Source organism: Hahella sp. NS-SX17 (genome assembly GCF_057367735.1).
This window is the reverse complement of record NZ_CM170632.1, coordinates 3117221-3174891: the sequence shown is the minus strand read 5'-3', so window position 1 is coordinate 3174891 and position 57671 is coordinate 3117221. Positions and strand designations below refer to the sequence as shown.

General features: G+C 48.9%; 50 protein-coding genes (1 of these 50 cut by a window edge). 11 read left to right on the top strand and 39 right to left on the bottom strand.

The genetic code is table 11. The features are described from left to right. Positions 1 to 137 precede the first annotated feature (137 nt). Both AC2IBB_RS14290 and AC2IBB_RS14285 read right to left on the bottom strand, forming a co-directional pair. Positions 138 to 1877 (bottom strand): SLC13 family permease, encoded by a 1740-nt coding sequence (locus AC2IBB_RS14290; protein WP_486333508.1) that lies wholly within the window; start codon positions 1875 to 1877, stop codon positions 138 to 140. A 346-nt stretch (positions 1878 to 2223) separates the two neighbouring features. Further along, positions 2224 to 2958: a PEP-CTERM sorting domain-containing protein gene (locus AC2IBB_RS14285; RefSeq protein ID WP_486333507.1), complete on the bottom strand. Its 735-nt coding sequence runs from the start codon at positions 2956 to 2958 to the stop codon at positions 2224 to 2226. Between the two features lie 239 nt (positions 2959 to 3197). Between AC2IBB_RS14285 and xrtA the strand changes: the two genes are divergently transcribed. The 6 genes from xrtA (at position 3198) to AC2IBB_RS14255 (ending at position 9625) form a co-directional block, all read left to right on the top strand. Continuing rightward, a complete protein-coding gene (gene xrtA, locus AC2IBB_RS14280) occupies positions 3198 to 4730 on the top strand; it encodes an exosortase A (protein ID WP_486333506.1) in 1533 nt (510 codons plus the stop codon). Positions 4731 to 5000: 270 nt separating this feature from the next. Then, positions 5001 to 5822, top strand: coding sequence for a polysaccharide deacetylase family protein (locus AC2IBB_RS14275; RefSeq protein ID WP_486333505.1), 822 nt, complete (start codon positions 5001 to 5003; stop codon positions 5820 to 5822). Positions 5823 to 5826: 4 nt separating this feature from the next. Then, on the top strand, positions 5827 to 6951 hold the full coding sequence (locus AC2IBB_RS14270; protein ID WP_486333504.1) for a glycosyltransferase: 1125 nt from the start codon (positions 5827 to 5829) through the stop codon (positions 6949 to 6951). Next, positions 6952 to 7572 carry an adenylyl-sulfate kinase gene (cysC, locus tag AC2IBB_RS14265; protein WP_486333503.1) on the top strand — a complete coding sequence of 207 codons (621 nt, stop codon included), beginning with the start codon at positions 6952 to 6954 and terminating at the stop codon, positions 7570 to 7572. After that, positions 7569 to 8711 (top strand): glycosyltransferase family 4 protein, encoded by a 1143-nt coding sequence (locus AC2IBB_RS14260; protein WP_486333502.1) that lies wholly within the window; start codon positions 7569 to 7571, stop codon positions 8709 to 8711. The genes cysC and AC2IBB_RS14260 overlap by 4 nt, the downstream gene beginning before the upstream one ends. A 44-nt stretch (positions 8712 to 8755) precedes the next feature. Beyond that, positions 8756 to 9625, top strand: a complete 870-nt coding sequence (locus AC2IBB_RS14255) for a polysaccharide pyruvyl transferase family protein (protein WP_486333501.1) — start codon at positions 8756 to 8758, stop codon at positions 9623 to 9625. A 29-nt stretch (positions 9626 to 9654) separates the two neighbouring features. Here AC2IBB_RS14255 and AC2IBB_RS14250 read toward each other — a convergent pair whose 3' ends face one another. The 10 genes from AC2IBB_RS14250 to AC2IBB_RS14205 form a co-directional block, all read right to left on the bottom strand. Further along, positions 9655 to 10632 carry a glycosyltransferase gene (locus tag AC2IBB_RS14250; protein ID WP_486333500.1) on the bottom strand — a complete coding sequence of 326 codons (978 nt, stop codon included), beginning with the start codon at positions 10630 to 10632 and terminating at the stop codon, positions 9655 to 9657. 39 nt (positions 10633 to 10671) lie between these two features. Continuing rightward, entirely contained in the window at positions 10672 to 11580 is a 909-nt protein-coding gene (locus tag AC2IBB_RS14245; RefSeq protein ID WP_486333499.1) for a glycosyltransferase family 2 protein, read from the bottom strand. Between the two features lie 14 nt (positions 11581 to 11594). After that, positions 11595 to 12509, bottom strand: a complete 915-nt coding sequence (locus AC2IBB_RS14240) for a hypothetical protein (RefSeq protein ID WP_486333498.1) — start codon at positions 12507 to 12509, stop codon at positions 11595 to 11597. A gap of 128 nt (positions 12510 to 12637) precedes the next feature. After that, on the bottom strand, positions 12638 to 13621 hold the full coding sequence (locus AC2IBB_RS14235) for a glycosyltransferase (protein WP_486333497.1): 984 nt from the start codon (positions 13619 to 13621) through the stop codon (positions 12638 to 12640). Then, entirely contained in the window at positions 13606 to 14472 is an 867-nt protein-coding gene (locus AC2IBB_RS14230) for a sulfotransferase family protein (RefSeq protein WP_486333496.1), read from the bottom strand. The genes AC2IBB_RS14235 and AC2IBB_RS14230 overlap by 16 nt, the downstream gene beginning before the upstream one ends. A 1-nt stretch (position 14473) precedes the next feature. Further along, positions 14474 to 15328: a sulfotransferase family protein gene (locus AC2IBB_RS14225; RefSeq protein ID WP_486333495.1), complete on the bottom strand. Its 855-nt coding sequence runs from the start codon at positions 15326 to 15328 to the stop codon at positions 14474 to 14476. Between the two features lie 6 nt (positions 15329 to 15334). Continuing rightward, positions 15335 to 16840, bottom strand: a complete 1506-nt coding sequence (locus AC2IBB_RS14220) for a lipopolysaccharide biosynthesis protein (protein WP_486333494.1) — start codon at positions 16838 to 16840, stop codon at positions 15335 to 15337. After that, on the bottom strand, positions 16837 to 18078 hold the full coding sequence (locus AC2IBB_RS14215; RefSeq protein WP_486333493.1) for a glycosyltransferase family 4 protein: 1242 nt from the start codon (positions 18076 to 18078) through the stop codon (positions 16837 to 16839). The genes AC2IBB_RS14220 and AC2IBB_RS14215 overlap by 4 nt, the downstream gene beginning before the upstream one ends. Then, positions 18078 to 19445 carry an O-antigen ligase family protein gene (locus AC2IBB_RS14210; RefSeq protein ID WP_486333492.1) on the bottom strand — a complete coding sequence of 456 codons (1368 nt, stop codon included), beginning with the start codon at positions 19443 to 19445 and terminating at the stop codon, positions 18078 to 18080. The genes AC2IBB_RS14215 and AC2IBB_RS14210 overlap by 1 nt, the downstream gene beginning before the upstream one ends. Next, positions 19445 to 19993, bottom strand: coding sequence for an arsenate reductase/protein-tyrosine-phosphatase family protein (locus tag AC2IBB_RS14205; RefSeq protein ID WP_486333491.1), 549 nt, complete (start codon positions 19991 to 19993; stop codon positions 19445 to 19447). The genes AC2IBB_RS14210 and AC2IBB_RS14205 overlap by 1 nt, the downstream gene beginning before the upstream one ends. Before the next feature lie 177 nt (positions 19994 to 20170). Between AC2IBB_RS14205 and AC2IBB_RS14200 the strand changes: the two genes are divergently transcribed. Next, on the top strand, positions 20171 to 21355 hold the full coding sequence (locus AC2IBB_RS14200) for a carboxylate--amine ligase (RefSeq protein ID WP_486333490.1): 1185 nt from the start codon (positions 20171 to 20173) through the stop codon (positions 21353 to 21355). Positions 21356 to 21423: 68 nt separating this feature from the next. On the opposite strand, the gene AC2IBB_RS14195 is transcribed toward AC2IBB_RS14200, so the two are convergent. The 9 genes from AC2IBB_RS14195 to AC2IBB_RS14155 form a co-directional block, all read right to left on the bottom strand. Beyond that, positions 21424 to 22527, bottom strand: a complete 1104-nt coding sequence (locus AC2IBB_RS14195; protein ID WP_486333489.1) for a glycosyltransferase — start codon at positions 22525 to 22527, stop codon at positions 21424 to 21426. 31 nt (positions 22528 to 22558) lie between these two features. Continuing rightward, positions 22559 to 26848 carry a non-ribosomal peptide synthetase gene (locus AC2IBB_RS14190; RefSeq protein ID WP_486333488.1) on the bottom strand — a complete coding sequence of 1430 codons (4290 nt, stop codon included), beginning with the start codon at positions 26846 to 26848 and terminating at the stop codon, positions 22559 to 22561. A gap of 52 nt (positions 26849 to 26900) precedes the next feature. Then, complete coding sequence (locus AC2IBB_RS14185) at positions 26901 to 28274, bottom strand: FemAB family XrtA/PEP-CTERM system-associated protein (RefSeq protein WP_486333487.1); 1374 nt, start codon at positions 28272 to 28274, stop codon at positions 26901 to 26903. Between the two features lie 8 nt (positions 28275 to 28282). Beyond that, the gene (locus AC2IBB_RS14180; RefSeq protein ID WP_486333486.1) at positions 28283 to 29149 is read right to left on the bottom strand and encodes an XrtA system polysaccharide deacetylase; all 867 of its coding nucleotides are present in this window, start codon (positions 29147 to 29149) and stop codon (positions 28283 to 28285) included. Positions 29150 to 29157: 8 nt separating this feature from the next. Further along, entirely contained in the window at positions 29158 to 30444 is a 1287-nt protein-coding gene (locus AC2IBB_RS14175) for a hypothetical protein (RefSeq protein ID WP_486333485.1), read from the bottom strand. Positions 30445 to 30499: 55 nt separating this feature from the next. Continuing rightward, a complete protein-coding gene (locus tag AC2IBB_RS14170; RefSeq protein WP_486333484.1) occupies positions 30500 to 31330 on the bottom strand; it encodes an XrtA-associated tyrosine autokinase in 831 nt (276 codons plus the stop codon). Continuing rightward, a complete protein-coding gene (locus AC2IBB_RS14165) occupies positions 31327 to 32841 on the bottom strand; it encodes an XrtA system polysaccharide chain length determinant (protein WP_486333483.1) in 1515 nt (504 codons plus the stop codon). Before AC2IBB_RS14165 ends, AC2IBB_RS14170 begins: the two co-directional genes overlap by 4 nt. Before the next feature lie 71 nt (positions 32842 to 32912). After that, entirely contained in the window at positions 32913 to 33551 is a 639-nt protein-coding gene (locus tag AC2IBB_RS14160) for an XrtA/PEP-CTERM system exopolysaccharide export protein (protein WP_486333482.1), read from the bottom strand. A 136-nt stretch (positions 33552 to 33687) separates the two neighbouring features. Then, positions 33688 to 35097 (bottom strand): TIGR03013 family XrtA/PEP-CTERM system glycosyltransferase, encoded by a 1410-nt coding sequence (locus AC2IBB_RS14155; protein WP_486333481.1) that lies wholly within the window; start codon positions 35095 to 35097, stop codon positions 33688 to 33690. A 407-nt stretch (positions 35098 to 35504) separates the two neighbouring features. Between AC2IBB_RS14155 and tviB the strand changes: the two genes are divergently transcribed. Beyond that, on the top strand, positions 35505 to 36782 hold the full coding sequence (tviB, locus tag AC2IBB_RS14150) for a Vi polysaccharide biosynthesis UDP-N-acetylglucosamine C-6 dehydrogenase TviB (protein WP_486333480.1): 1278 nt from the start codon (positions 35505 to 35507) through the stop codon (positions 36780 to 36782). Positions 36783 to 36879: 97 nt separating this feature from the next. Here tviB and prpD read toward each other — a convergent pair whose 3' ends face one another. The 13 genes from prpD to AC2IBB_RS14085 form a co-directional block, all read right to left on the bottom strand. Further along, entirely contained in the window at positions 36880 to 38364 is a 1485-nt protein-coding gene (gene prpD / locus AC2IBB_RS14145; RefSeq protein WP_486333479.1) for a 2-methylcitrate dehydratase, read from the bottom strand. Positions 38365 to 38394: 30 nt separating this feature from the next. After that, a complete protein-coding gene (gene prpC / locus AC2IBB_RS14140; protein WP_486333478.1) occupies positions 38395 to 39522 on the bottom strand; it encodes a bifunctional 2-methylcitrate synthase/citrate synthase in 1128 nt (375 codons plus the stop codon). A gap of 78 nt (positions 39523 to 39600) precedes the next feature. After that, positions 39601 to 40479 carry a methylisocitrate lyase gene (prpB, locus tag AC2IBB_RS14135; protein WP_486333477.1) on the bottom strand — a complete coding sequence of 293 codons (879 nt, stop codon included), beginning with the start codon at positions 40477 to 40479 and terminating at the stop codon, positions 39601 to 39603. A gap of 48 nt (positions 40480 to 40527) precedes the next feature. After that, positions 40528 to 41202, bottom strand: coding sequence for a GntR family transcriptional regulator (locus AC2IBB_RS14130; RefSeq protein ID WP_486333476.1), 675 nt, complete (start codon positions 41200 to 41202; stop codon positions 40528 to 40530). A 350-nt stretch (positions 41203 to 41552) separates the two neighbouring features. After that, positions 41553 to 42566 carry a UDP-N-acetylmuramate dehydrogenase gene (gene murB / locus AC2IBB_RS14125; protein ID WP_486333960.1) on the bottom strand — a complete coding sequence of 338 codons (1014 nt, stop codon included), beginning with the start codon at positions 42564 to 42566 and terminating at the stop codon, positions 41553 to 41555. A gap of 1 nt (position 42567) precedes the next feature. Continuing rightward, the gene (locus tag AC2IBB_RS14120; protein WP_486333475.1) at positions 42568 to 43050 is read right to left on the bottom strand and encodes a low molecular weight protein-tyrosine-phosphatase; all 483 of its coding nucleotides are present in this window, start codon (positions 43048 to 43050) and stop codon (positions 42568 to 42570) included. Continuing rightward, a complete protein-coding gene (gene kdsB, locus AC2IBB_RS14115) occupies positions 43047 to 43814 on the bottom strand; it encodes a 3-deoxy-manno-octulosonate cytidylyltransferase (protein WP_486333474.1) in 768 nt (255 codons plus the stop codon). The genes AC2IBB_RS14120 and kdsB overlap by 4 nt, the downstream gene beginning before the upstream one ends. A gap of 1 nt (position 43815) precedes the next feature. Further along, positions 43816 to 43998 (bottom strand): Trm112 family protein, encoded by a 183-nt coding sequence (locus AC2IBB_RS14110; protein WP_486333473.1) that lies wholly within the window; start codon positions 43996 to 43998, stop codon positions 43816 to 43818. Continuing rightward, on the bottom strand, positions 43991 to 45007 hold the full coding sequence (lpxK, locus tag AC2IBB_RS14105; RefSeq protein WP_486333472.1) for a tetraacyldisaccharide 4'-kinase: 1017 nt from the start codon (positions 45005 to 45007) through the stop codon (positions 43991 to 43993). The genes AC2IBB_RS14110 and lpxK overlap by 8 nt, the downstream gene beginning before the upstream one ends. Continuing rightward, positions 45004 to 46761, bottom strand: a complete 1758-nt coding sequence (msbA, locus tag AC2IBB_RS14100) for a lipid A export permease/ATP-binding protein MsbA (protein WP_486333471.1) — start codon at positions 46759 to 46761, stop codon at positions 45004 to 45006. The genes lpxK and msbA overlap by 4 nt, the downstream gene beginning before the upstream one ends. Positions 46762 to 46784: 23 nt before the next feature. Continuing rightward, positions 46785 to 47204 carry an ExbD/TolR family protein gene (locus tag AC2IBB_RS14095; RefSeq protein WP_486333470.1) on the bottom strand — a complete coding sequence of 140 codons (420 nt, stop codon included), beginning with the start codon at positions 47202 to 47204 and terminating at the stop codon, positions 46785 to 46787. Next, a complete protein-coding gene (locus AC2IBB_RS14090) occupies positions 47201 to 47836 on the bottom strand; it encodes a MotA/TolQ/ExbB proton channel family protein (RefSeq protein ID WP_305905692.1) in 636 nt (211 codons plus the stop codon). Before AC2IBB_RS14090 ends, AC2IBB_RS14095 begins: the two co-directional genes overlap by 4 nt. Positions 47837 to 47954: 118 nt before the next feature. Then, the gene (locus AC2IBB_RS14085) at positions 47955 to 50279 is read right to left on the bottom strand and encodes a DNA internalization-related competence protein ComEC/Rec2 (RefSeq protein WP_486333469.1); all 2325 of its coding nucleotides are present in this window, start codon (positions 50277 to 50279) and stop codon (positions 47955 to 47957) included. A 94-nt stretch (positions 50280 to 50373) separates the two neighbouring features. Here AC2IBB_RS14085 and AC2IBB_RS14080 point away from each other — a divergent pair, with 94 nt between their 5' ends. The 3 genes from AC2IBB_RS14080 to AC2IBB_RS14070 all read left to right on the top strand — a co-directional run bounded on the left by AC2IBB_RS14080 (position 50374) and on the right by AC2IBB_RS14070 (position 52895). Then, on the top strand, positions 50374 to 50937 hold the full coding sequence (locus tag AC2IBB_RS14080; protein ID WP_486333468.1) for a DUF2062 domain-containing protein: 564 nt from the start codon (positions 50374 to 50376) through the stop codon (positions 50935 to 50937). An 86-nt stretch (positions 50938 to 51023) separates the two neighbouring features. Then, complete coding sequence (locus AC2IBB_RS14075) at positions 51024 to 52136, top strand: 3-deoxy-7-phosphoheptulonate synthase (protein ID WP_486333467.1); 1113 nt, start codon at positions 51024 to 51026, stop codon at positions 52134 to 52136. 12 nt (positions 52137 to 52148) lie between these two features. Next, the gene (locus AC2IBB_RS14070; protein ID WP_486333466.1) at positions 52149 to 52895 is read left to right on the top strand and encodes a glycerophosphodiester phosphodiesterase; all 747 of its coding nucleotides are present in this window, start codon (positions 52149 to 52151) and stop codon (positions 52893 to 52895) included. A gap of 46 nt (positions 52896 to 52941) precedes the next feature. Here AC2IBB_RS14070 and sthA read toward each other — a convergent pair whose 3' ends face one another. The 5 genes from sthA to nqrE form a co-directional block, all read right to left on the bottom strand. Beyond that, a complete protein-coding gene (gene sthA / locus AC2IBB_RS14065; RefSeq protein WP_486333465.1) occupies positions 52942 to 54336 on the bottom strand; it encodes a Si-specific NAD(P)(+) transhydrogenase in 1395 nt (464 codons plus the stop codon). A gap of 187 nt (positions 54337 to 54523) precedes the next feature. Next, on the bottom strand, positions 54524 to 54766 hold the full coding sequence (gene nqrM / locus AC2IBB_RS14060; protein ID WP_486333464.1) for a (Na+)-NQR maturation NqrM: 243 nt from the start codon (positions 54764 to 54766) through the stop codon (positions 54524 to 54526). Between the two features lie 4 nt (positions 54767 to 54770). Continuing rightward, the gene (locus AC2IBB_RS14055; protein WP_486333463.1) at positions 54771 to 55694 is read right to left on the bottom strand and encodes an FAD:protein FMN transferase; all 924 of its coding nucleotides are present in this window, start codon (positions 55692 to 55694) and stop codon (positions 54771 to 54773) included. A 121-nt stretch (positions 55695 to 55815) separates the two neighbouring features. Next, complete coding sequence (nqrF, locus tag AC2IBB_RS14050) at positions 55816 to 57042, bottom strand: NADH:ubiquinone reductase (Na(+)-transporting) subunit F (protein ID WP_486333462.1); 1227 nt, start codon at positions 57040 to 57042, stop codon at positions 55816 to 55818. Between the two features lie 30 nt (positions 57043 to 57072). Then, a protein-coding gene (nqrE, locus tag AC2IBB_RS14045) for an NADH:ubiquinone reductase (Na(+)-transporting) subunit E (RefSeq protein ID WP_486333461.1) crosses the window boundary here: on the bottom strand, positions 57073 to 57671 show its 3' portion. The gene runs 13 nt beyond the window's last position; the window shows 599 of its 612 coding nt (coding positions 14-612); the start codon falls outside the window, past its right edge; its stop codon occupies positions 57073 to 57075.

Below are 57671 nucleotides of genomic sequence, written 5' to 3'. Positions count from 1 at the left end.
TTTCTTCTCTGTCTCAGCCCACACACATTAACGACGCGTTATAAGCTTCATAACATATCGTCAACATAATATTTGGCGCGGGATACTAGCATACCGCCAACTGTTAAGTTGGGAGATTTTAGCTGCGGATTCAACCATTAAAAAGGGAAAAACAATGGAGTAAGCAAAACCACCAAGACGCCATACACCAACGCCAGGGGAGCCCCAGCCCTGATGTAATCCAGAAAACGGTAATTGCCAGCGGAATACACCATCAAGTTTGTTTGGTAGCCATACGGTGAGAGAAAACTCGCACTCGCCGCATAGGCCACCACCATGAAAAATGGCTTGGGATCAACATTCATACTTTCCGCTGCCGCCAATGCAATTGGAAAGGCTAAGGCTGCTGCGGCATTATTGGTAATCAGCTCAGTTAACAGCCAAGTCACCAAGTATATTCCTGCAAGGGCCCCCCAAGGGCCTAACCCGCCAAAAACAGACATAATTCCTGTGGCCACGACTGAAGCCAGCCCGCTTTGCGACATTGCCTGAGCAATACCAAGTGCAGCGCCGATTATCAATATGAGCTCTATAGGCAGTTTCCTGAAAAGCTCGTTCAAGCTAATAAAGCGCATAAGTATATAGAAGAGGAGCAAAAACAGTGCGCCATCAAAAAGGGAATACACCCCCATCGCACTCCCCAAGAGCATCCCCAGAAAACCGACAACGATAAGGGCGCTATTTAAACCGGAGAATTTCTGATTAGTCCGAAGCCCCCTGACTACCAATAAATTTGAAGCCAAGTTCGGCATGTTCATAAAGTCATCACCAACAGCCAATACCAAAGCGTCTCCAGGATATATCCGAATCTGCCCCAACCCTCCTTTCAAGCGTTCATCGCCACGTCGAATTGCGACAACGCCCGCATCAAACATCGCCCGGAAGTTTACTTCCTTAAGCGTCTTCCCTTTTAGCTGCGATGACTGGGTGACCACCACTTCAACCAAATTCCGCTCTAAAAGATCCTGCTTATCATCGAAGGGCTCCAATCCGGGAAAGTGACTTAATAACTGAACTTGCGAAATGTCTCCCGCAAAAATAAGAACATCGTTCGGCTCAATCAATTCAGAAGGCGTTACCGGGGTAATCAAGTGCCCACGTCGAATAATTTCAACCAGGAACAACTGCTCCAGATTTCTGAATCCATTCTCAGACACTGTCTTACCGATAAGTGGCGACTGCGGTAAAACTGTATACTCAAGGAAATATTCTGATTGCAATGAAGCCTTCGCTTTGCCATTTTTGGGCAGAGAGCGGACACTCAAGTACATAATGCACACGCAACCACAGACAAATACCGGCGCCCCTACCCAAATAAAATCAAGTAATGCCAAAGGAGGATAGCCGGCTTCACGAACAAACCCATCAACAATCAAGTTAGTGGAAGTGCCCACAAGAGTTAGAACGCCACCAAGAATCGAAGCGTACGATAAAGGGATCAGCAAACGTGAAGGAGAAATAAAGTTGTTATTCTTCAATGGAGCAATAAGGGAGCTAACAACCGCTGTATTATTTGCAAAACTACTTACAATTCCTGCAACTCCGATTGTTTTCAACAGACTGCTTCGCTCGGTTTCCCCAACTATCCAGCCCGCCACCTTTGGCAACAGCAGCGTTTTTTCCAGCGCAACAGAGCATAAAAGCAATAGAACCAAAGAAGCCAGCGATGTGTTGGTAAAGTTCGCCAACATTTTCTCGCGGTCCACCAACCCTACGGTATACAGGACAACCAGAGCAAAAATGAACACCATCGCAGGGCGCAGAGATGTAGCAGCCAGCGCTACAAGGATAGATAAAACCACCAGCGCGGATAGCCAAAGATCCAATTCGCCGAACACACCATCTCCTATTTAAGAAAAGCCACCAAGTAGCACATTCCACCACACCTTCCAGGCGCCTGCAATTATCCGCTGTCGCTTAATGTCAGAGCCTAGTTTTCGAGAGGAAGGTAAAGACAATAGACGCCTGTGACACAACTTTTAAGAAGCGCCTTTCCGACCAAAGGCGGCACGAACAACACTCAGTACAGCAACTCAATGAGACAGGTCACTTAAGAGTTCAGCTAATTAGCGACAACAGAAAATTTGGAGACAAAGCTCATACAGAACAAAGATGCCAGACAAACAAAAAGGGCGTAAAGAAAACTTTACACCCCTTTTGTCACAGCCTTCAAGCTAGTTTGAATTAGGCTTTCTTACGACGAGAAAGACCCAATCCAACTAAGCCCAAGCCCAACATTGCCAGAGTGCCTGGCTCAGGAACGTTGTAACCGCCCTCAATAACGTCGTTAGCGCAAGTCATAGTCCAACGCAGACCCAAAGCAGTGGATTTGCTCAGGTCTGTGATGCCCAAGTCAGCCAGAGTGATAGTGAAGGATAAAACACCCAGGTTGCCGATAGTGTTGCTAGCGCCGCTCAGGTCTGCACTGGAGGTTTCACCTGCAACCAGGTTGGCCGCGCCAGTGTTAACGTCAACTTCCTGATTTACACGGACAGAACCAGGACCAGAAAGAACTAACTGAGATGCATAGTCCACTTCTGACAGGCTGTACAGGTCGCCAGTTGCAGAGTCCAGTGCATATTCCCAATGCTCGCCATTGCTTACATCGTCAGTACCGTAGCGGTTTGCCGCAGTACCGTTAGGATTCCAACCGTTAGTGCTGATGAACAGGTCGCCAAACTTGTGGCCTAAGCTGTCAGCGCCTTCAAAGAAGTTGGTGTATACATTTACATACAAATTGTCAGAGTCGTAGGAAACTTCCATACGATCTACTTGATAAATCTTGGCATTGCCAAATACGTCGCCATTGTATGAAAGACCAGCGCCATTATAACCGTCGTTGATAGTCGCAGCATTTGCAGAAGCCGCAGCAACACCGATAGCCAGCGCCGCCAAAGTTGACTTAGTGAAAGAACTCATAACCGATTCCTTTTTTCTTTTGAAAGAAAGTGATGATAAACCCGCGAAATAAATAGCACATCACATGCCATAAATTAATATTTCTTTTATATCAATAAGATATACAAACACGCAGAGAAGAAAAAGGCATGACACTGTAAAAAAAGCTGACGAAAAAGTTATAAGGAGACAAAACCAGTTGATCTCCGTTTTTGTTCTTCTTTATAGTGCGCAATCACTGAATTTTAGTTGTGCGAGCAATGCAGTCAGAGATAAAAAAGTTTAACCTAATCACAATTTCCCTGGTGCTTTTAGCTATATCTCTTGGATATTGGCAAGACTGGCTGTCGTTATTTCAGCTTTGGAATGACTCTTACGACTACACCCATGGGTTTCTAGTCTTTTTTGTTACCATTTGGCTCCTGCATTCAAAGCGGAAAGAAATTTTTGAACTCCAGCCTGACAGATGGTGGCTGTTTCTCCCTGCGCTAGCTATAACAGCCGTTGCCCACTTATTGGCTAAAGCCGCCGACGTCAGAACTGTAGCGACACTGAGCATCCCTTGTTTTTTAATATTCAGCGGTCTATTCCTGTATGGCCGTCAATTTTTCATCAAAGTCGTCCCCACATTGGCCCTACTCTACTTCGCCCTGCCAGTTTGGGATGACCTTGCTCCATTGCTGCAGCGGATTACCGTTGTGACCAATCAACTTCTTCTGGGTATATTCGATATCCCAGCAGTGATTAGGGATCTGTACATTACTATTCCTCAAGGCACATTTTTTGTAGCCGGAGGGTGTAGTGGCTCTCGCTACCTCTTGGTGGCCATGTTCATCGCCAATGTTTACGGAATTCTGTATTTACAAGACATAAAAAGAAGCCTGACGCTTTTCGTCACCAGTATATTTCTATCAATGTTGGCGAACTGGATCCGGGTTTTTGGCATCATTTACGCTGGGTACCAGACCGACATGAAAAGCTCTCTGGTTAATGATCACGAAGTGTATGGATGGATCATTTTCGCGTTGGTATGCTTGCTGCCTCTCTTTTTATCCGCCCATTTCATTGAAAGAAGCGGGGCGAAAACAAGCTCCAAAGCAGAAAAGGCCCCATCGGAAAGCGACACTCTCAATCTTCAAGCAGCGTCAAGCGGAAGCGCCAGTTTAGTTGGGGTTACCTTAGTTATACTGCTCATTTCCCCTGCATGGCTCCTGGCTCTTTCCTTAGCAACACAAAATGAGCCTTCTGATACTGCCATTTTTCAAAACTTACCTGCCGGAAACCAAGCCTGGAAAGGCCCCTTGATTAAGGACACTGACTGGAGGCCAGAATTCCACAACACGGACATGAACGCAAATGGCGTATACATTAACGACCAGGGCGAGAACCTCCAGCTAAGCGTAAACTGGTACTTCGAGCAGCATCAAGGCAAAGAGCTGATATACTTTAATAACCGGCTTTTTGATGAGAAACAGTGGAGCACGATTAGCTCCTCTTCAGTCACTCTGCCCTTAGCCCATCAAGAACAAAAAATAGCTCAAACACTATTGAAGAGAAAAAACGTCGAAAGCTATGTACTCATATGGCACTGGTACCAAGTGGGTGACCTAATTGCAGAAAGTAATATCAAAGCAAAAATACTGGGGGCTTTTTCCAAACTGGCTGGTGACGAATCAGGCGGACTTATCGCTATTGCCAAGTACTGCAATTCAGAAGAAGAGTGTAGAGAAGGCAATGATAGTATGAAGTCGCTATCACAGTATTCCGCCAAACACTTTGCCAACAAAGGTTAGGCCCGATCCTTAAGCCCCGTGCGTAATGCCAAGTGACCACATAGGGCTTGCCACATATTAGGCGTGTGAATGTTTATTAAGAGCTATATTCGGCAGGTGCTTCAGAGCCTGCGCTGCATCAGCTTCCTATTGAGAAGTAAGAAACCTAGTCAACCAACCCTATACATTCTAACCTATCACCGCACTCTGCCCTTAGAAGACACTAGGAGAAACTATGAGCAACCTGGGATGATGATAGCGCCAGAATCGGTAGCTCAACATGTGGAGTGGATGAAGAAGCTTGGCGCAATTCCCATATCATTGGACAAGTGGTCAAAACAAAAAGACTTTCTTTCTCCAAACCTCTATTTTGCCGTTACCTTTGATGACGGCTGGAGAGACAATGCGGAGTTCACTACCCCCATTCTCGCCAGAGAGAAAATTTCCAGCACTATATTTCTTGTTGCGGACTACATAAATCAAGACACCTTATTCTGGCCGGAAAAGCTAATATATCTCCTGAAACGGACTTTTAAAGAAGCACCCAATGCATTCAGTGAAGTGCAATTTCAATGGCTAAGGGACTTAGGCGCCACTCTCAATTGGAGAACGATGCCTGATATCGAGCAGTTAGATCCCGTCATTAACCTCTGTAAAACCTTAGAGGACAGGGCTCTATATGAGCTCATAGACCTGACGGCCATGAAAACATTCAATGAGAGAGCCGATGTACCATTCGGTAAAAACCTACTGGATCAAAAGGATATTGAAGCACTATTGAGTTCAGGCTGGGTTGATTTTGGTTCCCACACCTGTCGGCATTTAAGGCTAAACAAAATAGACAATGATGATGAATTGCACTATGAAATCGCCACATCAAAAGACAAAATTGCTCAGGCGACAGGGCGCTCACCAGAGTTCTTTTGCTACCCAAATGGAAACACCTCTGAAAAAGGTACGCAAATTGTAGCCAATCATTACAGTGCAGCGTGCACAACCATTCAGGGAGCAAACACCCCTGTAACCCCATTAATGCAGTTGAAGCGCCACAATCTTCACGATGGAAACTCCTCAACAAGAATAGACTTCTTCGCGACATTAAGTAATGGATAATCGAATGAGACGCCCGCGCCCACACCTCACACATATCGCATCAGGGGATGTATGGGCTGGCGCAGAGAAGCAACTCTATGAGCTATGCAAAGCATTGCGCGCCACGAACAGCTTGGATATTTCGTCAGTTCTGTTTAACGAAGGAGTACTCGCAGATAAACTTCGTGAACTTCAAATTGAAGTAACCATAGCCAATGAAGCAAACCTGTCCCCTATCGCAATGATAAGCAAAATTCGTAGCCACTTCGTAAATCACAACAGCAAGATTCTGCACACGCATGGCTTCAAAGAAAACATATTGGGGGCTCTTGCGAGCATACAATCACCCATCGCCAGCATAGTCCGCACTATCCACGGTGGCGTCGAGTCGAACATTTCATGGAAAAAACCGCACAAAAAGTTGGTACATCTTGCAGATCTGCTATTAACAAAGCATAAAATTGATCGAATTGTGGCCGTTTCTGGCCCCCTCTACCAGACTCTCAATGATATATATCCCAAAAAAGTAGTTAAAATATACAACTTCATCGATAGCAGCGAGCTGGAAGCGCTCTCAATGAGCAAACCTTCAGCTGACATTTTCACCATTGGCATCGTGGGCCGCCTAGCCTCCGTCAAGCGAGTGGATTTGTTTGTTGAGACTATCAAACTGCTACAGAAAAGAGGCCGGCGCAATATAAAAGCCAAAGTAATCGGCGATGGTCCTCTACGAAGCGCTATTGAGAAACTTGTTCACCAAAAAGGCTTAAGCCAGCTCGTTGAACTCACTGGCTTTGTTGACCCCTCAGCTCCGGAAATTGCAAAGTTGGACTTACTTCTGATGACCTCAGATCACGAAGGTTTGCCCATGACGCTACTTGAAGCGCTTGCGCTGCAAGTCCCTGTGGTTGCTCACAATGTTGGAGGTATTCCCGAAGCACTTAATTATGGGGTCGCCGGCCTATTGGTTAACGAGCATACCGCAGCCGGTTACGCCTCAGCAGTTGAGCAACTGCTTGAAAACCCAGATCAAAGGGAGCAAATCCGAGTAAATGGGCTGAGCTACCTGAGAAGCCACTTTGATTCGACCAGTAAATCACAGGAATACCTCTCCCTCTACTTTCCATTATTAGAATCAGGAACCAATTAGATGACACAAGAGAATATCGTCTGGCATGATTTCAAGCTGAAAAAGCAAGAAAGGGCGGAGATAAAGAACCAGCAGCCTTGTCTTGTCTGGTTTACTGGGCTGAGCGGTTCAGGAAAATCTACTGTATCCAATGCATTAGACATGGCGTTACACAAACGCGGTTATCATACCTATGTATTGGATGGGGACAATGTGCGTCACGGCTTGAACAAGGATCTAACCTTCTCTGATAGAGACCGCATAGAAAATATTCGTCGAGTGGGAGAGGCCAGTAAGCTACTGGTTGATGCAGGGCTGATAGTAATGACAGCGTTTATCTCCCCCTTTCGCGACGACAGAAAAATGGTCCGTTCTCTCTATGAGCCCGGAGAATTTATTGAAGTATTTGTAAACACGCCAATAGAAGTATGTGAGCAGCGCGACCCTAAAGGCCTCTACCAAAAGGCTAGACAAGGCGCCATCAAAAACTTCACCGGGATTGATTCTCCCTACGAGCCACCGGAAAGCCCTGATCTAATGATTGATACAAGCAAAGAAACTACTGACGAATCAGTGGCGAGCATTATCGCTTTTCTAGAGGCAAGGAGTATTATTACCCCATCAGTCGATAGCAATAAATGAATAGAATTCTAATTTTATATCACTGTGAAGCCAATACTGGTTATGCGATAGGCTCCTTAGAGAAGGTGTTCTGGAGCATGGCGTTGCGAATTGCCGGCTCCGTGAACAATATCCATCTGTGCTATCCAAGCTATAAAAACGGATACCCAGACTATACCCCAGAAGGGTATGACAATTTTGTAGAATTTTCCGACAGAGAAAGCGCTCCCGATAAAATAGACTCATTTGTGTCATACCTAAAAGAGAATGCGATAAACATTATTTTTGGCTTCGACCAACCAGTTACACTCCCTTACTACAAAGCAGCTCGATTAGCTGGCGTTAGCAGCTTTATAGCTTATTGGGGGGCCCCTATGAGTAGTGTCAACAGGGGGCTCAAGCTACTACTGAAAAAGCTTGACGTCATGCGCCACAGGTACGGCCCTGACTTATATATTTTCGAGTCCGAGGCTATGCGCCAATCAGCTTATTTAGGCAGAGGCATACCTAAAGATAAGACAGCGCTATGTCACTTGGGAGTAGATACAGGAAAGTATCATCCCGATGAGAAAGATAGATATTACGCTCACGACCTTTTTAGCATCCCTAGAGAAAAAAAACTTCTTTTCTATTCTGGCCACTTTGAGGAAAGGAAAGGCGTACGGGTCATAGCCGAAGCCGCCAACATTGTCTGTACTTCTCGGGACGACATAGCCTTTATCTTATTTGGAAACAAAAATGATGAGGCCCTTCCATACAAAGCCTTACTCAACCAAAAGGCGTCAGAACAAGTCATTTTTGGCGGTTATCGCAATGATCTACATAAAATACATCGCAGCTGCATAGCTGGTATTATCGCTTCTACCGGTTGGGACTCATTCACCATGTCATCAATTGAGATGCAAGCTTCTGGACTTCCTCTTCTGGTTTCTAACTTACAGGGTCTGAGGGAAACAATTATAGATGGCAAAACCGGCCATCTGTTTACGCCAGGTTCAGCCATAGAGCTTGCTGAGCACATTCACAGGCTATGCAGTCAGAACACAAATATCAAAGAAATCAGCCAAAACGCAGTGTCACGAGTGCAGCATCAGTTCTCTACCAAGATTCAAATTCAAAACTTAACAAGCTTGACTGAAAAGCTAGTTGGCGGCAAATAACCTACATTTGCCCCAATAGCTCTTCTAATACCTGGAAATGCAACATGTCAAATAGCCTTTACCTCAAGACTATCGAAGGACTGAACAGCGTAAAACGAGTCGCTAATAAGAAGTACAGCTCAGTGTTAGGCTCGATTAAAGGGAACAAAATCACTGCATATTGGTGGAACCGAGAGACCAATTTCGGGGACCTTATTACCCCTGAACTACTAAAATTTTATGGATTTACGCCTGTTCACGCCTCGGCTTCAAGTTGTGAAGTCCTATCTACAGGCAGCATCCTGCAATTCTCCTCCATTGAGTATAAAGGGCATATTCTGGGATCAGGCCTGATTAAAGACTTGGAATTCCCCATGCCAAATGCGAACGTGCTTGCAGTCAGAGGGAGCCTTACTAGAGAGAGAATAAAGGCCCCAAGCAAAGTAACACTTGGAGATCCTGGGTTATTAGCGCCAAAGCTTTTACAGGGTAAGCGAGCCCATAAGAAGTATGTATTGGGAGTAATTCCACACTATGTAGATGCTTCCGACAGCCGTATAGCTCAGCTAACCAGTCGTTACCCCTCTGAAATAAAGCTAATCAGCGTCAAAAGAAGGCCGGCAGAGGTCTTCAAGGATATAGATGAGTGTGAATATATTTTGTCTTCATCTCTACACGGAATAATATCCGCAGACGCATTTGGAATACCCAATATCTGGATGTCGTTATCAGATAAGGTTGTTGGCGGCGGGTTTAAGTTCAGGGACTACGGAACCGCAATTGATGCAGAGCCACAGCCCTATCAACTGACCGGAAGTGAATCTTTAGACGACCTACTCAAAATCGCGAGAGCGCCCACAGACAAAGTAAAAGAGGCCCAAATCCGGCTGGATGAAGTATTTCGATCCTTAAAAAGTCAAAAGACCAATCCCTAGCCTTTAAGGAGTAGGCGCAGGACATCCTATCAGGACTTTGGCAATAACAGTAAATAGTTAATCAACGCCTTTATGTTTGAGGGCTTAAAACTAAAGGCTTCTTTATAGCAACGACTAGCCTCGGTGTATAAGCAATTATTTTTTAGCCCCCAGCCTAAACGCTCCAGCCTGTCTGAAATGGCCACTTTAATCTGCCGTATTTGAACATCACTAAAGTGTTCAATACTCAGACAAGCCTTCAGTACTTTAATGTCCGATTCTGCACAATCTTGATGATTTTCAGTTAAGTTGTTGTCGCCCCGCCCTGCGCTAATCAGTGGCTCATCAATATAAACCGCGTTAGCAATAATAGATAAACGAAGAAAAAAGTGAAAATCCTCCGATATATCAAACTCCGTGGGCCACCCTTGGACTTTACCAAAAAGCTCCCTTCTCATTACCAGCGTACAAGGGGACATAAAATAACCCGCAAGCAACAACCCAAACACTTCTTTTTGAGAAAGGTAATATGACTTTGAAGATAAACTTTCAATCGGCGCTTGAGTATAGCGATATATATTATTGAAGAAATACGAGTTGGTCTGCTCCAATTTGGCGCTAGGATCATCAATATTGAATCTTGAAAAGTCGCTGAAAACAAAACCCACATCGGGCTTCTTTTTCAGCACTTCTAGTGACTTACTTAGCTTTCCCTGCTCAAATATGTCATCAGAGTCCAGATAGGCGATGAATTTTCCTGAACTATTGATAGTCCCTTCATTCCTTGCACTGGACACCCCTCCATTTTCCTTTCTTATAAGCTTAATTCTCCCCTCGTAACGCTTCAGCGCCTCATCCAGCTGGTCTTGGGAGCCATCGTCCACCACCACCACTTCAACGCCTTCCACAGCACTTTGTGAAAGCACACTATCAATCGCTCTACCAACAACGTGGGCGCGATTATACACCGGGATAACAACTGAGACGCTTACATCATCGCGAGCCGGTTCCAACACTTTTGCCGCCATTATTCAATATTAGTTAAGGTGAATCTAAATATAAGGGACTTACCGAAACTTGGAGGTCGCCCTGGCTATACAGTACATAAAAGTCAAAAGTATATGGTAGCAACGTCCTTCAAGCCCGCCCACTGCATTCGCCTTATAATAGGACATAAAAACAACAAGGGATGCCGTTATAGCTACAAACATTAACGCCACCCCCCACTTTAGCAGAGCAATTGACAAGATAGACAAAACAACAAGCACTGCTATAGCAATCGAGAATATAGCCACTTTAGACTTCAAAAGCGCGGGCAAACTTTGAACATCGCCCTTACCATGCCACTGCTCTCGCCGAAAGAAAGAGCCTATATTCTGAGGGTACCCCAAATGGATAGCGCATAGTTCAGGAACATACCTAATCCTCGCGCTACAGAAGTCCCGCGCCCTCAAGCAAAAATCATAATCCTCGCCAGTGCGCAACTCACGACTAAACCCGCCCACTTGATCAAATAGACGGCGTGACACCAGCATATTACCGGTTCCCACGTAGTTACACTGTCCACCCTTCTTATTCAATAGAGGCTGAAACCAGTATTTATGAAGTCTATTCTCAGGATCGGATACTTGAAGAGAGCCGCCAACAATCAAGTTTTGCGTAGCAATCTCGTCTTTAAGCCTTTGAAATGCGAGACGCCACTCCGGCGTTAAAAGGACATCTGCGTCATTGAATAGTAAAATGTCTCCAGAAGCCGCCTGCGCGCCAATGTTTCTCAGCTCACCAATAAGAACGCCTGGAACCACCAGCACTTGGCAGCCCAGGCTTTTTACAATTTGAGGGGTCCTGTCGGTAGAACCATTATCAACGACAATAACTTCATGAGGGATATCTTGAAGAGACATCTTGATAGAGTTCAGAGTCTCTTCAATTACCGACTCCTCATTGAAAGCCGGAATAATTATACTTAGGTTCACATTGCCCTGACTAATTATTGAATAGTTGCTTCTACTCTGCTGGGAGGCGACTTATAGAGTGCAGATGGATTTCCCTTTTCCCCTATATATAGGTTGCCACTTGCATCTCTATCTTGCGGCCTAAGCTCCGCTGGATCCAATGAGCTTTTCATTACAATGTTATCAATGTAAAGAGACTGCGTCTTTGGCGCTTTGCCATTCCAGTATGTAAAGAAATATAAAGAGTCGGCCCAATCATCAGTACTCGTTAAAGTCTGAACATCCTTACCGTCCCACACCAGCTTGTTATCGATCCATAACTTAAAGTACGACAGACCGCCTTCACTTACTGGAACAGAGTCAAACCTTAAACTAATTTCAACCTTGAACCACTTATTGCGGGGCAACAGCTCATTCTTCTCCTCTTTTGTACCAATATACTTCCAGCCTCGGCCTGCAGCACCTTCCTTGATGAACCTGTATACTGAGCCGTTAAATGAAGGGTCATCCATTATTTGAAAGTCATTAAAGCCACCAACGCCATTGCCGGTTTCTGAAGCTCGAGTGCGAACTCGTAAAAACTTCAGCGCCCCATTTCCAGCTGCATAAAACTTGAAGTCATCAGGGACATACATGTGAAAAGAGGCCCAAAAGATATCACCCTTGTACAGGTTCTTGCGGAAATTCATAGCTCCGCCCCATACCCCCCAACCTGTTTCACCTTCCTTGATCGTCATCATCACATGCTGAGGATCAGCCCCTTCCACCAATGGCCTAGGAAAGGCTGTCGAGAAGGTTGTACGTCCCGCAACTCCGTCAAAGGTATCAACAGTTTCAGCTTTGGCTCCTATCGCTCCGCTGTCGAAGGTAACCTCTCTCGAAAAGTCTTCTGAGAATGCGTTTAGACTAAGCGTCAACGCGCAAACGGCTGTTAAAAATCTGATTTTCATATTTGCCCCCCAACAATAAATTCATAAGCAGTATACTTTCATTCCATTCCGGATTCGGTTACAGAAGAGCCGCTTTCTTTTACGGTACGTATTTTTATCGACTTGGTCACAAGAGTACTTCCAGGGCTTTAACAAAATCTTTCCAGGACAGTGAGTTGAACCTCCCTCTCCACGCGTTCGTTATCTCCGAGGCTATAAGCGTAATTATAGCCCCTTTCCGCCAATTCCGCCCTCTTCTTCCCATCCTTCCACAGAGCGTCAATGGCGCGCCGCATTTCAATCCGATCTTCTGGAGAGACAACCATGGCAAGAGAGTCATCCAGGATACCTACCGTCGAGGTTCCCCGGGTGATGATCACAGGCTTTCTAAATAGCATAGCCTCCAAGCACACACTGATACCCGCTGGTTGAATGACGTCTTTTATAATAGGAATGACTACCATTTTGCAATTGGCCAAATAGTCATACCATTCTTTCCTAGGCAAAAAAGCATTTATCCAATTGACATTCTCGGGAAGATTATCCTTGTCAATGCGCGCATTATGCTTTGCTATACTTTGCTCCGGCAACAATATGGTTAGAGGATAACCAGAATCACGCACTGCCTCACACAAAGTATCAAAGTCTCTTTGTGAGGCGCCGCAAGATAATATGTAGTCACCCTCATTAATTACAAAATCGTCACATATCCCATAGTTATTCGCATTAAAGGGCACATAAGTAATCTTGCTTTCAGAGATCCGATAGTACTTGAGGTATCCAGACGTTTCTTTATGCACGCAAATAATTAAGCTGGCGGCCTTTAGTAAAAAGGACTTTAGTAATATCTTGACATTATCCTTTTGATTTTTAGGCCGACTAAGCACAACATCGAAATAGACTACCTTGACTCTTCCCAGCGTTAATAGCTTGACCAGAAAAAAGATACAAAGCATTCTCAGATTCGGCGTCCAAGCAAGTATTACATCATTAACATAAGCCCTGCGAATGAAGCCAAATAACTCCCCAATTACCTCAAGGCCACTACTAACAAAAGGCGAAAAGGTTACCTCTACGCCTTCAACCTTTGACTTCAGCTTGTTTACTGAGAGAATCTTCAACGGCCTAGCCATTGACCCTCCTCTCGCAAGTACTCTTTCCTGGCAGACTTAAAAAACTCAATTTCACCCACTAACATCTCTTCTAATATTTCACCTACCGCTTTTGGCATACCGATACTCTCTCTATCCTCATTTGAGCGTTTAAGTAGAGTTTCGGGAACAAAGTCTTGGGAAATCCCAAGCAAACGACATACGTGCTTATAAAATGCCTCTGGAGCGGCTTTTAGGTCCTCATAGAACAAAAGGTTGAAACAATCAGGAAAGCGCTCTTTCCAGCGAGGTATAATTTTCGAGTACTCAGACCGCAATTGGACGGTATTAGAACCGATTCTTGCTCTCAGGCCATCGAGCTCTTCATGAGTAATATCCTCTCCAGTCCAACGATAGTTCATCTTCACCCCGGACCATGCGCGCTCAACAGGATCTCTGATAATCAAAATAATCTTGCAATGGTCTGAAACTGTCTGCTTCACCAAATCAACGCCTTTATCGTCCAGCGTAGAATACGCCGGCGTCAGCTCTCCCCTCACTTTTCCGCCAATATGAGGGAAAAGACTGCGATACCAGGATGCTGATTTCGCGCCGAAGTTATAGCGCAGCAACCACTTCAGCGTTTCCATGTCAGGACGCTGCTTAAAAAAGCGCATTCGCTCCATTGGCGTTCCCCAAGGATATCCCTCCTTACCTGCAAGAAGAGCATTGGGTTGCGCAAAGTTGAAATAATGCAGCTCTTTTATCACTGGCAGCCAAACCTCTGGGTGCTGCGCCAACTGATCATAAAGCCAAGTAGTACCGGCTTTTTGAGCTCCAATGCATATGAAATCCGGTCCAGAGAGGGAAGCGGACTGATTTGAGTTAATCATCCTATAAGTTCCACACACTAAAATCTTTGCCAGTGAGACGGCGAAGCTCCGCTACTTTTTCCTGAAAAACTGGGGTCAACATCTCATAGACCCCATCAATTTCGTTTTGAGTAAGCTTCTCACTACTTTGGGTCTCAGCTAATTTAACACCCATACGCCTTACGCTTTTTGGCACTAATGCCGACACGCCCCCCCACACTTTCGAGTGGCGAAATTTATTCAACAATCCTAACCCCCGCACCTTTCTATAGGTCTTCGGGGCCTTGTTGGAATCAACCTGATCCATCAGATCACAATTGGCGTCCAGCCCTAACCAGGCGAAAACTTCACCCATCACTTTATTCTGATCAGACACTAAGTCTTCAAAGGTAAGTATATAAATACTGCCCTCACCAAACAGGTCGTAGTATGGCTTGAGTTGATACGCATAATCAGAGTAGGCAATATAGGCGGGATCCTTCTGAATCGCTTTTTCTATACTGCGAGATTCACCATGCATATATAAATCTCGAACATTGTGGTAATAGTGGCTTATAACCCTGGCGATAGGCTGTCGCATTACATACAAGATTCGCGCTTCAGGATTATAAGCATGCATTTTCTCTGGTACGCCGGCATATGTAGGCAGTTTTGTATAATGAGTACTGGACTCTCCTACATATCTTTTATTTCCTCCCGGCGACAGTAAGTCCAGATACTCTTGTTCTGCACGCCCCTCCCACAACTCCGGCACAAAGTAACCTGGCTCCTTTTCCTCCGTCATGTGTATATCCGGATGTTTCGCCAGGCAATCATGTAACGTAGTGGAGCCAGATTTCATCGCCCCGATGACAAACAAGTTTGCTTTCACGCCCATAGTTAGCTACTTACCGCGCTTCTTGATGATAGACAAATAAAACATTTTCAAGTGCCCGTATGGAATTACCCCCAGCGCTACCGCCAGGACAGGATAAAGCAGGGACAAAGCGACTCTGATAGTGATTGCCCAACCGCCGACAGGGTCCATATCTGAGAATATCCAATACTCGGACAACAGATAGAAGGAAAGTGCAAGTAAAAGTGACACTATATGACTGCGCCATTTAAGCTGCATGTCAAAGTGCTTTTTTGCGAAGTGGTGGATTAACAAGAACCTGACCAAAAAGGCCAGCACTGTCACCCAAGCCGCACCGTACATGCCATAACTTGGAATCCACACCCAATAGCCCAACACGCAGAAAACCGCGGTAACTACAGAAATCCAGCCAAACCGCCCTGTCTTGCCTGCTGTAAAAAAACCCAGATTACAATAGTTAGTCCAAGCTAAAAGCACATAGGCTATCAAAACGATTGGAGCGATATTGGCGGCTCCCCAGTAGTTTTCATCAGACATAAACCGCAACACTACTGGCAACCACAAGGCGATTCCAAACGCCATATACACCAAAATGCCTGACACTACCCTGAAAACTGCGTCAAACAGGTAATGACTTTCCTGATCTTTATAGATGCGATACTTTTCGGCATCCCACATGTTCAGAAAAGGCGTCCACCCCAGGGCGAATAACATAAAGCCAAATTTGTACGCCAGGGAATAGATCCCGACAGAGTCCAAGTCTAAAAATGCACTAATGAAATAACGATCAGAGTATGTAATGAAGAACATACTCAATGCTGCGATAATAATAGGAAAACTGAACCCCAGCATACTCTTCGCTGTAGTCCATTTAAACTCAGGCTTCAGTTCGCCAACCACTCCAAGCGTTAAAGCCAACGCTGCTAATGAGAACGCCATTACTGAAGCATAGACGGCTCCATACACACCCATTTCAAGATATATAAGAAAATAGAGATTAAATGATATTTGAAGTGCAAGCCGTAACACGGAATAACCAAGGAATTTGAAGGCCTTTCCATTGGCTCTAAGGTATGCAAACGGGATTTCCATCACCGCTCCAAGCAGCATATTCAAAGAGTACAATTGCACCAGTGTTTTTAGATTCGATGATCCAAAAAGCAGTTCGCTGATAGGTGCTGAAAATGCTATTAGCGTAAATACCGCCAATAGATGCATACCACACGTCATTCCCAGCGCACTTCCAGTAACTTGATACTTCTCACTTTCGGAGTTCGCCAGTCCGTAATACCTCAAAAAGGCCTGCCCAATTCTTGCCCCAAAAAAAATACCGGCCAAATCAACCAGCATGCCAAGCAGTTCAATAATTCCATATTCTGAGGGCAGCAGATATTGAGTATAAATAGGCAGCAACAGAAAGCTGGCCAAAGAACGTATTATGGTGCCAAGGCCGTATATCGCCGTATTTGAGACCAATGTCTTGGTTTGCTTGATAGCCCCCGGGCTACCCGAGTTTGGTTGAGGAGCGCTCATAGTCCAGCCTTCCCGCCCCCGCCAACAATAGAAGAGTATTCTTCCGCAACTCTTGAAGCGTATAAATGCGGGTGGAATCGTTCGTAGACCTTGCGCCGTCCTTTTTCCGCAAAGCCTCTCCTTAGCTCAGGGTTATCGATAATTGTCATGATTCCCCTAGATAACTGATCGGCATCCGTCGGGTCTATTACATAGCCGTCTTCGCCATCGTCCACCAACTCAGGAGCAGCCCCCAGATTAGATGCAATAACAGGACAACCACTGGCCATCGCTTCGATAATCACCAAACCAAAAGGCTCTGGGTCAATCGACGCGTGAACAACTAAGTCAGAGATCGCGTAAAACGGCCGCACATCTTTCTGAAAACCTGCCCATATGACATTCTCTTCGATTCCAAGAGCTTCAATCCGGCGTTTTATCTTCTCATTGTATGTTTTACTGAATCCTTCCGAAGCGTCGCCAACAACCAATAGCTTTACTTGGGGACGGTGCTGCGCGACCCTTGCAATGGCTTCAATAAGCTCCAACTGCCCTTTCCAGGGAATGATTCGGCCAAAGATAGAGACAACAAAATCTTCATCTGATAATTCAAATTGCGATCTAATCTTTCCAGCTTCAGTCTCACCCAACTGCCAATCAATGGCGGCGGGATCAACAGGATTCTCAATAACTTTGAGCCTTTCGGGGGGATATTTGTTCTTGGTGGCGGATGCGGAAACAAACTTGGATATCGCCAAGAATAGTTTGACGCTTGGAGAAAAGAGCTTTTCAAGAAACGATAATGGACTTTCAACAACACCATGAATATGCCAAACACATGGTTTTCTGGCGAAGGCCGCAGCCATAAGCACATACACACTGTTATTTGCATGCACTATGTCGATATCATTCTCTCGAATAATTCTTACCAAGTTTCTCACATAGAAAAGATTTTTACATGTCGAATATACAGACAACGAATATATCAACAACTTACGAACCAATTTATTCTTTACGCTAGAAATCTTATGACTAACCCGAAAATAGTCAAGATAGTTAAATGTAGGAGAGCAGCTAACGACCTTAATCTCCCCCGCATCAACCCACTTTTCCGGGTTTTCTTTGATAGCAGTAACAATAACCGGATGAAAGTCATCAGGTAATGATTTGGCCAAACTTAGCAACACAACTAGCGCTCCGCCAAAAGACAGGCCTTGGTCCACCATTAAAACATTACACTTTTTCTTGGAGTCCCCCATCACAACGCCTCACCCGCCAGCTTGGACTCTCGCATTTTCAGCATCTGCTCCTTTTGAGTTCTTTTTATGGAGTTATGCATACATACAATCAAAGCCAAGTGTATCCATAAATATGGATAATACAGCACAGTGACAAAGCTGGCGCTGATCAAAAAACCGATCATAGCGAAGTCAAACCCAAACGATAAATAATAATATAGTTTGTTATCCAGCTTCTTCGCCAGCTTGCGCACTTTATAGTCCGTCACAAAGCTGGATAGTATCAGCAGCACAAGTACGGTTATACCTGCAAAGCCTAACTCTGTTCCGCACTGCACAAATATATTGTGGACCAACTTGCTTCCCTTCACCTCGGAAGAGAAGTGTCTTGGATGATATACCGTCCAGGCTTCATGCCCAACGCCAAGAACAGGGTACTTTTTCATGGTCTCCCAGCCTTGTTCCCAACGCTCGATACGGTGCAACGAAGTTCTGTCCTCTCCTGAGGTTTCAAACCTAGCTTTGAATTCATCAGGAACGGAAACAACAACAATCCACCCAACCAAACCTGCAACTATCGCTGTCTTAAAAAAGTGCTTGGTCTTAGCCAATGCAAGAACACCTACGCCAATAACAGCAACAAGGGCGCCCCTTGAAGATGAGGCGATAACAGTTCCAACAGCGGTAAACGGAAACAGACTGAAGAATATTTTCCAGTATTTGTTGATGTACAAACTAATACCCAAGAGAAAGGCTACAGAAAGAGGCGTAAATATAGCCATTTGGATACCGACTTCACCCGAGTTCTGAAACCAGCCTGGAGCCCCAGTGACGCCCCAGCTAGCGAATGCAAAGCCTCTATTCATCCATGAAATAAATCCATGCTGAGACATTTTAAAAGAATATATTAGGAACGAAAGAAAAAATATGTAGAATCGCTTTTCATTATTCACAATTGTTACAATCATGAAATAGAACAGGAACCAATCAAAAAAGGTCCATAAGCGGTTAAAAGAAGCCGCGCTGTATTCAGAGGCCGACGCAGAAGCAAGCACTACAATACCATATAGGATCATAAGCTTGTTTATACCATGCCCAGTATCAACCTTCTTTTTCTTTTCAACACAGTGAAAAAGGAAAGCCGACAGAATAAACAATGGCACCCAGGGCAACACATTAAGCCACAGATAAATCGACTGCGGTCTAACATACTCAAAGAACAAGTACCCGCAAATACAGATAAAGGCGAATCCCTCCGCCCTTATTGTGTGATAAATGAACTTAATGTCCATGGAGTACAGCCGCTCCATGTCACTTTGAGGCGGCGGCTCACTCGCTTTATTCCCTTGATTAGAAGCTGAATGATGGCCTAACTGAGGAAAATTCATTACAAGCTTTTCTGCAGTACTGAAAGTTTCGACTCAATCGTATCGAAGACTTTATTAAAAACCGAAATATCCTTGCCATACGGATCTGGTATCGTAGGTTTTTTATTTGAACCAATCATTCCCAGAATCAGGACGTGAGTCTCCGTGTCGTCCTTTCGATATTTGTTCAGCGCATGAGTCATATAAGGCTCCATAACAACAAACAAATCGCCTTTTCTTATACTCATATCTTGAATTCGCGTGCTGCTGTGCTCGCTCAGATCTACCCCTCTTTCCGCCGCTATTTCTCTGGCTCTGGGGTTAGCCGGAGTTCCGCCATCGGTTACCAGGCCACAGCTCACGATTTCAATAGCCGCGCCATTACCGCCAATAAGCTTATCCTTAAGAAAGGCTTCCGCATACACGCTACGGCATACATTTCCTTTGCAGACAAATATCACCCTTTTTGTAGAAAATCCCGAGGGAATATCTGTGTGTCTTTTATATAATCCCAGCACCGTAAAAAGATACTCTGACAACAACTTTAGTAACTTTTTTAGTTTACCCAAAATGATTCACCTTAACTTTGACGCCGGGCCGGACCAACTCCACGAGCGCGATTATAGAGACTGCGAGAAGTTATTCAAACCGCAGCAGACAACTTTTGACAGTTCAACACTTACCCAATTACTATCACCGGCATCTCAGCTACCGCCACTTACCTGCCACCAAGCGACCAACCAACCATGACCAATACTCGCGCCCTTATACTTGACGCCAACCAACGTTCCGCTCTCGCCGCCACTCGCTCTCTTGGAAGCAAGGGCATTTGGGTTATGACTGCAGACGAGACCTTTGACACGCTTGCCGGGGCCTCCCGGTACTCTAGCAAAAAGGGCGTCTACGCTTCCCCCTACGCCAAACCCTCCGTTTTCTTCGACGACATAATGAGAGTTATCTCTGAGCAACAGATCAACTTCCTTCTACCTGTCACGGAAGCCTCTACCTACGTCATTCTGGAAAACAGGGACAAGCTGCCAAAAGGCTTAATTCTGCCATTTTCCAAAGCCGAGTCGATAGAGCATTTGGCCAACAAGAACCGCTTGTTTCAGCTAGCGCAGTCATTGGGACTCCCCACCCCTCATACTCAATATATAGAAAGTATAGAGCAGGCGCAGAAAGCGTTGGCTGACATTACTGAGTACCCTATTGTTTTAAAGCCATTTAAATCCCGCATATTGACCAACGATGAGATTATCAGCACGACCGTTATCATCGCGCACTCTCGCTGCGAGGCTGAAGAGGCCCTTAAAAGGCGTTATTTCCGCGAATTTCCCTTCATGATCCAGTCCTACATTAAAGGTGAAGGCCAAGGCTTATTCGCCCTCTACTCCCATGGCAACCCTGTTTGTCACTTTTCCCATCGCAGACTCAGGGAAAAGCCACCTTCAGGGGGAGTCAGCGTACTATGCGAGTCCAAAGACGTAGACGCCCAAATGAAAGAAATTTCTGATACATTACTGCGCCATGCAGACTGGAACGGCGTAGCGATGGTAGAGTTCAAGGTGGCGGAAGACGGGACGCCCTATTTGATGGAGATCAACCCACGCTTCTGGGGATCTCTACAACTAGCTATCGATTCAGGGGTCGACTTTCCCTACCTCCTTCTGGCCTCTTTCAAAAATGGCGAAGTTAATCCAGTTGATACATTCGTTGTAGGGCGAAAAATGCGTTGGTTACTGGGCGATCTTGATCGTCTATATCTCGTCTTGAAATCGCCGGCGCAACAGTATCCATTGGCACAAAAACTACTTGAAATACTTCGCTTCCTGCTTCCCAATGGCAATACCAAGCACGAGATCAACAGGTTGTCAGACTTCCGGCCCTTTATATTTGAGTTGAAGAAGTACTTACGAGATTTGCGAAGCTAGCCCTTTAGCTTCGCTTAAAATCGCACTCGCATGTAAATGGCATGCTGATTTGAGCCGAAAGATCAGCCTTATACTTGCACAGTCAACTTATCGTATAGGCCTTCGTATTCGCTGACCATGCTGGAAAGGGAAAACCGCTCCCTGGCTGACTGTAATGCCGCCAGCCGAGTTCTCTCAGCATAATCGCCATCCTGGAGCTTCAATATAGCCGCTTTAACTGCTTCTGGGTCTTTGATCGGTACAAGCTGGCCTGTGACGCCATCTTCAACGATTTCCTCAGGACCGCCACTACGTGTCGCCACGACAGGCACACCGGCCATCATGGCTTCGACAGTTGCGATGGAAAACCCTTCACTAGTCGACGTCAAAAGAAAAATGTCCGCTTGCCCTAATAAGTCCTTCACATCAGAGCGAAAGCCCAAGAAATGCAGGTTAGGGACACCACCATGAGACTCAACTCGCCTTATCAAATCTTCATAAAGGCTCTTTTTCTGATGCCCAACAACAATAAAGTGATATTCGTGAGCCTCCTTCATTCTGGCGGCGGCCTCTACTAGATACTCATATCCTTTAGCAGGTCGTATATTGCCCACTGAGAGTACGATAATTGCGCCATTGGGTAACCCAAGTTCATGCTTTAACCCTCCTCCCTGGATCGAGAACTGCTCTGGGTCAACCCCATTGTAAATGAGCATGAGCTTGCTGCTCTCGAGATCCCCCCGCCGCTTCAACTCCTCTTCCAGCTTCCTTGAAACACAAACAATAGAGTCAGCTCCAAGACTTATTAACTTGAATTTCAAATTTAATAGCCTTTCCTGCTTCGCAACGTCCACCCCACCATGAAAGGTGGCGATCATTGGTGTACGCGTCAACATGGCGGCCAAGGAGCCATACACGTTGGACCCCATCAAATGAGCATGAATGACATCAATCTTCTTGGAACGGATAAATCGCACCAGCGCCCAGGCATAACCAAGGTTAAAGCTCCCCTTGGAGTCGATGAACACGGGCTCTATGCCCGATTCCCTGACTTGATCGGCAACCCAGCCTTCGCCACGCAAAATAACGTAATGGCGATACTTGTCTTTGGACAAATTCCGCAATAATTGAATAAATACAGTTTCCGCACCGCCAGGACCTGTGGTGTCGATTAAATGTAATACGTTCTTCATAAATTAGTTATAAACCAATACTTTCGACACACTACTCTTGCTCTCGAAGAAAACAGGCGAGCACCCTCTTCGCCTCCTCCGACTCAAGGAAGTGCGCGTGTTCGGCGTCAACCGTCTCCACTTCTACTCTACCGGTTAAATGCTTCTCCCACCCAAGCATAGGTAAGCTATATGCACCTGACTCCGCGGAAGGTAAACGCAGTAGCATCACACTCCCGCTGTATGTTCTCTCGACATGCCTCTCTACAGCGAGACGATTGGATCTGCGCACCTCGAATACACGCAATGTCTGGGGTATTCTAAAGCCGAAAAGCCGATAAAGCCTTACTTCAAAGAGGTTCTTATAATATTTGGCCCTGGCTGATACGCTTTGCATCACTTTCTGTAAGAGAGTGCGCTGATCCTCACTAAATCCTTCAGGTAAGTGCTTTGCGGCCGGTCCAATAGTATCCAGCAATATTACCCAATCCACTTTGAAACCTTTTACTAAAAGCTCGTTCGCCAGTTCTACAGCTATCGAGCCCCCCATTGACCCACCAAGAAGAGAAACTCGTCTTTTCTCAAGCATCTCATCTAGAAGCGAGGCATAGTAACGCGCCATTTCCAGTATTGAGTAGGAAGGCTGACTTTTTCCATCCAAGCCCGTGGCCTGTATACCGTAGACCGGACGATTCAGCCCTTCGAAATCCAACAGAGCCTTATATGCCAGAACGTTACCTCCAACAGGGTGAACACACACCAGTGGCGTTTTAGCACCGCCAGCAGATAGTTGCACGATATTGCGCCAACCCTCAGCTTCCATGGCCGAACGGTCTCCAGCATCAGCTTTGTGAGCAGAACTGTTATCACTAATACGCACCAGCTCCGCTGCTAGCGACCTTACTGTTGGCGCTTTGAAAAGCAGAGCTAGCGGCGCATTGACGCCATAGCGCCGGTGTAGCTGGTCAAACACTTGTAGCGCTTTAATAGAGTGCCCGCCCACCTCGAAAAAGTTTGCGTCGAAATCCAGCTCATTCAGGCCCAATACATTTTTCCAAATAGCCCCGAGTTTATTCAGAAGCTCTTCGTCTGCGCCGCCATCAATTTTCGTTTTATTACGCCGTGGAGCATTCCCGCCCGCTTCTTGACCGCTGATAAGGCAATCCATCGAAACATCCATGTTTAATGCAGAGCCGCCAATCTCCATACTTTCTATAAAGTTCCTTAGCGTAGCCATAAATGCAGAGAGCATTTTTCTGCTTGTATCCAAGTTGAATAAAGCGGAACTCGTCTGAAAGCGGAACGTGAAGTCGCTCCCATAGTAATCAACATAGAGAAAAATTTCTCCTTGCGTATAGCCAATATCGACCGGCGCCGGACTCAGCGCACCGCTATCCGCCACGCTCAACTTTCGCTGAGAGAAATCATTAAATGTGATATAAGCCTGCGCTAGAGTTGGCCTGGACGCATCACGAGCGGCCTGTATGCTGGAGACTATTTTTTCAAAAGAAACTTCTCCATGCAGCAAGGCCAGATTTAAAGCCTGCTCCGTACTTCTTAGCTGCTCTTGAACTCCACCAGCAGCTTCACTCAACCTGAGCGGAATTGTATTAAAGAACATTCCAATCGCATCATGCAGGCCTTTTTGTCCCTCTCGGCCGCTCGTTGCAGTACCTAAAATCAAATCATGTGAGCCAGTCGCTTTTCTCAACCAGGCTGAAAATGCGCTTATCAAGACAACAAATGGACGCGTTCTAAACCTGTTCGATACACTGATCAGCCTGGCAGAGAGATCTTGCCCCAGAACCTCTATCAGCTGCCTTCCTTTAAAGTCAAAAAAGTCAGGCCTTTCATAATCAGTCCTCAGATTTAAGAGAGGCAACGGCTTGTGTAACGTCTGCAGCCAATATTCGAGACTTTCCTCCAGATTTTGTGCGCGAGGAGTCACAACAACATCCTTAGCTCCGCCACTGCACTCCTGAGGACCAGTCAACATCACTACATCTTCATAATGCTGAAGCAAGCGATCCCAGACTTTTAATTGAGAGATACCATCCAGCAAAATATGATGCGTCACCATCTGCAAAGCAGACACGCGCCCTTCCATTTCATAGGCGACAAAACGAATCAATAGTTCAGAACCGAATTCAAACTCACGCTTGGCTTCTTGATGTAGAAGGGACTCCAAAGAGTCTGTGGAGCTTGCAATGTCTCTCACCTGCAGAGGGACTTCAACTGTCGGACAGAGGCGCCACGATAAGCTGGCCGTATTCAGCATCAGTCTCAATACCGGAAGTTCACGCAGCAACGCGGAGATAGCTCTCTCCAATCTACCGATATCCCATGGAGATTCTAAAATATAAGCCTCAGACTCATTAAATACACTACTGGAACCCGCCAACTGGCATATAAACCAAATCCTTCGCTGCCCGTCGCTTAGTTCTGCAGAGTCCTCCAGCGTTATGAGACTTAATTGGCGCTTCGCCCCTGAAGCAGCGGCCACAAGCTCGCACTGTTCGATAAAAAGCGGACATGCAATCAACTGATTAACGCCAACGGACTTACCAAATTCACGCTCAATTTCATTCGAAAGCCTGGCCGACGCCAAGGAGTGGCCGCCAAGCTCATTGAAGTGATCTCTTACACTTTGAGGAAATACGCCCAGCACTGTTTTCCAGACCCGAGCCAGCCGTTGTTCCATGTCAGAAGAAAATGCGTTATCAACAAGTGCAGAAGAGGCTATATCTTTCTCTACATCTTTCTTTAGCGCTTTTTTATCGATCTTTTTATTAGGCGTTTGCGGAAAACTCTCATATACCCGCCAAAGCCCAGGAACCATATAAAACGGCAAAGTTTGGCGCAGAAAATCCTCAACTTGACCTGATGGCAATGAAGCTCCAGAAAAACGCAGGCAGCCGACCAGGACGTTATCTCCCGCAGAATTCGCCACCGCAACCACAGCCGCATCCGCGACTCCCGACAAACGGGTCAGCACAGCCTCGATTTCTCCCAGCTCAATGCGAAACCCTCGAATTTTTACCTGATTATCAAGGCGGTCCACATAGCGCATTCGACCATCACCAACAACTTGCACCATGTCGCCAGTTCGATAATACGGCTGAGAAGAACCGGAAAAGCTAAGCGTTACAAAACGGTCTGCATTTAACTCTGGCCTTCTAAAGTATCCAGGAGAGAGGCAGCTCCCGCCTATTAGCAGTTCTCCTGCAGTCGAGCCAGAAATGGGGGTAAGCGACTCATCCACTACCACTAAATCAATATTGGCGTACGGGGCGCCTAAAGGTATGAACCCAGCGTCTATATCTTCCCGACCCACCTTGTGACTACATACCCACACTGTCGCTTCAGTAGGCCCATACATATTCCATACTTCACCGGCGTCCTGCAGAAGTCTGCCCGCCAAATCCACAGGAAAAGCCTCCCCTCCACACAATAATTTTTGCGCCTTACAAGGTCGCCACCCTAACTCCAGCATCAAACGCCATGTCGCCGGCGTCGCTTGAAGCACATTTATATCGTTCTTGGTGATGATATCGCTTAGTCTATCTGGGGATAATGCATCCGTTTTCTTGCAAACGTATACGACACCTCCAAGTATCAGCGGGAGAAATAACTCTAATACTGAAATATCAAAGGATATCGTGGTCAACCCAAGGAAGCGGTCGCCATCTCGCGTCCCAATAGCTTCATCGACGCCATATAAAAAGTTAATAACGGCGGACTGAGGAATAGGCACACCTTTGGGGCGACCTGTAGAGCCAGATGTAAAAATAATGTAAGCGACCTGATCAGCAGCGCACTCATGTGACCCATTCAACTCGATATAGGCGCTTCTAAGCTCATCAAGCGGCTTAGAGACCATCGCTCCACCGGGTTCGGTTAGGCTGTATTTATCCAAAAACACCAAGTGAGGAATATCTTGCAGGAGCTCAAAGGTTGACGGTTCGAATATAGCGGCCGAAGCGTCCGCATCCTCTAAAATTATCCGGATACGCTCAGCAGGAAAAGCAGGGTCGACAGGAACATACGCTGCGCCAATTATGCCTACGCCCAAAAGCAGCGCCGGTAGATGATGATCACGGTTGACACACACTGCGACGCGGTCGCCAAAGCCAACCCCTAACTCTTTGAGGCGCTCCGCAACCATAAGAGAGTGCTGGAGAAGAAGGTGATAGCTAAGCTCTCCATCCTCGGATTTTACCGCCACCCTTTCAGAAAATTGTACGGCTGAGTTAAGAAGAATATCAGGCAACCCCCAACCCTTCTCTCTTGCAATAGCAAAAAGTCCAGCTCGGTGATCTCGATGGTCGGGAGTATTGCTCATCGCCTCAACCCTGCAACTTGAAAAGGCCAGACTGCATATCGCACACTCTTAGCTAGGGCAAATATTTAACTACCATGGGGCCAACAAAATTAGTCAGCCACACAGGCAGTTTTGTCCATACGGCAATAAGCAGTTTGAACTTGGGGTTATCAGGATTTAATTTAGGAGCCTCTCCTCCCTCGGCAAGACAATAATCCCAATGCAGCCTGACAGGAGTCGCCCCCCACTGCTGTTTAAACTTATAGGTGCCGCTACCTTCGGTACAGCGCCCAAAATCAAACACCTGATACTTCTGGCCAATACTGAACTTAAGAATTTCCCAATACATCAACATGTTAATGCCAGAGCTGTTAGCTTCCTGCAGCGTAGAAGCCCAGGGAATTTCCATGCGACGGCCATGACCGATTACTATCGCGCATGCGACTACAGTCTTATTTAATCTGCCTATGACAACTCTAGCAGATTCTCCGTATGACCTAAGGAAACCCTGGAAAAAGTTTTTCCCATAAACAGGGGTGCCAAGATCCCTCATATTTCTTGAGAATACAGGGTAGAACTCATCCAGCAGCTCGGGGCCGCCGATAGTTACTTCCGCCCCTTCCTTTTGAGGTCTTTTAATCTGCGCTCTAACCTTTGGTTTAAAACTCGCCCACAAGTCATCTTCCTGCTCCGGCAATGCAAGCCAAAACGTTAACTTCTCAGTGCGCTGCGGCAGCCCCAATCCAGAAGATGTCAAATGCCTTAATTCGATATGGCTCGCGCCGACTTGCTCACGCCAGCGCACTGCATCCGCAAGAAGCATCCGGGCGGCATGTTCGCTATCGGCCAGAATACCTCCGTAGTTAAAGTAGGGAGCCGAGACAATGAAGTTCCCAAACAGGCGACTACTTAACTGCGTAAGCGGTAATACGCCTACGATTCTATCGGACTCATCGAGCGCACAGATAAACCGACATGGATGGCCATACACCTTCCCAATAAACGATTTCACCCAAAGCTTATGATACGGAGAAGCCTGCGGGTGCTGGTCAACGTATGTATCCCAGGATGCCTTCAAGCCAGGCTCAGCATCAACCTCAACGACACGAAACGCTTTTACAGGAAGGCTTAAAATCTGTGACGCAGAAGAAGCGTCCTCAATGAGTTTCTGAAACTGCGCAGCCTGTTTGGACTTATCCTGCTGATTGTCACGCGACTTTTCATTTAGTGATGACTCAGCTTGCTGGGGCTGCGCTTTCCTCAACGCTTTAAGATGGCCTGCCACTTCTTTAAACTCGGCCGATACAGCTCCCATTTCTGCGATAAGCCCGTCCGCATCAGCGCCTTTTTTTTTCGCTTCGCCAATCAGCCGCGACAACTCGCCTTTACGCGCCTTCAATTGCTCTTCCCGCAACTTCAGGCTGTCAATATGGTTCGCATCATTCATAACAGGAGTTAAACCGCAAACGGAGTAGGATCGATTGATTGAGCCTTGAGCACGTCTGAAACTGTTGTGAACGAGAAATCATCCAACAGCGCCTCTAGTCTGGAAAAGCATACATCCAGATTGTTGTAGTGTCGAAAAGTGGACAGCATGCTAGCTTTGACTCGAGGCTGCTTAGGATCAATCTCCCAAGGGTGCAGGTAAAAAATAAAACTACGCCCCAAACTATTGACCCGCCCTAACCCCCAGCGTGTCAACCAGTAGGGAAACAGTCGGAAATAACCCCCGCCGGCAATGGGTAACCTATATTTTCCGATTGGGCAAGTGGTTAAGGGGTACTCCACGATCTGCTTGCCATTTGGGGCCTGCAGTATGTAAGGATCTTCCGGTGTATTTGGCATTCCATATCGGTCATGCCTCACGGGAAATATACTTGAATCCCACTTGAACCCCAGATCACACAGAATATCCAAGGCCCACTTGGACTTAGCGGTTATCGAGTAGCTTGCCGCCCGGTAGCCGTCCACCGGCTGCTGAATAATATTCTCCAAAATATCCTTGGACTTGGCGGTTTCCTCTCTAAAAACATCTGGAGTCTGCGAGTAAACCAGTTGGTGACTGTAACCATGTGAGGCCACCTCATGGCCAGCCTTATGAATCTCCGTGACAATATGCGGATACCTTTCCGCCACCCAGCCCAACACAAAAAAAGTGCCTTTCACCCCTTTTTTATCAAACAGCTCAAGCAAGTCTCGAGTATTCTTTTCAACGCGACACTCACGACTCGCCCACTCATCAACGCCAATAGATTCCGCTAACGCTGCAACGTGGAAATAATCTTCTACATCTATGGTCAAGGCGTTCTGCAAGACAACCACCTATACAATTAAAAGTTGGGAACGTAATCCACGCCAATTCCGACGGTCAGCGCATCAAACTCAGCAGCTCCGCCGTCAGAGTCTTTTGACTCATATTCAACGTAGTAACGCGAACTGAAGTTTTTGTACCAGCGATGATTAAGCTGTATTGCGTGTTCGTATGTGTCCTGCTCGGCGTCGCTTCCTCCAAACTCTTTGTTTGTATATTCAGAAGACAATAACCAGTTCCACAGGGTATTCACCTTGTGAGACCAGCTCACAGCAACAGAATGCTCTTTATCTTCCAGCGAGGTTGCTTCATTTTTCTCGGCGGTGCTGGAACCTTTAAATTGAAACACATCTCTCGCATTAGGTTTGTAGTTTACCCCTGCGACATGCTCTTGCATTAATACGCTATCACTAGAGCCTATGGTAATCGGACGTTCAAATATCTGAAAAACCGTTTCGGAAGCGCTATCGGTTAGTTTGCGGTTATAAGAATAAGTCAAACCAACTGTGGCGCTGGCCTGGTAACTTAAATTCAATGAGCCAGTGACTTCATCCGACTTTCTGGTGACATTCGCTTGCTCACTCGTGAGCTTGGTCATTCCAACTCCCAAGCTGCCGAACAAGTCGTTATAGCGCTTACTGAAGCGAATCTCTGACTCCAAGGTTTCGAGATCCGTCTCATTGTCCAGCTCAGCCCACTCGCCGCTATTACTCCATGTAAAGGTAAGTTCATTTGCGAAACGGTGCACGTAATCGGCTGTAGCTGTATTTCTCTTACTATCCACAGCCGTGCCACTATCAAAGTCAATCTGCTTATATTGCGCGCCCAGCACCAAGTCATCCTCCGAAGACATCGCTAAGCGATAACTCGGCCCAGTCGTGAAAACGTTCTTCCTGACTCTGGTGTCTGGTGTATTAGGCGTACTGCTATTCAGCACGTCCTCGGTCAACTCATCTTTTATTAGCCACGACAGCACTGGAGAAAAATTATACTTCCCGTCGTACACCACTTCAGTGGTGACCTCATCGCCAAATGTATCTCCCCAGTAATGCTCAAAACCAAAATCCGCTGAAAGCGAACTCTCAAAGGCGCCCTTTGTTAGAGTTTGCCCCAGCTTCAAGCCAACCTTGCTAAGCCAATCATCTTCCTTGCTTTTGGTCTTTGTTACGTTATCAGAATATTCCTGAGTAGCGCTCAGTTGGACCTCTAAAGGCTCCGCCTGGACATTAAGCGCTGTACTGATTGCATTTATACCAACCAAGGCCAGCATAACCGGCCTTGCTTTATCTAACAGAAGGTGATCCATGAAGGGACAGGTCCTTATGGTGATTATGTAGAAAGACAGACTCTTTTAGCTGGTTTTAGCCATTTACCAAGACTCCCGCGCACTTCTGCGATGGAATCGATGACACGGCGGACACAATCTGACTTTCTGTAACCCTTCCATGAGGTACGACAACTAATGTCAAATCACACAGCTCGGAGATAATCCGCGCATCGGGCGACACTGCAATCGAAGGAGTATCCAGAATGATGAAGCGATCTGGATAACGCTTTCTCAATGAGTGCAAAAACTGCCTCATACGAAAAGATGTAAAAAACTCTCCCGACGACTCTCGTCTACTTCCCGCCGGAATAAGTCTTAACCTTTTAATGCCTGTAGGATAAATGACTGAGGCAATATCCATATCCGGATCTTCAATAAAGTCCGTAACCCCCAAATCAGGCATTAAATCCAAAATATTATGCAGGGACGGCTCCCGCAAATTGCAATCAATAACCAGCGCCGTTTTGCTACTATCCAGCGCAAATGCAGCAGCCAGGTTTATTGCGGCAAAAGAGGCGCCGCACCCCTCCGTTACCCCCGTGACAGCGAGGGTAAAGTTATTGCCTTTACTAATTTCCAGCAGCCGGGTGCGCAACTCCCGAAACTTATCAATAATGGTTCGGTCGGGAGACTCTGGATGAATAATTCGTTTCTGATTCAGGTCATCAACAGACAGAAGAGAGGGCTCCCTCATCTTCGCAATCTGCTTACTGATTACGTAGCGCTCTACGCTGCCAGATTTAACCTCCAATGAGCTAGGCACAAGCACCCTGTCAGCAGTTGAGCTTGACTGGGGATCTTTCGGTTTAGCCTGGCCTTTATCAATATCATAGATATTCTTGATATTTTCTTGCTTATCGGTCACAAGACAACTCCCGTATAACGCATCCACCCATACACTAAATAAACGCCAATACTTAATAAAGCCAAGAAAAGAATGACTTTAGTGCGGCGTCGGTCAATTCTCCGTTCCAATGGAGTGGAAATATAGGGAATCGTGGCCAACACAGGGATACCCGTATTTTCCTGCAAAATTGATCCAGTACGTACACGCGGATCTACCTGACAGAACGCGATAGCAATACCTAAAGGTGCGAGAAAACCTAGAAGCAGACCTGCCATAGCAAAGTGGCGGAACGTAAAACCGGAAGGCTTCAGCGGATATGCCGCTGGCTCGTGAATCTTGTAGCTGAGACCATGCCCTTCGACATCAAGACGCATAGACACTCGGGCTTTCTCACGGCGCTTCAGAAGGTCGTCGTAAATATTCTTGTTGACCTCATAATCCCTTGTAAGCTCGGCAATCTTCGCCTGATTTTCCTGAATACGCTGCATACGGACCCGTTCCTTCTCCAATAGAACCTCCAAAGACTTTTGCCTTGTGCGCAGCGTGTCAATATTAGCGAGCGCTTTTGACAGCTCGCTCTGTAGCTCTTGGTATATCGGATTAAAAGAAGACTCAGAGCGTGTAGATGAGCCTCCACTCGATACAGCTTCGGCACGCTGCTTTTCAAGCTCAACTATCTGTTGCTTCAGCGCAATAATATCGGGATAGCTATCTAGATAAATTAGCCGCAAAGAGTCCAATCTCTTATTTAACTCATCTATACGAGTCTGGTACGCATCGTCAGCGATTTCACGTTTCACTACTCGAGACTGCCCTGACAACTGAGACTGCAACGCATCTCTTTGTGCAATGGCTTCTTTCAACGCCAGCTCAGCCTCTTCGGTCTGACGCTCTAAAGCGGAAATTCTAGTACCCACTGACTCCACCGTACCATCCACATTCTCTTGCAGGAAGTTTTTCAACCGCTCTTCAGAAGCCTGCAACTGTGTTTGATACGCTTTTACTTGCTTATCAACAAACTCATACGCGTTACGACTCTCTTCACGCTTGCTGTTTTCAGTTTCTTCGATGAAGAGCTGAGTCACCTCACGAGTAACGTCAAAAACCCTCTGAGCCGTAGAGTCCTTGTATTCGATTTCTATAAAGTTGGGGGCGCCGGTCTTTTTGACCACTACGCTGTTACGCACTTTGGAAATAATGCCTTCTTTCGCAGCGTCCGACTTAACAGTCCCCCAAATTTCTTCCATTTCCGCGAGTCGAGCCAAAACCTTTCTCGACAACATGACCTCTTCTACGGAAGCAACATGATCCTTAACCTTAGTGGTCAAGGCCGACCCATCCATCAAAGGACGGATAATATTCTGGTCATCGACATAGATGACGCTTCGCGAAGTAAACTGCTGCGGCCAAAATGCGCCCACGACAAGCGTTCCGAAGCTAACAGCAAGAAAAACAAAGAACGACAGCCACTTCCGGGAGCGAATCTCCCTAAAGGCTTCTTTTGGTAGCTGATCTATTGGAACCGCCATATCATTGCACCAGCATAGTCATAAGAGAAAAGTTCAGTCTCAAACTCAATTTCGCCCCCAACCGTGTCTTATTACAAGACCTTTTCAGGAACAGTAATTATATCCCCAGGGTTCAACTCGTAGTTGGTGGTCACGTCGCCTTCCTGAAAGATTTCATTTAATTTTACAGGAATGATCACGCTCTTCCCTTGGTACTGTCTGTACAGCACGCTGCCATCTCCGCTTGCGAAGTCATTCAGACCGCCAGCCGTCAACACAACATCCATGACGGTCATCCCATGACGATAAGGAATGGAGATTGGCGACTTTACTGCGCCGGTCACACGCACGCGACTGGAAAACTCATAGCTCTGCATTCCTGTGACGACAACGCTGACCTGAGGTTCACGAATGTATACCGACAGCTTTTGCTTGATTTCTTCAGCCAACTGAGCTGGCGTTTTTCCGGACGCTACGATATCGCCAACCAGCGTCGTAGACAATTTGCCATCCGGCCTAATTGGCACGCTTCCAGACAGCTCTGGATTACGCCAAACGTTAACGTTAACAACATCGCCAGGCCCCAGAATATACGACTCCAGCATCTTAGGCCGATCTTTCAGAGCGGCGCTAACCAAAGCATTGTCGGAAGGCTTAACCGTGCTGCAGGCGCTAAACAGCATAGCCAGTAATGCCAGAACGCATATTTTCAAGGCGTTAATATTCATCATTAGTATCCCAAGTTAATCAGCAGTTGAATCCAATGCGGCTCTTCAGTAGCCAGGGTTTTCCGGATAGTTTTCCAACATTACGCCCTGCCAAATACTTCAAAACAATGATGCCAATGTTAAAAACCCGAGCGCCCGCTTACCGGGAGCCTTTCTTAAACAAAATAACCTCAACGGTCTGAATTAATACAATCAAATCAAGCAGTAGGCTCTGATTCTTAATGTAATATAAATCATACCGCAGCTTCTCCTTGGTGTCCTCCTCACTATCGGCGTAAGCGAAACAGAGCTGCGCCCAACCGGTAATACCGGGCTTCACTCTATGCCTCTCGTTATAGTAAGGAATCTTCTCCGAAAGTTTTTCCACAAACACAGGCCTTTCAGGACGCGGCCCGACCACGGCCATGTCGCCAAGCAATACATTAAAAATTTGCGGCAGCTCGTCGATACGCACTTTACGAATAAAACCGCCAATACGAGTCACACGGGTATCGTTTTTCTGCGCCCAGACAGCCCCGTGCTTTTCCGCGTCCACTCTCATACTACGAAACTTCATGACAGGGAACGGCCGTCCATTTAGGCCCACCCTCTCCTGTTTGTATAGCACTGGCGCCGACCAGCCTTCTTCCAGCTTAATGGCGAGCACCGTCAATAACATAATAGGCCAAGTCACGAGCAACAGGCTCAGACTGGATAAAATATCAAAGCCGCGCTTGGTGATGCTGCGGGTGGAGACCGCCCCGAAGCCGTCAGCGAAAATCATCCAGCTGGGCTGGATCAAGTCGAGAGCGACTTTACGCCCTTCGCGCTCTAGAAAGGTCGGCGCGTCTACGATATGCACGCCTTCCATTTTGCACTCCAACAAATCATCCAGCGGCAACTTCTTCCTGCGATCATCCAAAGCGATAACAATCTCATCGACTGGATGCTCCAGGATATATTCCTTAAGCGTCCCAGGCACCGCCACCACTTTTTGCTGAGGCACTTTGACTTCTTCATCCAGCCCAGGCACAAACCCCATCAACTCGACCCCACGGCGATCCAGCGGCTCTTTCAGATCCTCATACAGATTACTCGCGCGATTCCCCGCACCGAGCACCAGCACATTACGCTTGAAACTTTGCTCGTTAGCGAAAAACAGAAACAGGCTACGGGAGATACCCAGCATGAAAATAGCCAGAACAGAGGAAAGCGCCAGAACGCCCTTACCGAAATACCACAACCAGGATTCGGTGACGTAGAACAAAAACGACAAGCCCGCAGCGGACATGAGAATTGCAAATATCGTCCTCAGCATCATGCCCGACATGCCCTCTTGGGTTTTCGCGGGGTACACCCCCATGGCGATCATGATGATAAGATTCACCGCCCCAAAGGTCAGCGCCTCAGGAAAGGCGACCTGGTAGTTCTCCAGGAAAAAATTGATTTCACCGAAATAGCGGAAGAAAACGCCGCAGTAAAACACTGCGCCCAGGACCAACAGATCCGCAACGCCCATAATGATGTAGGGCAGATGTATGTAATGCCTGAATATACGTACGTGGGCCAAGCCTTTTCTCCTTACCAACACGGACTTGCAGCCTAGACTTGAGGGCCGCTCATGCTATCAGATTTTTATGGACAACTTAAGTTAAGCAAATACAAAAGAGTATTGTTAAACTAAATTCAAATATCTTGGCGCGTATTTTCCGATATACTTGCGCGGCGACGCGCTTTGGCTAAATTTCTCAAGAGTTCGCTTGATATTTCCGCAAAATTCGATATGCGCGGATTACTCCAAACGAAGTCTTGAATGATTTAGCCTTCAGCGCATGATCCAACACTGGATGCGCGGGCTGTTTCCTGAGTGTCCAAGGAATTGCCAAGGGCTTCCGAGGAGACCGTCTAACGACGGACGCTCATTATAGTTCGATTTTTTAAATAAAATACTACTACTATCTCGCTAAAGGGTTTCCAATGACAGATTTGAGGAGCGCAAAAATTGCAGTTGTGGGCCTGGGTTATGTTGGCCTGCCGCTAGCCGTAGAGTTCGGCAAGAAGTTCTCTACTGTAGGCTTTGACATTAACGCCGCCCGTATTGAGGAGCTGAAATCCGGTAAAGACAGCACATTGGAAGTGGAACCCGAACTGCTTGCTGAAGCCAATAAACTTTCCTACAGCAATAAACTTGAAGATATACAATCCTGTAATGTTTACATCGTCACCGTTCCAACGCCTATCGACGACTTCAAGACTCCCGATCTAAGCCCTTTACAATCAGCCAGCCGCACAATCGGAAAAGTACTGAAAAAAGATGACATCGTCATTTACGAATCCACCGTTTATCCTGGCGCAACAGAAGAAGTCTGCGTTCCAATACTTGAAGAAGTCTCTGGCCTGAAGTTCAACCAGGACTTTTTCGCCGGCTACAGCCCCGAACGCATCAACCCTGGGGATAAAGAGCATCGAGTCATCAACATCCTGAAGGTAACCTCCGGCTCAACGCCGGAGATCGCTCAGTATGTAGACGAACTCTATGCCTCCATCATTATCGCTGGCACCCACAAAGCAAGCAGCATCAAAGTGGCGGAAGCAGCCAAGGTCATCGAAAACACGCAGCGCGACGTCAATATCGCCCTGATCAATGAACTGTCACTGATTTTCGAAAAGCTTGGCATCGACACCTTAGAAGTATTGGAAGCCGCCGGCACCAAGTGGAATTTTCTTCCCTTCCGCCCCGGCCTGGTTGGCGGACACTGCATCGGCGTCGACCCCTACTACCTCACTTACAAAGCCCAGGCGGTCGGCCATCACCCAGAAATCATCTTATCCGGTCGACGCATTAACGACGGCATGGGCGAACACGTAGCGGAACGCGTCATTCGTATGATGACGCAACGCAAGTTGCATGTTGCTGAATCCAACATCCTCGTATTGGGATTAACGTTCAAGGAGAACTGCCCCGATATCCGCAACACTCGCGTGGTTGACGTTATCAGCGCCTTTGAGTCATACAACGCCAACGTCGATGTCTACGACCCCTGGGCCAGCCCTGCGGAAGCGGAGCACGAATATAGCATTCGCGTTATTCCAGAACTGAAAGCAAACCATTATGACGCCATTATTCTCACCGTGGCTCATAAGCAGTTTAAAGATATGGGAATAGAAAATATCCGTAAACTCGGCAAGGACAACCACGTCCTCTTCGACGTCAAGTATGTTCTCCCCAAAGACTCGGTGGATGGACGCCTGTAGGGCCAACCAGAAACTGAACAATAAAAAAGCGCGGATATCCGCGCTTTTTTATTTTTTACGCCGCCCAAATGAAAAAGAGAGCGTCAGATCACAAGCATCAGATAACGAACAGGTCCATAAACTCGTTAACGGGAGTCGTCTCCAGCTTCTTCTGATCTTTACACAGAGCAAATATATCCTCGCAGCGTTTACCGGGGAAACGCGTCGCCAGATTGGCGCGGAATTTTTTCTCCAGCAAAGGAATACCTTCCTCGCGACGACGACGATGCCCAATTGGGTACTCCACCTCAACCTTATCCGTAGATGTTCCGTCTTTAAAGAACACCTGCAGCGCATTGGCGATTGAACGCTTATCCGGCTCGTGATACTCCCGGCTATAGCGCTTATCCTCTACAATTTCCATTTTGTTGCGCAGCTCATCGATAATCGGGTTCGACGCATGGAAATCATCCTCATAATGCTCCGCCACCAGATTACCAAACGCCAAGGGCACTGCCGTCATGTATTGCAGACAGTGATCGCGGTCCGCCGCATTCGCCAGAGGGCCAACTTTGGAAATAATACGAATTGCGGATTCGTGGGTCGTAATGACGATTTTATCGATGTCCTGCAACCGGTCTTTAACCTGAGGATACAGTGTAACAGCCGCCTCCGCCGCTGTTTGAGAATGGAATTCCGCAGGGAAAGAGATCTTGAACAGTACGTTTTCCATCACGTATGAGCCGTAGTCTCTCTGGAACTTAAACACCCGCTCTTCGGGCGCTTTTACTTTTTGATCGGCTACGGTCTTGCTAAAGGACACGTCATAGAAGCCCCACTGCGGCGCCGTCAGAACGCCAGGGACGCCCATCTCTCCGCGCATACTGATATCGGCCAGGCGCACCGCCCGGGATGTCGCATCACCCGCCGCCCAGGACTTACGCGAACCAGCATTCGGCGCATGGCGATACGTTCGCAATGACGAGCCATCCACCCAGGCCTGCGAAACCGCCGCCATAATCTGCTCTCTATTTCCGCCTTTCAGCTTGGTCACCACAGCGGTGGAAGCAATGCGCACCAATAGCACATGGCACAGCCCCACACGGTTGAAGCTGTTCTCCAGGGCGATGACACCCTGGATTTCATGGGCCATGATCATGGCTTCCAAGACATCCCGCATTGTCAGGGGCTCTTTACCCGCTGCTACGCGCTTCTGAGACAAATAATCCGCCACCGCCAGAATTCCGCCCAGATTGTCGGACGGGTGCCCCCACTCCGCCGCCAGCCAAGTATCGTTGTAGTCCAACCAACGAATAATGCAGCCGATATCCCATGCCGCCTTAACAGGGTCCAAACGGAATTGCGTACCTGGAACGCGAGCGCCATTAGGCACTACGGTACCCTCTACAATCGGCCCCAAGTGCTTGGCGCACTCAGGGAATCTCAGCGCCAGCAGGCCGCATCCCAGGGTGTCCATCAAGCAGTTTCTTGCTGTATCCAACGCTTCCTGGGATTCGATTTTGAAGTTCAATACATAGTCGGCAATGTCCTGAATGACCTTGTCATAATCAGGACGATCATTCAGATCTACATTCGCACCCATTCTCTTTCTTCCTCAACTTGGTTATTCGTATTAATGACGCTGCTCAATCGGAGTCCATTCAGCGGATTCCGGACCGGTATAGTCCGCCGAGGGCCGAATGATGCGATTGTTCTCACGCTGCTCTTTAACATGCGCAGCCCAGCCAGTCAGGCGCGACATAACAAATATCGGCGTAAACAATTCGGTGGGAATGCCCATGAAGTGATAGGCGGAAGCGTGGAAAAAGTCCGCATTGCAGAATAGTTTTTTCTCACGCCACATGACTTCTTCACAGCGAGCGGATACGGGATACAGCACTTTGTCGCCCACTTCTTCCGACAGCTTTTGCGCCCATTTCTTAATGATGGCGTTGCGGGGATCGGATTCACGATAGATGGCGTGCCCGAAGCCCATGATTTTCTCTTTACGCTCCAGCATGCCCATAACCTGCTCTTCCGCATCCTCGGGGCTTTTGAACTTCTCAATCATCGCCATGGCCGCCTCATTGGCGCCGCCATGTAAGGGGCCGCGCAGGGAACCAATCGCGCCAGTAATACAGGAGTGGATGTCCGACAATGTTGAAGCACACACCCGCGCAGTAAAGGTGGACGCATTAAACTCATGCTCCGCGTACAAAATGAGAGAGGCGTGCATCACCTTCTCATGCAAAGCATCAGGCTTACGTCCGTGCAACATGTGTAGAAAGTGCGCGCCTATAGAATCGTCATCCGTTTCCGTTTCAATACGCACGCCCCCCCGACTGAAGCGATACCAGTAACAGATAATGGACGGGAATAGCGCCAGCATACGATCTATATGATCGTCCTGCTGCGAGAAGTCCGCTTCAGTCTCCAGCACGCCCAACATAGAGCAGCCGCTTCTCATCACGTCCATAGGGTGCGCGCCAGCTGGAATACGCTCCAACACTTCTTTCAAAGCCTGGGGCAGCGAACGCAGCGATTTCAGCTTCGCTTTATACGCATCCAATTCCGCCTGGTTAGGCAATTTGCCTCGCAGCAGCAAATAGGCCACCTCCTCAAATTCAGCCTTATCGGCAAGGACCTCAATCCCGTACCCCCGATAGGTCAAACCATGCCCTGACTGACCCACTGTGCATAACGCCGTCTGCCCTGCGACCTGACCTCTCAGACCAGCGCCTCCAATATTTTTTTCCGCCATTGCTAATTCTCCTCTTGCATCAGACTGTTTTAAGAGTTCCGCCAAAGCGGAACCCCAATGCTTGCAGCGACTTTTGAATTATTTGTTTTTTCCCGCCGCAAACAGCGCATCCAGTTTCTTTTCGTAATCGTGATACCCCAGAAAATCGTATAGCTCCATACGGGTCTGCATGGAGTCGACCACTTCCTTCTGATCCCCCTTTCTTAGAATACTTTCATATACGTTCAAGGCTGCGCGATTCATCGCCCTGAAAGCGCTCAACGGATATAAAACCATCGCTACGCCCACAGAAGCCAACTCAGACTTGTTGTACAGCGGGGTTTGCCCAAACTCAGTAATGTTGGCCAGAATCGGCGCGCTCAATGCGTCCGAAAAAGCCTGATAATGCTCCAGCTCCGTCACTGCTTCGGCGAAGATGCCATCAGCGCCAGCCTCCAGACAGACGCCCGCGCGATCAATCGCCGCCTGCAACCCTTCCTGAGCAAACGCATCCGTTCGAGCCATAATGAAGAAATCTTTATCCGTGCGCGCATCCGCCGCAGCCTTTATCCGATCCACCATTTCTTCCTGGCTGACGATCTCTTTATTAGGCCTGTGCCCGCAGCGTTTTTGCGCCACCTGATCTTCAATATGCACCGCCGCCGCACCAGCTCGAATCATCTCCTTTACGGTTCGACCGATATTGAAAGCGCCCCCCCATCCGGTGTCGATATCAACCAGTAAAGGCAATTCAGAAGCGGCTGTAATTCTCCTCACATCCTCTAGAACGTCATTCATGCTGGTCATCCCCAAGTCTGGAAGACCAAATGACGCATTCGCCACACCGCCACCGGATAAATAGATGGCCTGATGCCCGACTCTTTCCGCCATCATTGCGCAGTAGGCGTTAATCGCGCCGACAATTTGCAGCGGCTGGTTATCTTCTAGCGCTTTGCGAAAGCGACGTCCTGCAGACATAAATACCCCCTGTTGCATACCAGTATGAGACGAGCGTTATACAGCTGATTAAAGCTGCAACTCCCCGTCGCGGTACTTCTTGATTAAATTGTTACGTGCAGCGGAAATATGCCGCCGCATCAAGAGTTCAGCCAGATCGCCGTCTCGCTCTTCAAGAGCTTCAATAATTCGCCAGTGCTCGTGAAACGCCCTTTCAGGGCGACCGCTGAATGTGCTGAGGCGGTATCGATACAACCTCAGCAAGTGATACAACTCGCCTGTCAGCATGTTGCTGAGCTTGCGGTTTTTACTGCCGGATATAATTCGAAAATGAAAATCGAAGTCGCCTTCCTTTTGGTAATAGGCGAGCCCCCTCTCTTCCTTGATTTGCTCTGCATGGATGTCCATCAGACGCTTCAAGTCATCTATTTCTTCTTGAGGCATACGCTCCGCCGCCAGTCGAATAGCCATCCCCTCCAGGGATTCACGCACCTCATACAACTCAATCAGCTCCTCAAAGGTCAGCGCCACCACTCTAGCCCCGGAGTGAGCTTTACGAACGATAAGCCCTCGCCCCTCAAGTCTGTGCAAAGCCTCTCTCAGGGGGCCCCTACCGTAGCCAAATTTTGCGGAAAGCTCGGCTTCACTAATCTTTTCTCCCGCCCTGATATCCCCTTTAACAATAGCGGTCTGCAGACGCTCAAACGCCTGGTCAGCAAGAGTTCTGGAATCAGGTGCAGCCATATTGTTTACAATTCTCCGCCAATGAACGCTCAAGCGCTAACCACACAAACGCGCGCCACAGGATTGTAAACAATTTTGCCAACAAAGAAAAAGAGTGATTCTGGACTAATTTTACAATAGCGGAATGCCCTTAGACTTGGCGCTGATTTGCCCGTCAGGGTAAGAGGTAGGAAATTGAAAAAATATATTTATATATTTCAATCACCTGGAATCAAGTAAGAACGCAGCCCTCACCACTGTGAAGAGAGTCCGAGCACTAACGCCGAACGATTAACGCAACATAAAAATAAGAAAAGCAGGAAGGGGCGACTCGGACAGATTCGACGACAAGTCAGTGTCGGGCAGATTGTTTACAAAATTTGAGGCTCAATTTCCAAAGACACTCCAAAACGCTCCATAACGGAAGCCTGTATTCTGGAAGCCAACGATTTCACTTCACTCCCGGGTTTATGGCCAGGATTAATAAGAACCAAGGACTGCTTCGGATAAACACCCACTCCATCCTCCAAATAGCCTTTCCAGCCACAAGCCTGAATCAGCCATCCAGCAGCTAATTTCCGGGAACCGTCCGCAAGCGGAAAAGACACAATATCCGGAAAGCTTTCATTCAGCGCCAGAAAATGCTCTTTCGACACCACAGGATTCTTAAAGAAGCTTCCGGAGTTGGGAACCTGCGCGGGATTCGGCAACTTTTCCTCTCTAATGGCCGCCACCAGCCTGGCGACTGAAGGAGCGCTTTCCTCGCTCCCGGCTGACTCCCAGCGTCGCTTTAGCTCCGCATATTCAAGCACCAAAGGAGTCTCAGCGGACAACCTGAATGCAACTTCCCAAATCAGCCACTTCTTTCCCTGTTCGGACTTAAAGAAGCTATCGCGATAACCAAAGCAGCAATCAGAAAGAGCAAATTCTCTTTCTTCCAACGTCTCCATATGAATCGCCCGCACCGAGTACAAGCGATCCTTTAGCTCCACACCATAGGCGCCAATGTTCTGAATGGGCGCAGCGCCTACCGTACCCGGGATCAGAGCCAGATTCTCCAGCCCCACATATCCTCGCTCCAGCGTCCACCAGACAAACTCATGCCAGTTTTCCCCTGCGCCTACTCTCACAATATCGCCATGACAATCAGAAGCGTCCACGCTGACGCCTCGATTCTCCATTTTGATCACAACGCCAGGGAAATCACTGGTGAAAACGACGTTACTGCCGCCCCCGAGCACAAATATTGGCAAAGACGTCGACTTCAGCTCCGCCAACGCGCAACGTATCTCGCCAATATCCGCAACAGCGACCATGCGCAGCCCGCGTGCAGGGCAACCCATGGTATGGCGAGCCGTTAGATCCGCACCGACTTCCCACTGCATGTCAGTCACGACGACTTAGCTCCTCGCGAACATACTCAATCAACCCCTCGCAGGTGTCTTCCACAAGATCCAATACATGCTCAAAGCCTTGTGGGCCTCCGTAATATGGGTCCGGCACTTCACGCTCATCGCTGGCGGAAGCAAAGCTCAAAAACAGTTTCACTTTTTCCTGATGCTTTTGGGGACACATGTTCTGCAGGTGCGAAAGATTATCCCGGTCCATCGCCAACACCAGATCAAACCGCTCAAAATCTTCCGGAGTCACTTGGCGCGCCCGAATGTGATCAAGGGAGTAACCGCGCTTACCCGCAAACTCACGAGCGCGTCGATCAGGCGATTCGCCGGCGTGCCAGCCGCCAGTACCGGCGGAGTCCACCGCCACACGCCCCATTAAATCCGCCCGCTTCAGATACGCCTCAAACACACCATGAGCAGTAGGCGAACGACAGATATTCCCCATACACACAAACAGAATATTGATCATGACTTCCCGGCCATTATTGCGCGAACCCGTTGCAGATCCGCCTCAGTATCCACACCCGCCGGGGGGGCCTTCGCCACCACATCCACATGAATGGGAACCCCTTTCCACATAGCGCGCAACTGCTCCAGACTTTCAATGCCTTCTAAAGGACAACTGCCCCATGACACGTAGTCGCGCAAAAAACCGACCCGATAGGCATAAACGCCAATATGACGATAGAAATCGTAAGTGGGGGGCAAGCCCGCGGCAGCGTCGCCGAAATAGTCTCGCGCCCAGGGGATTGGCGCCCGGGAAAAGTACAGCGCCATGCCAGCTTCACTTTTCACCACTTTGACGGCATTGGGATTGAACAGGGTCTCCCTGTCATGAATCCTCTCACACAGCGTGGCGATTCCCGCCTGCGGATTCGCCGCCAGGTTATTGGCGACCTGGGAAATAAGCTGCGCAGGCAGCATCGGCTCATCTCCTTGCACGTTGACCACGATTTCATCATCGTCCAACCCAAGGATCTCCGCACACTCAGCCAAGCGATCTGTACCAGAAGGGTGATCCACTCGCGTCATCAGTACAGAACCGCCGAAACTTTCTACCGCCTCGGCAATTCTCGAATCATCCGTAGCAACATAAATATGCTTGGCCAGACTCTCCCGCGCCCTGTCATGAACATGCGCAACCATAGGCTTGCCGGCGATATCCAGCAAAGGCTTTCCCGGCAACCTGGAGGAACCATAGCGGGCGGGAATAATGACAGTGAAAGCACTCATATCAGCTTAGCCGCTCATCAGTAGTCAGCGTGCGCGCCTCTTTTTCAAGCATTACCGGAATGCCGTCGCGAATAGGAAAAGCCATGCCGTCGTTCTTACAAATCAACTCCTGCTTTTCACGATCATACTTTAAGTCGCCTTTGCAAACCGGACAGGCAAGAATGGCCAATAGTTTTTTATCCATCTATTTTTTGACTCCGCAATTCGTTTAGCCTGGCGCCGATCTTCTCATAAAACGCAGAGTTAAGTTCCGCGCCAACTTCCAGGTACCAGGCGTTTTCAAGATTAAACGACTTACACTTGACCGCATCTTTCTCCGTCATCAAAACGGGAAGATCATCGTTGAATTCTATATCCTTCCGGACGTAACTGTAATGATCGGGGAATGCATGCTGAATGGAGGCCACTTCCAGATCCGCCAGCGTGGCGAAAAAACGCCCCGGATTGCCAATTGCGGCGACGGCATGCGCAGTCCGCCCGGCAAAATGACTCGCACTTTTTTCTTCGCCGCCTGAGACTTTTTTCCAGCGTACGGGGCGCAATTGCATTGTGTAATCCGCACTCACTTGCGCATGCAGACCATTACTGACAACCAGATCGACTGACTGCACACGCCTTACTGGCTCCCGCAAGGGGCCAGCGGGAAGACAAAGTCCATTTCCCCAGCCTCGTTGCGCATCCACTACCACAATCTCCATATCGCGAGGCAGCGCCAGATGTTGCAGCCCATCATCGCTGATCACCACATCGCAATCGTAGACATCCAGCAATTTTCGTAAGGCTTCCGCCCGCTTGGGCGCAACCACCACCGGACAGCCTGTGCGCATATGAATCAACGCGGGCTCATCGCCAGTCACTGCGGGATCTGGATTACGACCCACCAGAACCGGGTACACATCGCTTTCACCGCCATAGCCGCGACTCACCACTCCGGGCCTCAATCCTCTACGCTGAAAATACTCCACCAGCGCCACCACCAACGGAGTCTTACCCGCGCCGCCTACAGTCAAGTTGCCCACAACAATGACCGGGGGGCGCAACATAATCGCTTCAGACTCAGCGCTCTTCGATTGCGTCAAAGCAAAGATCGTCTTTCTGATCGCCACTATGAGCAAATAAAGCCAGGACAAGGGCCATAGAACAAACTTCCAGCGCGAGCCTCCATACCAGACCCGCTCGATCCATGCGCTCATGCGTTTGCTTCACTGAATTGCAGCTTGTGCAAAGCCGCGTAAGCACCATCTTTTTCAATCAAATCACGGTGTGAGCCAACTTCCACAATGCGCCCCTGATCCATGACCACGATTTTGTCTGCGTTTTCTATAGTCGACAGTCGATGCGCGACCACTAACGTAGTGCGCCCTTTCATCAAGGTTTCCAAAGCGCTTTGTATATTGCGCTCTGCATGCGTATCCAGCGCCGAAGTGGCCTCATCCAGAATCAATATTGGCGAGTCTTTCAACAACGCCCGGGCAATAACCATCCGCTGCCGCTGACCTCCGGACAAGCGCGTTCCGTTTTCACCCAGCAACGTATCAAATCCTTGCTCCAACTGTTCAATAAAGCTCAGCGCATCAGCGGATTTCGCAGCTTCCCGCACTTGCTCTGAGGTAGCGTCAGCTAACGCGCCATAGGCAATATTATTGGTAACCGTATCGTTAAATAGAATAACCTGCTGAGTCACGATGGAAATTTGTCGCCTCAAGGAGGTCAGAGTAAAGTCCTTAAGCGGCTTCCCATCCAACAGGATCTCGCCCTGCTCATAGTCATAAAATCTAGGCAGAAGACTGACCAAAGTCGACTTACCACTACCGGAGCGTCCGACCAGAGCGACAGTCTCTCCAGGCTCGATGACGAGATTAATGTCCTGTAATGCAGGCCTGCCTTCATCGCCATAACTGAAACCCAGCCCTTTGAACTCCAGCCGGCCTTGCACTCGTCCCGCCGCGAAAGCGCCTTCGTCTTTTTCTGTCGGCTGATCTAACTGCATGAACACATCCTGCGCCGCGGAGATTCCCCGCTGGATGACAGCATTAACTTCCGTCAGCTGCCTGATGGGCTTAGCGCAGGTAGTCGCCGCAGTGATGTAAGCTAAAAACTCGCCTGTGCTCATATTGCCGCGTATTTCCGGGCTGAGCGCCAGCCACACCAATAAGGCGATAAAAACGGAAATAACCAGCTGTATGATCGGCGTGGACAAGGCCTGGGTTAAAGACATCTTCAACGCCTGGGCGATGTTGTATTCACTGGCCTTCATAAAACGACTGAACTCGTATTCCTCGCCTCCAAAGGTTCTCATGACGCGATACCCGCCAATAGATTCTGAGGCCACGTGCGTCACATCCCCCATACTGCTCTGTATGCGTTGACTGATGCGCCGAAAACGCTTGGAGACGTAGCTGATGAGAACACCGATGATAGGACCGAGAACAAGAAACAAAAGCGTCAGCTTCCAGCTGACGTAGATCATATACCCCATCAACCCGATGACGGTGAACCCTTCACGCAAGACGACAGTAATCGCATTGGTGGCGGCGCCTGTCACTTGGTCCACGTTATAGGTGATGCGCGAAACTAAGTGTCCGGTCGAATTGGAGTCAAAGAAGCGACAGGGCAACACGGTCAAATGGCGGAACAACTCCAGACGCATACGGTGCACGATGCCTCTCGCCACCCTGGCCATGAAGTAACCACCCAGAAATGAACCCAGGCCACGCAAGGCGAATATGCCAATGATCAGCATGGGAACAAGAAGACGCCCTTCCGGGCTTGGAGTTTCGATCGCCGCAACAATATATTTAGTTGCGTCCGCCATTGCTGCGCTGGCCAAGGCGTATACCACGTTGCCCAGCACGGCCAAAGCGAACACTTTCCATAGCGGCTTCAAATAAGACAGCAGTCTGCCGTACACTTGCGCGCCGGCATACTGCTTTGCGACTTTTGACATGTCAGCCCTTAGTCAGGATAACGTTATTCGGCTTCAGTGCGCTGAGTGGTGATGCTCAACTTCTGATACCCGAGCTGACCGGCGACATCCATGGCCCGAACGACATATTCGTGCGGGGTTTTGGCGTCCGCCGTAACGATAAACGGGAGATCATTTTTGCCCTTGGACAACTGCTCCACCGCTCTTTTCAAGGTGGCGATCTGACTATTGATCAGTACGCGCTGATTGACAGTGTACTGTCCGTCTTTGTTGATCACGACCTCGATTTGATCCACCAGACTCTCAGACGTTTCGCCTGACGCCTTTGGCAGCTCCACCGCCAAGTGCGCTTCCTTGGTGAACGTGGTCGAGACCATGAAGAAGATCAGCAGCAGGAAAACAACGTCAATCAGAGGCGTTACGTTTACTGACAACTCTTCTCTGGATTGGCGCCGGAATTTCACTTGCTTTTCACTCCGCTCATGTCGACATCACGATCGCCGTGTACAACTTCAACCAGTTTTAACGCCTGCTGCTCCATCTCAACCACCAGCTCATCAACGCGACGCTGGAAGTAACGGTGGCATACCAATGCCGGAATAGCGATAGTCAAACCAACCGCAGTAGTAATCAACGCCTTTGAAATACCGCCCGCCAGAGCCTGGGTGTTGCCCGTACCCGCAATTTGAATTTCAGCGAATACGTCAATCATGCCAATAACCGTCCCCAGCAGCCCCAACAGTGGAGCAATAGCCGCAACGGAGCCCAGCGCCGTCAGGAAGCGCTCCAGCTCATGCACCACATGGCTGGCCTCTTCTTCAATGCTTTCCTTCATGATCTCACGGCCATGCTTGGCGTTGATCAAACCTGCTGCGAGAACGCGCCCAAGGGGGGTGGACTGTTGGAGGTCTTTCAGGGTTTTGCCATTAAGTTCTTTTTTCTTAAGGCGCGCCATCAAATCGTTAACAATTGAGCGCGGCGCAACTTTTTGCGGCCGCAGAGTCCAGAATCTTTCAATAATGATCGCTAAAGCCACCACTGAACACAGCAAAATAGGGATCATTATCAAGCCGCCGGCCTTTAACAACTCGTACACGCATCTGTCTCCTCAAAAAAATTGCCATACTTTACCACAGCCTATAAACAAACCGTAACAGCAAAAGCTTATTGGTCAGTAATCTTAACTCTTTAAAAGCACGGGGTTGTTCACAGAATCAGCGATTCTTATCCAAGGCTATTGAAACCTCCGCCTGGGGTCCGCCAAACTGCAGTTTGAGGGGGCCGCCGTCCTCTTTCACCTGTACGCGGACGGCGCCGCTCTGAGCCGTATTATGAAAAATGACATCCCTTCGCTCGAACCAATCCCGCACCAGCTTGTGAGGATGACCGAATGCGTTGCGATACCCCGCTGAGGCGATGACAACACGAGGCGACACGGCGGAAATGAATTCAGGCAAGAAGCTCGAAGCACTGCCGTGATGAGGCAGCACCATAATATCCGCTTCAAGTTCGCCATTGGCTGAAAGCAGCAACTTTCGTTGCGCCGCCGCCTCGATATCTCCCGTCAATAGAATCGACCAACTTCCCACCGTCAGGCGGACCACACAGGAGCGATTATTCCCTTTATCCATCGCCTCCAGCGAAGGCCACAGAACCTTCATCCGCGCCGCACCAACTTGATAGTCAGCGCCAGCGACACAAGCGCCACTTCCAGGAACCCTCTCCGGCTCCCCGGACAAAACAGCGGCGACGGGGAACGACGAACGGACCTCAGCCCACCCTCCAGCATGATCACTATCGCCATGGCTGATGATGGCGTATTTCAACTCGGCGGCGCCGATGAATTGCAAATAAGGGCCAACGATTGCAGAGCCGGCGCTCCACCCATCGGCGGAACCGGGTCCGGCATCATATAAAGCAACCTCTCCTCTACTTTCTACCACCGACGCCAAACCCTGCCCTACATCCAGCACGGTATAGCGAAACCAGACAGTCTCAGCCCGCTCGCGCATCCCCACGCCAAGCAGTGCGAGCAAACATACAAACCACACAGCGCCGGGCGTTCGCATCGCCCCGGCGGCCCAAAGTCCCACAAGAATAAAACTGGTCGACGCCAACGTCACACTCAATGGCGCCTGCAACATGGGCCCCGAAGACGCCAGATCAGCCACCTTCCAGAATCCCTCCAAACAAACATCCGTCGCCTGCAGCAGGAATTCGCCTCCTGACGGCCACACCAATGAGCCAGCGAGAGCCAGAAGCCCCAAGGGCACGACAATCAGCGTAATCAGTGGAGTTGCAATGAGGTTCGCCAATGGCGCGGCCGTTGGAATCTGCTGAAAGCTGACCGCCAGCAGCCCCGCCAGACCAATGGTCAACACCATCTGTGATCGCCACAGCGCGCCAAATCTTGAGAGGGACTGCAGCGGCCTGTGACCAAAAGCGGCGAATAGTAGACCAACCGCCACAAAGGACAACCAAAAACCCGCACTCCACGGCGCAAGGGGGTCCAATAGCAAACTGACTGAAAGAACGGCAATGAAAAAGGTTGAGGGCAATACCCGGCGACGCAAACGTAGCAGGAGCAATGCAAGGCACACTGCCAGCGCGGCTCGCAGCGCGGGCAGACCATAATCAATCAACGCCACATAGGAAAGGATCGTCATGATGGTCAAGCCGCACGCAATCCAGTCGGCGTATTGCCGTGAAAGCCAACAGAGCGCCCAGCGAAAGACGAACATAAAAAGAATCGCGATCAACCCGATATGAAGGCCGGATATCACCAATAGATGAGTCAGCCCTGATTGTCTCAGCACATCCCACTGCGACTCGCTCAGCTCAGAGCGAGCCCCCAGAAATAGCGCCAAGAAACTTCGCTGGTGCGCCATCTGCTCCGATGTCGAGCGAACCTGCCCCCGAATCAGAGACCGAAACTCAGCCAGCCTCCCTATCACCCCCTCAGCCCGCTCCACTTCCCATGATTCAACGGCCCCCTGAACAATGGAGCCCCTCGCATACAAACCAGACCTCCAAAGTTTCTGCCAGGCCCAGGGATCATGAAAGTTTTGTAATGGCCTGATATCCTTTAACTTCGCCTGCAGGGAATAGCGTCCGGATTCACGCAACTCAATGTCACAGTAGTAACAGGATAAGCGTACGACTCTACCCGCCAGCTCAGGCGACAAAACACCGCTCCTGCGGGCTTCAGCGACACAGAAAGAAAAAGACTGCACATTGCCAGCGCGCACGGGGCTGCATACTTCGCCATGCAGTTGCAACGTGTCGCCAAGCAAAGACTGAGGCAAGGGCTCCGCAATAATCTGTAATCGAATTCCGGCGAAAATGACCCCAAACAGAAACAATGCCGGGGTATAATAGCGACCTCGGCCGCTAAGTCTCCCCGCAATGACGCCCAGCAAGGCTAGAATACTTACTAAGGGGAAGACCCAAACGTGACGGGAGATGAATAAAAGCCAATGATGGCCAAATATAAAGACAGTCAGCCATCCGGCTATTAGCGCGAGCATCCATGTGCGCATCGGTTGTTCCCTAAATTTACATTACACTCTAATATATGGCGGCTTTTTTTCGGAGCAGCACTCTATACGACTTTCACGCGGTTGTAATCAGCAAATGCCTAAAGATTTCATCAAGAAGTGGATGCCAAATCCACACAAGCTCAGAGAAAACAAGTCACTGCACTTTTTAGGCGACATCTTACACGAGCCCAATCTCTGGCATATCAACCGCCATGCCGTATCCAAGGCCGTGCTGGTGGGCGTATTCTGCAGCTTTATCCCCATGCCCTTTCAGATGGTGGTGGCCGCCTTCATCGCCGTCTGGGTGAATTGCAACCTACCCTTGGCCGTCGCCTTGGTATGGATCAGCAATCCCGTCACTATGCCGCCCATCTTTTACTTCAATTATCTGGTTGGCGCGCACATTTTGGGCATGCCGAAGATGCATTTTGAGTTTGAACTTAGTTTCGCCTGGCTTGGAGAGAAACTCTACCAAATCGGTTTACCGCTTTATTTCGGCTCGTTCATTTGCGCACTTTTCTTTTCCGTACTGGGTTACGTAATCGTCGAGTACTTGTGGCGCCGTAAAATCAGGCACGACTGGCGCAAGCGGCAAGAAAGGCTCGCAATACGCCGCGCTGCGGGCTTATCCTGCCAGCAGAATACCAAAACGCCCTAAGGAATGTCGCCGCGGAGCCAGCGGCGTCATACTGTGCATCGGACACTGTCCGTCCCAAGAGTCCATCCCTACCTCAGGAAACCGTCATGCTGATCATTCTTCACCCTGATACCGACATAAACTCCGAAGCTTATAGAGAAACCCTGAACTTTATTGACGCGCTTCCCGGCGTCGCCAGCAAAGTGCATGAGATTCAAGGCAAGCAGCAGAAGCTGACGGAAATTTACCTTCTTGGCGACACCAAGAAGCTCAATGCGGAAGAATTAGAGGCGCTACCCGCTGTTGAGCGCGTCGTACGCATATCTGAAGAATATCGCATTCTCGGCCGCCACTCGGACAGCAAACGCACCACCGGCTTTCACTACAACGGCCTGACTTTTGACCAAGAGAGTTTCCACGTTTTCGCCGGTCTCTGCGCAGTAGACAATCCCGCTCATGTCGAGGAGATGATGCGCGCCCTGAAGGAAAATGGGCAGCAATGCACCCGCATGGGAGCTTACAAACCGCGCACAAACCCCTACACATTCCAAGGCCACGGCAAAGACTGCCTGCCTTACGTATTCGAACTGGCTGGCAAGTACGACATCAAAGTCATCGCCATGGAGATCACCCATGAGAGCCACATTGAAGAGATTGACGAGTGCCTGGAGAAAACAGGTCGCCCGACCGGCGTCATGCTTCAGATCGGCACCCGCAATACGCAAAATTTTGAGCTTCTCAAAGCTATCGGCAGGCAGAAAGAATACCCTGCACTGCTGAAAAGAGGGTTCGGCATCTCATTGAACGAATCGCTGAACGCAGCGGAATATCTGGCTAGCGAAGGCAACGCCAATGTCGTTTTCTGTTTGCGCGGCATGAAAACTGACGGCGGGGCACCCCATCGCAACCTGGTCGACTTCGCTCACGTTCCTGTCATCAAGCGCCTTACTCGTATGCCCGTCTGCGTGGACCCTTCTCATTCTGTCGGCAACCACGAGCGCGCGCCTGACGGGATTCTGGAAGTCACTCACGCCACAGCCCAGGGAATTATCGCCGGAGCAAACATGGTCCTGGTGGATTTTCACCCCCATCCAGCCAAAGCGCTGGTGGATGGCCCTCAGGCCCTGACTCTGCCGGATCTTCCACTGTTTTTGGAAGATGCGAACCTGTGTAGAGAAACCTATCTGAAACGTCAGCAAGTCTATAAAAAACTGGTTTAGCGGAAACTTAATATGATTATTGTGGGTCATCGGGGCGCCAAGGGCGAGGCGCCGGAAAACACAGTCGCCGGCTTTGTTCACCCCTATCGGGAAGGCATCCGCAATTTTGAGCTGGATCTCCAGCTCAGCAAGGATGGCCACTTAATGGTTATTCACGACAAAACCACCAATCGCACAACCGGCCATGCCGCCAAAGTGGCGGAGCTTACCGCAGCCGAGCTGGGAGACCTGAACGCAGGGCTGCATGTCCCGCCATGGCATGAACCCGCCCCTGTCCCCACACTACAGGACATACTGGCGGTCTGCCCTGAGTTTCAGTCGATACAGCTGGAAATCAAAACCGATACCAAATCCAGATTGAATATACTCTGCAATCGATTGGTGGAGCTTATCCAGCATGAAAAGCTGTTTGGCCGCGTATTAGTAACTTCGTCAAACTCCTGGGTGCTGCAACAGATCAAACGGCTGAACAGCTCCATCGAAACAGGATATGTCGCAGAGAAGCGTTTTCCGGGACCGGTACAAACCGCACTCAAGCTAAATTGTCGAATGCTGGTGCTGTACTACAAGCTGGCTGACGAGGAGCTCATGACGGACGCCAGAAAAGCAGGACTGGAAGTCTCCACCTGGACGGTGAATATGATCCCCGACGTGTTACGCCTGCAGGAGCTGGGCGTGCACAGCGTGATCACCGACTATCCCTGCCATGTTCTCAAATACCTGAAGACCCAGCAGCCGCATCTGACTCACGCCCAATAATCAGGCCACGGTTAAAGGCGAAGGGAGCCCCCTCGCCTTTAACCTGTCAGAATATGCGATTTAGACCGTTTAACGCCGCAACCCGATAGGCTTCCGCCATGGTTGGGTAATTAAAGGTAGTGTTCACAAAATACTCAATAGTATTCAGTTCACCCGGCTGATTCATGATGGCCTGACCGATGTGCACAATCTCCGAAGCCTGATCGCCAAAGCAGTGGATGCCAAGCAGCTCCATCGTTTCACGATGGAATAACAGCTTCAGCATGCCCACTGTATCGCCAGTAATCTGTGCGCGAGCCAAATCTTTGAAAAACGCCTGTCCCACTTCATAGGGCACTTTGGCTTCCGTCAGCTCCGCCTCTGTCCGTCCTACCGAGCTAATCTCTGGAATCGTATAAATCCCTGTCGGCACATCGGTAATAAAGCGGAAGAAATCATCTTTCACGATCTCGGACGAGGCCGAGCGCCCCTGGTCATACGCCGCACTCGCCAGACTGGGCCAGCCGATCACGTCACCTGCGGCAAAAACATGCGGAATCTTGGTGCGGTAGTGATTATCCACAGCCAACTGACCACGAGCATTCGGCTCCAGGCCAATATTCTCTAACCCCAGGTTATCCGTGTTGCCGGTACGGCCATTACACCAGAGGAAAGCATCCGCGCGTATGCGCTTACCGGATTTCATCGTCAACACGACGCCATGATCATCGCCGACGACACTGTCGTATTGCTCGTTATGACGCACCAATACTCCGTTGTCTCGCAGGTGATAACTCAACGCATCCGAAATTTCTCCATCAAGGAAAGACAGCAAACGCTCTCCGGGGTTAATCAGATCCACTTTCACCCCCAACCCGACAAAGATAGAGGCGTACTCGCACCCGATAACGCCGGCCCCGTATATAATCAGCGTTCTAGGGGTATGGTTAAGCTTGAGTATGCTGTCGCTGTTGTATACGCGACGGTGAGTGAAGTCCACATCTTCCGGCAAATAGGGTCTTGAACCTGTGGCGATGACAATCTGCTTGCCGTACAACACTTCCTTACCATTCAGGCCGCCTCGCACCTCTATACGGTTTTCGTCAATGAAACTGGCGCGCCCGCGGTAAAGGTCCACTCTATTGCGAGCATAAAACTGTGTCCGAATTTTTACCTGCTTGCCAATGACTCGCTCAGCATTCTGCAGGACTCTGGGAAAAGAAAACCAACGAGGTTCTCCGATATCCCGAAACATGGTATTGGTATTGAACTGAATGATTTGCTTGACCGCATGTCGCAGCGCTTTCGACGGAATTGTCCCCATGTGGGTGCAATTGCCGCCAACCTGGCTTTTATCTTCAATCACTGCAACGCGTTTACCGTGCTTCGCAGCATTCATCGCCGCGCCTTCGCCAGCCGGCCCGGCGCCAATTACAACTACATCATAACGATATTCAGCCATGCGCTGTCGGTCTCCTGAAGTCCCATCCCGCCGGATCGCGACCGCTACAGGCAGTCTGACGGGAACTCATTATCATAGATTATTTGTCTTGCAGGGTCGGATGAGGGCGCCGCCGCATCCGACAACTCAGTCGGCTTACTCCACGGATGGCAAACCACTATTCAGCGGATTACTAAGGGTAAGCGACTTATTTCTTTCGGGTGGCGTCGTAAGCAAGCTCCTCAGCCTGAGCTTGGGATTGCTTGGCGGCTTCCGTTTCTTTTTCACACTTATTTTTATCGCCGCCACAAATATCGCAGGCAACTTCCATACCCAGTGCGCTCATGCCGCCACAGGAACCTGAAATAGGTTTGCGACCAAGGATGACGCCTATGGACATAGCCAAAACGATGAGCAGCATTACGCCAAAAACAACAAGAAATACATACATTGCTTTACTCCTCCAATCGTTTGATACGCTTCAAAAACGCAGGAGACGGTTCTTCTACAAACTTACCGTCTCGCCGAACAATTAACAACACGGCGATATCGTTCTTGACCGCAACATCCATGCCTTGGTCCGGCCCCATCACCATAAAAGAAGTCGCCAGTGCGTCCGCGCGCGCCACCGTATCGTCAATAACCGTCACAGAAGCTAAATTGTGGCCAATCGGCTTACCAGTGCGGGGATCAATAGTATGAGAGTAGCGTACGCCGTCCTCTTCGAAGTAATTGCGGTAATCGCCGGATGTCGCAACCGCCCCTCTATCCAACTCCAGAACATTCTGAGTCCGCCGCTCTCCTACTACCGGAGACTCTATGGCGATTCGCCATGGCTGGCCGTCCGGCTTATGTCCGCTCAGCATCACTTCACCGCCAACTTCAACCAAATAGTCCGTGACGCCTTTCGACTCCAGATATCTAGCCGCGAGATCGACGGAGTACCCCTTGGCGACGGCGGACAAATCCACGTACATCGCAGTTTCTTTGAGTACTTTCTCCCCGTCTGACTGGTATTTGAGGTGTTGGTAGCCAACATTGGACAACTCGCTGGAAAGCATGGCCTCATCCGGAATCTTGATTGGACGAAGATCCGGGCCGAACCCCCACAGATTCACCAGCTTGCCCACCGTAATATCAAAGGCCCCGCCACTGATATCGCTGACGCCCTGCGCAATTTGGAACACTTCATAGGTTTCAGGCGAGAAGTCAAACCAGCCGCCCGGAGCAGACTGATTAAAGCGGCTGAGTTCCGACTCGGGCTTGTAGGTCGACATCAGCCTATCGACAAGCTGCAGTTGCGCCAATACGCCTTGCGCCAGTTCCTGCTCTGTATTATCCGAAACAGAAACCCATTTAACATGATAGGTCGTACCCATGATCTTGCCCTCCGAAGAGTGCAGCTCTGGGCCAGAATGCAAGCAGCCCGCCAATGCGAGACTGCCTGACAGCAGCAAAGCACGGGCGGGCTTTCTGATTTTAAGGAACGAGAAAATAATATTAACCACCAAAATCGTCTAACAGAATATTCTCGTCCTCAACGCCTAGATCTTTCAGCATTTTGATGACTGCAGCGTTCATCATGGGCGGTCCGCACATATAGAACTCACAATCTTCTGGTGCTGGATGTTCTTTAAGGTAGTTCTCATACAGTACGTTGTGGATGAACCCCTTGTAGCCTGTCCAGTTATCGTCAGGTAACGGATCGGATAGCGCCACATGCCACTGGAAGTTGTCGTTCTCCGCAGCCAGGCCATCAAAGTCGTCCACATAGAACATTTCCCGGCGGCTGCGAGCGCCATACCAGAATGACATCTTACGGCTGGTCTTGATCCGCTTCAGCTGATCGAAAATGTGCGCGCGCATTGGAGCCATACCAGCGCCGCCGCCCACAAACACCATTTCTGCATCAGTTTCCTTGGCGAAAAACTCACCAAAGGGTCCGTATACCGTTACCTTGTCGCCAGGCTTCAAAGAGAAAACCCAGGAAGACATCTGGCCGGGCGGGAAGTTGGTGCCGGGAGGAGGCGTTGCAATACGAATATTAAACTTCAATACGCCACGCTCTTCCGGATAGTTCGCCATGGAGTATGCGCGGATAACCGGCTCTTTCACGACAGAACGGAAGCGCCACAGATTGTGTTTATCCCAGTCTTCCCGGAAACGTTCTTCAATATCAAATTTATCGTAAGTGACATCGTAAGCCGGCGTTTCCAACTGCACGTAACCACCTGCACGGAAGTCTACAACTTCACCGTCCGGCAGCTTCAATACCAGCTCTTTGATGAAAGTGGCGACGTTGTGATTGGACACCACCTCGCATTCCCACTTCTTAACGCCGAAGACTTCTTCCGGTACTTCGATTTTCATGTCCTGTTTTACGGCAACCTGACATGACAAACGCCAGCCTTCCTTCTCTTCGCGGCGAGTGAAGTGGGCCCTCTCCGTCGGCAGCATAGAGCCGCCGCCATCGAAAACCTTACACTTACACTGCGCACAGCTACCGCCGCCGCCGCAGGCGGACGACAAAAATACGCCCTCCCCAGCCAAAGTCTGCAGCAACTTACCGCCAGCAGGCGTTTTGATTGTGTGGTTCGGATCGCCGTTCACCTCAATGGAAACGTCGCCCGAGCTGACCAGTCTTGCGCGCGCCGCCAGAATCACCGCCACTAGTGATAGCACTATGGCGGTGAACATGACTACGCCCAATATGATTTCAGTGTTCATTTAATATCAACCTTCACCTGTTCGGACCGATTACAGAGAAATGCCTGAGAAAGACATAAAGCCAAGCGACATCAGACCTACGGTGATAAAGGTGATCCCCAGACCACGCAGACCTTCAGGAACGTCACTGTATTTCAGCTTCTCTCTGATACCAGCCAGGGCGATGATCGCCAGCGCCCAACCCAGTCCTGCTCCAAAGCCGTATACCAAGCTCTCGCCGAATGTGTAATCACGCTCAACCATGAACAGGGAGGCGCCCATAATTGCACAGTTAACGGTGATCAGTGGCAGGAACACCCCTAACGCGTTGTAAAGCGCAGGGAAGAACTTATCCAGCACCATCTCCAATATCTGTACGATAGCGGCGATAACACCGATATAAGTCAGCAACCCAAGAAAACTCAGATCCACGTTCGGCAAGCCCGCCCAGCTTAGCGCGCCTTCACGCAACAAGCCGTTGTAAATGGCGTGGTTAACAGGAACGGTGACGGAAAGTACTACCACCACGGCAATCCCAAGACCAATGGCCGCCTCCATCTTTTTAGATAGAGCCAGGAATGTACACATTCCCAAGAAGAAGGCCAAAGCCATGTTTTCGACGAATACCGCCTTAATAAGGAGGCTCAGGT

Coding starts and splice junctions, on each gene's coding strand:
- AC2IBB_RS14285 (WP_486333507.1), bottom strand. CDS start 2,958: ATGAGTTCTTTCACTAAGTCAACTTTGGCGGCGCTGGCTATCGGTGTT.
- xrtA (WP_486333506.1), top strand. CDS start 3,198: ATGCAGTCAGAGATAAAAAAGTTTAACCTAATCACAATTTCCCTGGTG.
- AC2IBB_RS14275 (WP_486333505.1), top strand. CDS start 5,001: ATGAAGAAGCTTGGCGCAATTCCCATATCATTGGACAAGTGGTCAAAA.
- AC2IBB_RS14270 (WP_486333504.1), top strand. CDS start 5,827: ATGAGACGCCCGCGCCCACACCTCACACATATCGCATCAGGGGATGTA.
- cysC (WP_486333503.1), top strand. CDS start 6,952: ATGACACAAGAGAATATCGTCTGGCATGATTTCAAGCTGAAAAAGCAA.
- AC2IBB_RS14260 (WP_486333502.1), top strand. CDS start 7,569: ATGAATAGAATTCTAATTTTATATCACTGTGAAGCCAATACTGGTTAT.
- AC2IBB_RS14255 (WP_486333501.1), top strand. CDS start 8,756: ATGTCAAATAGCCTTTACCTCAAGACTATCGAAGGACTGAACAGCGTA.
- AC2IBB_RS14250 (WP_486333500.1), bottom strand. CDS start 10,632: ATGGCGGCAAAAGTGTTGGAACCGGCTCGCGATGATGTAAGCGTCTCA.
- AC2IBB_RS14240 (WP_486333498.1), bottom strand. CDS start 12,509: ATGAAAATCAGATTTTTAACAGCCGTTTGCGCGTTGACGCTTAGTCTA.
- AC2IBB_RS14235 (WP_486333497.1), bottom strand. CDS start 13,621: ATGGCTAGGCCGTTGAAGATTCTCTCAGTAAACAAGCTGAAGTCAAAG.
- AC2IBB_RS14230 (WP_486333496.1), bottom strand. CDS start 14,472: ATGATTAACTCAAATCAGTCCGCTTCCCTCTCTGGACCGGATTTCATA.
- AC2IBB_RS14225 (WP_486333495.1), bottom strand. CDS start 15,328: ATGGGCGTGAAAGCAAACTTGTTTGTCATCGGGGCGATGAAATCTGGC.
- AC2IBB_RS14220 (WP_486333494.1), bottom strand. CDS start 16,840: ATGAGCGCTCCTCAACCAAACTCGGGTAGCCCGGGGGCTATCAAGCAA.
- AC2IBB_RS14215 (WP_486333493.1), bottom strand. CDS start 18,078: ATGGGGGACTCCAAGAAAAAGTGTAATGTTTTAATGGTGGACCAAGGC.
- AC2IBB_RS14210 (WP_486333492.1), bottom strand. CDS start 19,445: ATGAATTTTCCTCAGTTAGGCCATCATTCAGCTTCTAATCAAGGGAAT.
- AC2IBB_RS14200 (WP_486333490.1), top strand. CDS start 20,171: ATGACCAATACTCGCGCCCTTATACTTGACGCCAACCAACGTTCCGCT.
- AC2IBB_RS14195 (WP_486333489.1), bottom strand. CDS start 22,527: ATGAAGAACGTATTACATTTAATCGACACCACAGGTCCTGGCGGTGCG.
- AC2IBB_RS14190 (WP_486333488.1), bottom strand. CDS start 26,848: ATGAGCAATACTCCCGACCATCGAGATCACCGAGCTGGACTTTTTGCT.
- AC2IBB_RS14185 (WP_486333487.1), bottom strand. CDS start 28,274: ATGAATGATGCGAACCATATTGACAGCCTGAAGTTGCGGGAAGAGCAA.
- AC2IBB_RS14175 (WP_486333485.1), bottom strand. CDS start 30,444: ATGGATCACCTTCTGTTAGATAAAGCAAGGCCGGTTATGCTGGCCTTG.
- AC2IBB_RS14165 (WP_486333483.1), bottom strand. CDS start 32,841: ATGGCGGTTCCAATAGATCAGCTACCAAAAGAAGCCTTTAGGGAGATT.
- AC2IBB_RS14160 (WP_486333482.1), bottom strand. CDS start 33,551: ATGATGAATATTAACGCCTTGAAAATATGCGTTCTGGCATTACTGGCT.
- tviB (WP_486333480.1), top strand. CDS start 35,505: ATGACAGATTTGAGGAGCGCAAAAATTGCAGTTGTGGGCCTGGGTTAT.
- prpD (WP_486333479.1), bottom strand. CDS start 38,364: ATGGGTGCGAATGTAGATCTGAATGATCGTCCTGATTATGACAAGGTC.
- prpC (WP_486333478.1), bottom strand. CDS start 39,522: ATGGCGGAAAAAAATATTGGAGGCGCTGGTCTGAGAGGTCAGGTCGCA.
- prpB (WP_486333477.1), bottom strand. CDS start 40,479: ATGTCTGCAGGACGTCGCTTTCGCAAAGCGCTAGAAGATAACCAGCCG.
- AC2IBB_RS14130 (WP_486333476.1), bottom strand. CDS start 41,202: ATGGCTGCACCTGATTCCAGAACTCTTGCTGACCAGGCGTTTGAGCGT.
- murB (WP_486333960.1), bottom strand. CDS start 42,566: ATGCAGTGGGAAGTCGGTGCGGATCTAACGGCTCGCCATACCATGGGT.
- AC2IBB_RS14120 (WP_486333475.1), bottom strand. CDS start 43,050: ATGATCAATATTCTGTTTGTGTGTATGGGGAATATCTGTCGTTCGCCT.
- kdsB (WP_486333474.1), bottom strand. CDS start 43,814: ATGAGTGCTTTCACTGTCATTATTCCCGCCCGCTATGGTTCCTCCAGG.
- AC2IBB_RS14110 (WP_486333473.1), bottom strand. CDS start 43,998: ATGGATAAAAAACTATTGGCCATTCTTGCCTGTCCGGTTTGCAAAGGC.
- lpxK (WP_486333472.1), bottom strand. CDS start 45,007: ATGAGCGCATGGATCGAGCGGGTCTGGTATGGAGGCTCGCGCTGGAAG.
- msbA (WP_486333471.1), bottom strand. CDS start 46,761: ATGTCAAAAGTCGCAAAGCAGTATGCCGGCGCGCAAGTGTACGGCAGA.
- AC2IBB_RS14085 (WP_486333469.1), bottom strand. CDS start 50,279: ATGCGCACATGGATGCTCGCGCTAATAGCCGGATGGCTGACTGTCTTT.
- AC2IBB_RS14080 (WP_486333468.1), top strand. CDS start 50,374: ATGCCTAAAGATTTCATCAAGAAGTGGATGCCAAATCCACACAAGCTC.
- AC2IBB_RS14075 (WP_486333467.1), top strand. CDS start 51,024: ATGCTGATCATTCTTCACCCTGATACCGACATAAACTCCGAAGCTTAT.
- AC2IBB_RS14070 (WP_486333466.1), top strand. CDS start 52,149: ATGATTATTGTGGGTCATCGGGGCGCCAAGGGCGAGGCGCCGGAAAAC.
- sthA (WP_486333465.1), bottom strand. CDS start 54,336: ATGGCTGAATATCGTTATGATGTAGTTGTAATTGGCGCCGGGCCGGCT.
- nqrM (WP_486333464.1), bottom strand. CDS start 54,766: ATGTATGTATTTCTTGTTGTTTTTGGCGTAATGCTGCTCATCGTTTTG.
- AC2IBB_RS14055 (WP_486333463.1), bottom strand. CDS start 55,694: ATGGGTACGACCTATCATGTTAAATGGGTTTCTGTTTCGGATAATACA.
- nqrF (WP_486333462.1), bottom strand. CDS start 57,042: ATGAACACTGAAATCATATTGGGCGTAGTCATGTTCACCGCCATAGTG.